The organism is Gemmatimonadaceae bacterium, from assembly GCA_036504815.1.
Classification (GTDB): domain Bacteria; phylum Gemmatimonadota; class Gemmatimonadetes; order Gemmatimonadales; family Gemmatimonadaceae; genus PNKL01.
This window is the reverse complement of sequence record DASXUN010000015.1, coordinates 172,208-213,072: the sequence shown is the minus strand read 5'-3', so window position 1 is coordinate 213,072 and position 40,865 is coordinate 172,208. Positions and strand designations below refer to the sequence as shown.

General features: G+C 69.5%; 36 protein-coding genes (1 of these 36 cut by a window edge). 15 read left to right on the top strand and 21 right to left on the bottom strand.

The window, feature by feature from the left end:
- Positions 1–77: 77 nt before the first annotated feature.
- The 5 genes from VGJ96_08270 to VGJ96_08250 form a co-directional block, all read right to left on the bottom strand.
- Positions 78–821, bottom strand: coding sequence for a YebC/PmpR family DNA-binding transcriptional regulator (locus tag VGJ96_08270; GenBank protein HEY3287100.1), 744 nt, complete (start codon positions 819–821; stop codon positions 78–80).
- 219 nt (positions 822–1,040) lie between these two features.
- On the bottom strand, positions 1,041–2,141 hold the full coding sequence (locus tag VGJ96_08265; GenBank protein ID HEY3287099.1) for a hypothetical protein: 1,101 nt from the start codon (positions 2,139–2,141) through the stop codon (positions 1,041–1,043).
- Position 2,142: 1 nt separating this feature from the next.
- Positions 2,143–3,507, bottom strand: coding sequence for a tetratricopeptide repeat protein (locus tag VGJ96_08260; protein ID HEY3287098.1), 1,365 nt, complete (start codon positions 3,505–3,507; stop codon positions 2,143–2,145).
- A 14-nt stretch (positions 3,508–3,521) separates the two neighbouring features.
- A complete protein-coding gene (locus VGJ96_08255) occupies positions 3,522–4,340 on the bottom strand; it encodes a DnaB-like helicase C-terminal domain-containing protein (GenBank protein HEY3287097.1) in 819 nt (272 codons plus the stop codon).
- A 112-nt stretch (positions 4,341–4,452) separates the two neighbouring features.
- On the bottom strand, positions 4,453–4,740 hold the full coding sequence (locus VGJ96_08250) for a hypothetical protein (GenBank protein HEY3287096.1): 288 nt from the start codon (positions 4,738–4,740) through the stop codon (positions 4,453–4,455).
- A 267-nt stretch (positions 4,741–5,007) separates the two neighbouring features.
- Here VGJ96_08250 and VGJ96_08245 point away from each other — a divergent pair, with 267 nt between their 5' ends.
- From VGJ96_08245 to VGJ96_08215, 7 genes are read left to right on the top strand one after another with little or no spacing between them, the layout of a single operon-like run.
- Positions 5,008–6,570: a bifunctional response regulator/alkaline phosphatase family protein gene (locus tag VGJ96_08245; protein ID HEY3287095.1), complete on the top strand. Its 1,563-nt coding sequence runs from the start codon at positions 5,008–5,010 to the stop codon at positions 6,568–6,570.
- Complete coding sequence (locus VGJ96_08240; protein ID HEY3287094.1) at positions 6,570–8,387, top strand: ABC transporter ATP-binding protein; 1,818 nt, start codon at positions 6,570–6,572, stop codon at positions 8,385–8,387. The genes VGJ96_08245 and VGJ96_08240 overlap by 1 nt, the downstream gene beginning before the upstream one ends.
- 5 nt (positions 8,388–8,392) lie before the next feature.
- Positions 8,393–9,472, top strand: coding sequence for a hypothetical protein (locus VGJ96_08235; GenBank protein HEY3287093.1), 1,080 nt, complete (start codon positions 8,393–8,395; stop codon positions 9,470–9,472).
- A complete protein-coding gene (locus VGJ96_08230) occupies positions 9,472–10,647 on the top strand; it encodes a glycosyltransferase family 4 protein (GenBank protein ID HEY3287092.1) in 1,176 nt (391 codons plus the stop codon). Before VGJ96_08235 ends, VGJ96_08230 begins: the two co-directional genes overlap by 1 nt.
- On the top strand, positions 10,644–11,558 hold the full coding sequence (locus VGJ96_08225) for a lysophospholipid acyltransferase family protein (GenBank protein ID HEY3287091.1): 915 nt from the start codon (positions 10,644–10,646) through the stop codon (positions 11,556–11,558). Before VGJ96_08230 ends, VGJ96_08225 begins: the two co-directional genes overlap by 4 nt.
- 19 nt (positions 11,559–11,577) lie before the next feature.
- A complete protein-coding gene (locus VGJ96_08220; protein HEY3287090.1) occupies positions 11,578–12,732 on the top strand; it encodes an aminotransferase class V-fold PLP-dependent enzyme in 1,155 nt (384 codons plus the stop codon).
- A complete protein-coding gene (locus tag VGJ96_08215; protein ID HEY3287089.1) occupies positions 12,729–13,442 on the top strand; it encodes a DNA alkylation repair protein in 714 nt (237 codons plus the stop codon). Before VGJ96_08220 ends, VGJ96_08215 begins: the two co-directional genes overlap by 4 nt.
- A gap of 27 nt (positions 13,443–13,469) precedes the next feature.
- Here VGJ96_08215 and tyrS read toward each other — a convergent pair whose 3' ends face one another.
- The 3 genes from tyrS to VGJ96_08200 form a co-directional block, all read right to left on the bottom strand.
- Entirely contained in the window at positions 13,470–14,729 is a 1,260-nt protein-coding gene (gene tyrS, locus VGJ96_08210) for a tyrosine--tRNA ligase (protein ID HEY3287088.1), read from the bottom strand.
- Positions 14,730–14,793: 64 nt separating this feature from the next.
- On the bottom strand, positions 14,794–16,014 hold the full coding sequence (locus VGJ96_08205) for a hypothetical protein (protein ID HEY3287087.1): 1,221 nt from the start codon (positions 16,012–16,014) through the stop codon (positions 14,794–14,796).
- Positions 15,993–17,045, bottom strand: a complete 1,053-nt coding sequence (locus VGJ96_08200; GenBank protein HEY3287086.1) for an NAD-dependent epimerase/dehydratase family protein — start codon at positions 17,043–17,045, stop codon at positions 15,993–15,995. Before VGJ96_08200 ends, VGJ96_08205 begins: the two co-directional genes overlap by 22 nt.
- 170 nt (positions 17,046–17,215) lie before the next feature.
- Between VGJ96_08200 and VGJ96_08195 the strand changes: the two genes are divergently transcribed.
- The 4 genes from VGJ96_08195 (at position 17,216) to VGJ96_08180 (ending at position 22,435) form a co-directional block, all read left to right on the top strand.
- Positions 17,216–19,372 (top strand): penicillin-binding protein 1A, encoded by a 2,157-nt coding sequence (locus VGJ96_08195; GenBank protein ID HEY3287085.1) that lies wholly within the window; start codon positions 17,216–17,218, stop codon positions 19,370–19,372.
- The gene (locus VGJ96_08190) at positions 19,369–20,724 is read left to right on the top strand and encodes an amidohydrolase family protein (GenBank protein ID HEY3287084.1); all 1,356 of its coding nucleotides are present in this window, start codon (positions 19,369–19,371) and stop codon (positions 20,722–20,724) included. The genes VGJ96_08195 and VGJ96_08190 overlap by 4 nt, the downstream gene beginning before the upstream one ends.
- 131 nt (positions 20,725–20,855) lie before the next feature.
- Complete coding sequence (locus VGJ96_08185) at positions 20,856–21,815, top strand: branched-chain amino acid transaminase (protein ID HEY3287083.1); 960 nt, start codon at positions 20,856–20,858, stop codon at positions 21,813–21,815.
- Between the two features lie 44 nt (positions 21,816–21,859).
- On the top strand, positions 21,860–22,435 hold the full coding sequence (locus VGJ96_08180) for an HNH endonuclease (GenBank protein HEY3287082.1): 576 nt from the start codon (positions 21,860–21,862) through the stop codon (positions 22,433–22,435).
- Positions 22,436–22,456: 21 nt separating this feature from the next.
- Here the strand turns inward: VGJ96_08180 and VGJ96_08175 are convergent, their stop codons facing one another.
- From VGJ96_08175 to VGJ96_08150, 6 genes are all read right to left on the bottom strand, one after another.
- Complete coding sequence (locus VGJ96_08175; protein HEY3287081.1) at positions 22,457–23,125, bottom strand: hypothetical protein; 669 nt, start codon at positions 23,123–23,125, stop codon at positions 22,457–22,459.
- Complete coding sequence (locus VGJ96_08170; protein HEY3287080.1) at positions 23,125–24,828, bottom strand: hypothetical protein; 1,704 nt, start codon at positions 24,826–24,828, stop codon at positions 23,125–23,127. The genes VGJ96_08175 and VGJ96_08170 overlap by 1 nt, the downstream gene beginning before the upstream one ends.
- Before the next feature lie 158 nt (positions 24,829–24,986).
- On the bottom strand, positions 24,987–26,360 hold the full coding sequence (locus tag VGJ96_08165; protein HEY3287079.1) for a sigma-54 dependent transcriptional regulator: 1,374 nt from the start codon (positions 26,358–26,360) through the stop codon (positions 24,987–24,989).
- A 7-nt stretch (positions 26,361–26,367) separates the two neighbouring features.
- A complete protein-coding gene (locus tag VGJ96_08160; GenBank protein HEY3287078.1) occupies positions 26,368–26,715 on the bottom strand; it encodes a hypothetical protein in 348 nt (115 codons plus the stop codon).
- Entirely contained in the window at positions 26,712–26,984 is a 273-nt protein-coding gene (locus VGJ96_08155) for a hypothetical protein (GenBank protein HEY3287077.1), read from the bottom strand. The genes VGJ96_08160 and VGJ96_08155 overlap by 4 nt, the downstream gene beginning before the upstream one ends.
- Before the next feature lie 15 nt (positions 26,985–26,999).
- Complete coding sequence (locus VGJ96_08150; protein HEY3287076.1) at positions 27,000–28,163, bottom strand: ATP-binding protein; 1,164 nt, start codon at positions 28,161–28,163, stop codon at positions 27,000–27,002.
- 459 nt (positions 28,164–28,622) lie between these two features.
- Between VGJ96_08150 and VGJ96_08145 the strand changes: the two genes are divergently transcribed.
- Complete coding sequence (locus VGJ96_08145) at positions 28,623–30,395, top strand: NYN domain-containing protein (protein ID HEY3287075.1); 1,773 nt, start codon at positions 28,623–28,625, stop codon at positions 30,393–30,395.
- 11 nt (positions 30,396–30,406) lie between these two features.
- On the top strand, positions 30,407–31,066 hold the full coding sequence (locus tag VGJ96_08140; protein ID HEY3287074.1) for a DNA-3-methyladenine glycosylase: 660 nt from the start codon (positions 30,407–30,409) through the stop codon (positions 31,064–31,066).
- A gap of 148 nt (positions 31,067–31,214) precedes the next feature.
- Here VGJ96_08140 and VGJ96_08135 read toward each other — a convergent pair whose 3' ends face one another.
- From VGJ96_08135 to fdhF, 5 genes are all read right to left on the bottom strand, one after another.
- Positions 31,215–31,877 carry a hypothetical protein gene (locus VGJ96_08135; protein ID HEY3287073.1) on the bottom strand — a complete coding sequence of 221 codons (663 nt, stop codon included), beginning with the start codon at positions 31,875–31,877 and terminating at the stop codon, positions 31,215–31,217.
- A 138-nt stretch (positions 31,878–32,015) separates the two neighbouring features.
- Positions 32,016–33,194 (bottom strand): glycine C-acetyltransferase, encoded by a 1,179-nt coding sequence (locus tag VGJ96_08130; protein HEY3287072.1) that lies wholly within the window; start codon positions 33,192–33,194, stop codon positions 32,016–32,018.
- 90 nt (positions 33,195–33,284) lie between these two features.
- Positions 33,285–34,310 (bottom strand): L-threonine 3-dehydrogenase, encoded by a 1,026-nt coding sequence (gene tdh, locus VGJ96_08125; GenBank protein ID HEY3287071.1) that lies wholly within the window; start codon positions 34,308–34,310, stop codon positions 33,285–33,287.
- A 124-nt stretch (positions 34,311–34,434) separates the two neighbouring features.
- Positions 34,435–35,226: an SDR family oxidoreductase gene (locus VGJ96_08120; GenBank protein ID HEY3287070.1), complete on the bottom strand. Its 792-nt coding sequence runs from the start codon at positions 35,224–35,226 to the stop codon at positions 34,435–34,437.
- A gap of 2 nt (positions 35,227–35,228) precedes the next feature.
- The gene (gene fdhF, locus VGJ96_08115; GenBank protein HEY3287069.1) at positions 35,229–38,180 is read right to left on the bottom strand and encodes a formate dehydrogenase subunit alpha; all 2,952 of its coding nucleotides are present in this window, start codon (positions 38,178–38,180) and stop codon (positions 35,229–35,231) included.
- Positions 38,181–38,318: 138 nt separating this feature from the next.
- Between fdhF and VGJ96_08110 the strand changes: the two genes are divergently transcribed.
- Positions 38,319–38,615, top strand: a complete 297-nt coding sequence (locus tag VGJ96_08110; GenBank protein HEY3287068.1) for a hypothetical protein — start codon at positions 38,319–38,321, stop codon at positions 38,613–38,615.
- A 467-nt stretch (positions 38,616–39,082) separates the two neighbouring features.
- Here the strand turns inward: VGJ96_08110 and VGJ96_08105 are convergent, their stop codons facing one another.
- Both VGJ96_08105 and VGJ96_08100 read right to left on the bottom strand, forming a co-directional pair.
- A complete protein-coding gene (locus tag VGJ96_08105) occupies positions 39,083–39,244 on the bottom strand; it encodes a hypothetical protein (protein ID HEY3287067.1) in 162 nt (53 codons plus the stop codon).
- Between the two features lie 214 nt (positions 39,245–39,458).
- Positions 39,459–40,247, bottom strand: a complete 789-nt coding sequence (locus VGJ96_08100) for a hypothetical protein (GenBank protein HEY3287066.1) — start codon at positions 40,245–40,247, stop codon at positions 39,459–39,461.
- Positions 40,248–40,424: 177 nt separating this feature from the next.
- Here VGJ96_08100 and VGJ96_08095 point away from each other — a divergent pair, with 177 nt between their 5' ends.
- Positions 40,425–40,865, top strand: the 5' portion of a protein-coding gene (locus tag VGJ96_08095) for a DNA-formamidopyrimidine glycosylase family protein (protein HEY3287065.1). The gene runs 363 nt beyond the window's last position; only the first 441 of its 804 coding nucleotides appear in the window; its start codon is at positions 40,425–40,427; its stop codon lies off the right edge, out of view.

Genomic DNA, 40,865 nt, shown 5'->3' with positions numbered 1-40,865 from the left:
GTTCGCAGCGCGCGTGCCGCGCGCGCGAACGACGCCGTAGCCCGTCACCGCCGTGCCGGGATCAATGCCGAGGACGATCACGCGCCGGCCATCTCCGCTTCGTCCATTTCGAAGTTCGCATCCACCTTCTGCACGTCGTCGAGCTCCTCGAGCGCCTCGATGAGCTTCACCAGCTGCTGCGCCGGCTCCCCGGTGACCGTGACGGTGCTCTTGGGAATCCACGACAGCTCGGCCTGCGACACCTTCAGCCCCGCCTTCACGAGCGCCTGGCTCACCGCGTGCAGGTCCGCTGGCGCCGTCGTGATGATGAACGCGTCGTCCTCGCGCACGAAATCCTCGGCGCCGGCCTCGAGGGCCTTCTCCATCGTGGCGTCCTCGTCCAGGCCGGCCGCCTCGACGAAGATCTGCCCCTTGCGGTCGAACATGAACGCCACCGAGTTGGTGGTCCCCAGGTTCCCGCCGCCGCGCGACAGCTTGGCGCGAACCTCGGCCACCGTGCGTGTCGGATTGTCGGTCAGGGCCTGCACCATGATGGCCACGCCGCCCGGCCCGTATGCCTCGTACACGACGTCCACGTAGTCCACGCTCTCGAGCTCGCCCGTTCCCTTCTTGACGGCGCGCTCGATGTTCTCCTTGGGAAGCGACTGCGCCCGGGCGTTGTCGATGGCGGTGCGAAGCCGGGGGTTGCCGTCGGGATCGCCGCCGCCCTGCTTGGCGGCAACTGTAATCTCACGGATAAGCTTGGTGAAGAGCGCGCCGCGCTTCTTGTCGGTCGCGGCCTTGGCGTTCTTGATGGTCTTCCACTTGCTGTGACCGGACATGACGACGATTCAGGATATGGATCTCGGATGGGGATGGCGGATTGCGATCACCGATCACGATTTCGATTAGCCTGCCTGCAATCTACCGCCCCGTCGGGTGCCGCAAAACAGGCGGGGCGGCCCGAAAGCCGCCCCGCCATCTGTCGTCCGCCATCCGCCATCTGCTATCTGCCATCTGCCATCTGCCATCTGCCATCTGCCATCACCCAACGTCGCGAACTAGTGTATCCGCAACGTCAGAGCCGCCCGCCACCCGGTCACGTCATACGTCTCGCCGCCGCCCAGGGTGTACAGCTCTCCCATCTGATAGCTGGCGCTCGGCATGAAGGAGAACGCCCCGGACGTCCAGCGCAGCCGGACGCCGCCGTTCCCCAGCAGGCCGGCCTTGTAGCCGTCCACCTGCCAGTTGCGGGCCTCGAGGTTGGGTTCGATATACCAGTTGCCGGCGCGGAAGCCTGCGGCAACCGCTCCGTTCGCCACCGTCTCCGAGGGAGCCTCGCCGCCGAACTGCTGCCCCTTGGCGCGGTAGAGCCCCCACCCGCTGACGTACAGGTCCACACCGCCCACCGGATAGTAGAGCGATCCCTGTCCGATGTAGCGATCGCCCGTGGCGTAGGAGGTATTGGAGAGCACGTCGTTGCCGAACGTGGAGAACGTGACGCCGAGCGTCAGGCGCCCACTGCCGACGGCCCGATCGGCGCCGACGCGCGCGCGCACTTCGTCGGCCGGCGTGAAGGTGAGCACCGTCTTCGTCGAGCCGTCGTTCGCAGCGTACGCGTCGAACTCGGTCGATTTCCGGAACGATCCCGCCAAGCCGAAGTTCCACGAGCCGAGATTACGCGCAATCGCGATACCGCCGGTGGTGGACAGCCCGGAGCCGTACGACGACGTCGGGAAGACGAGGAAGTCGTTGCCGATCTGCCCGGCGGCGTCGGCCTTCCCTTCGGCAATCTGGTATTGCCCGGTCGGGAGGTTGGCGCCCACGGTGAAGACGACGGCATCATTGCCCAGCGTCAGGTTGGCACGCAGCTGGGTGTCGGTCAGCCCGCTGATCGAGCTGACGCTCTTGCCGTTCACCGACACGTCGGAGGTCGCGAAGGACGTCGTCACGTCCATGTTGAAGCGCGACGTGAGCGGCAGCACGAAGACGAAGGGGATGGACGTCTGGGAGACCGTCTTGGCCGTCGCGCCCGAGCCGATCTTGAACGTCACGTACTGCGGCATCGCGGCGGCGGCCGCGTCGCCGAGGCCCTGCGCGCCGACGGCCAGCGGCGCCGCGGCGAGGAGTGCCAGGATGAGCGTGTCACGCAGCGGTCTCATCTCACGGCCTCCGGATCACGATGGTGAACGTGCCGGTCTTGGTCGCCGGAGCGTCCGTGCCGGTCTTCTCCGATGCCGGGTCGCGTGTCGTCGGCGGCGTCTGCGTCTGGGTCTGGCTGCCGCCCGTGCTCGTGCTCGAGTTCACGTTGTTCGCCGCCGACGGGTTGATGTCGCCCACGGCGCTGGCCAGCGTCGAGCCGATGCCGGTGTTCGTGGCCGCGACACCGCGCTCCGCGGCGGTGACGGTGGCGCCTTCGCTGGAGTTCTTGAGGTTCGCCTCCACCTGCGTGGTGGTCACCTGCGCGCCCTGCTGCGCCGCCCGGGCGCTCTGCATCCGCTGCAGCGCCGCGCCGAAGCCCGGGTCGATGCTGCGGGCCTGGTCGTAGAAGCGCGCCGCGTCGCCGTACCGTCCCTCATCCTCCGCCACGAGGCCATTGCTGTACGCCAGGAAGGCCTGCAACGAGCGCGTCGGGCGCTGCTCGATGGCCGCGCGGTCGGCTGCCGACAGGCGGACGCCGAGCTGATCGAAGAGGCCGAGCGCGAGGTTCTTCTCGATCGTGAAGATCTGGTCGAGGACGTCGCTGCTTTGGACGTCGCGCCCCTGCTGCTGCGCCGTGGCCACCTGCATCACCGCGGCGTTCACGGTCAGGTTGCGGTTGCCCGTCTGCGTGATCGCGCCCTGCACGACGCGCGCGGCGCGCACCAGCTTGCCGGCGCGCAGCGACGTCGCGGCGTCGACGCGCCCGCTCTGGCTCAGCGCCACCTCATCCACCATTGCCTGAATCCGGTCACGCTCGAGCAGCTGCAATTCCGGAGCGCGCGCGAGGTCGCTGATGAGCAGATCGGACATGCCGCGCGAGAGCGGCGCCAGCGTCTGGTCGGTGCCGCTGAACGTCATCGGCAGCACCGCGACCGCCCGCGGGTTGTTCGCCTCGGGCGCGATCGTAGCTTCGGTGGCGATCGCCGCCTTGGCCGCCGCGTGCAGTTCGGCCCGCGACAGCGACACGAGCCGGGCGCGGATGTCGTTGCGCACCGACCGCGTCTTGCCGTTCTGCAGGTAGCTGTTGTACGCGTCCTTGGCGCCGGTGAAGTCGTTCAGTTTCTCGGCCGCGAGACCCGCGTACAGCGCGCTCACCCCGTCCTTGGGATCGAGTTTGCGGGCGGCATCGAGCACCGTCCGGGCGTCCGCGAACCGGTCTCGCTTGTAGTACGCAATCCCGAGTGATCGCAGCGCCGCCACGGAGCTTGGATTCGCCGTGCGGGCGTGTTCCAGCTTGTCGAGCGTCTTGTCTGGCTTCTGCTGGGCCTGCGCCGGCAGCGCCAGGCCGCCGAGCAGGGACAGCGCCAGAAGTCTCAAGTATCGCATATCGCTCCGGCCTCCTATCGGTCGGGATCGAGCATGTCTTCGAATCGCATCCACTGCTTGTAGAAGAACAGGTCCACGTATCCAACTTGCCCATTGCGGTTCTTCCGCACGAGCAATTCGGTGGCACCCTCCACCCCATACCCGGGACGGTACATCTCCTCCCGGAAGATCGCCAGCACCACATCGGAGTGCTGTTTCACCGCGCCCTGCACCCCGAAATCATCGAGCACCGGGCGCGGATCCGCCCGGTCGGCGGTGAGCTCCGGCAGCTGACACGTGAGCACGAGGGCGATGTCGAGTTCGATGGCCAGCGCCTTGAGGATGCGGACGGCGGCCGACAGCTCCTCATCCTGCGCCCGAATGCTTCCGGCGAGGCCCTGCAGCGAGTCGACGATGACCACATGGGCGTCAACCGAGCGTCGAATGTCCGCGACCAGCGCCTCAACGCCCCCGCCCGCCGGGAATGCGGCGATCGTCGGCACCGCCTCGCGGAACCGCACCGCGGCCGCTCCGACGCCCGCCCGCGTGAAATCGTCCAGCGAGCCGCGGCGCAGGTCGTCCACCCGGGCGCGCCCCTCGATGGCCAGCGCCCGCTCCATCACCCGCTCGTGCGTCATCTCGCTCGTGAAGAACACCACCGGCGTGTCCTGCTGCGCCATCCGCAGCGCCACGGCGAGCGCCAGGGCGCTCTTCCCGCTCTGCACGTCGCCGCCCAGCACCACCAGGTCGCCCCGCCGGACGCCCCCGCCCAGCCACTTGTCGATGCTGGGGAAACCCGTGGCGTAGGCGTCGTGCCCCGGCTCGCCATCGGCGGCCCGGTCAACCCGGCGCATCACACGGGCAAGAGGGGAGATGTCGGTGGGTCTGGACACGCCGTCGTTACGCGCGAAGTCGGGTCATCTGCAAATCATACGAATGAAGTCCGCTCGTCCACAAGCGGCGGGCTCAGAGGGCAAACCGGCGGGCCAGATGGTCCAATTCGGAACGTGCCTTGCGATCGAGGTGGGGTGCCGTGACCTCGGTCACCTTGTCCAGGGCGGCGGCCAGTGCCTCCCCTTCGGCGCGCACCGAGGCATCGAGCAGTTGACCCAGTGCCGCGCGCAGCGACGGCGGGAGGGGGAGCGCCCCCATCCAGTGACGCGCCGCCGCCGCCCGCTCGGCCCGGAGCGGCTCCGGAAGGGGATCGGCGCCACCGGCCGCGACGGCCAGCCGGGTGCCCACGAGCGTCGCCATCAGCGCCTCACGGGGCCCACCGAGGGGCGCCCGCGAGGTGGCGACGGCCAGGGCGCGGAGCGCAAAAGCAGGCCCGCTCAGGGCATACGGGGGGAGGGGGTCGGTCACAACGACGAATCTGCGCCCGACCGCGCGCACCCGCCAGCACGCCGGCCAACACCTCGGCCAACGCACTCGCCAGCGCCTCCGCCCGTGCCTCCGACAACCGGTCCGGCAACCCGCCGGCCGTTGGCGACGTCAATTCGCCGGGGCTAGCTTTCGCTGGATATGGCGCCACTCGCAAAATCCGTGCTCTGGGTCGACGACGAGGCTGACCTCCTCGAGTCGCACCGGCTGTTCCTGACCGACAAGGGCTATCGCGTGCAGATGGCCCGGAACGCCGCCGACGCCCTCGAGCTGCTCCGCCAGCACGCGTTCGACATCCTGCTCCTCGACGAGCAGATGCCGGGCATGCGGGGGATCGCGATGGTGCGCGAGGCGCGGGAACTGGCGCCATCCATGCCCATCGTGATGGTGACCAAGAGCGAGGAAGACTCCACCCTGCGCGAGGCGCTCGGTCAGGACGTCACGGATTACCTCGTGAAGCCGGTCACGCCGCGGCAGGTGCAGGCCATCCTCACGCGCATCCTCGAGGGGCCGCGCATCCGCAGCCAGGCGCTCGCGCGCCGGTTCGTCGAGCGTTTTCGCGAACTCGAGGCGGTGCGGCTCAAGGATCTCGACTGGCGGGGATGGGCGGAACGCTATGCGGAACTCGTGGAGTGGGACGTCGAATTGACGGCGGCCGGAGAGGCGGGCCTGCTCACCTCGTTGCGGGCGCTCTTCCCGGCGATGCACCGCGACTTTGCCGCCTTCATGGGCGAGGGATATCCGCGCTGGATTCACGAACTCGACGGCGACCGGCCGCCCCTCTCGGTGGACGTCGTCAGCGAGTTCCTGATGCCGGTGCTCGCCGAACACCAGGCGGTCGTCTTCATCGTCGTCGACTGCCTGCGGCTCGACCAGTGGAAGGTGCTCGAGCCGATCGTCGCCCAGGCCTTCGAGGTCGATACCGCGCACTACTTCGCCCTGCTCCCCACCGCGACGCCGTATGCGCGGAACGCGCTGTTCAGCGGTTTGTTCCCGGCCGAAATCGCCGAACGGTTCCCGGATTGGTGGGGCGAGGGGGACGACGAGTCGCTCAACCAGCACGAGCGCGACCTGCTGGTGGAACAGCTGCGCACGGTGCGGGGTGAGACGCCGGTGCGCTACCACAAGATCACGTCGGCGCACGACTCCGACGACCTCGAGCGCCATCTCGCGACGTCCATCGCCGCCGAGGGCGTGAGCGCCTTCGTGTTCAACTTCATCGACCTGCTGACGCACGGGCGTTCCGAGTCGGCGATCTTGTACGAAGTGGCGCGGGACGAGGCGGCATTTCGCCAGCTCACCGAGCAGTGGTTCCGGCGCTCGGCGCTCTGGAGCGTGCTCCGCGAGGCGGCGCGCCGCGGCCTGCCGGTGCTGCTGACGAGCGATCACGGCTCCATTCACTGCAACACGCCGGCCACTGTCTTCGCGAAGAAGGACACCACCGCGAACCTGCGGTACAAGATGGGCGAGGACCTCCGCGCCGAGCGTCCCGACCAGGCGCTGCTGTTTACCGACGCCGAGCAGCTGCGCCTCCCGCCCCGGGGGCCGCGCGTCAACACGCTGCTCGCCGCCGGCGACTGCTTCTTCGTCTATCCGACCAAGCTGCGCGAGTACCAGCAACGGTACCGCGGGTCGTTCCTTCATGGCGGGGTCTCCCCGGAAGAGGTCATCCTTCCGCTCGCCCTCCTCACGCCCCGCCGCTGATGGGTCCCTACCGCCGCCTCCAGCAGTTCCTCCGCCCGTACTACGGGCGCGTCGTCGGCACGCTGCTGCTGAGCGCGCTGGCCAATGCGCTGAGTGCGTTCTCGTACGCGCTCTTCGTGCCGTTCCTCAACACCCTGTTCGACCATCAGGCCTTTGACGCGGGCGCCGGGTCGCGCATGTCGGCGCTGCTGCAGTTGATCGGCGGCTGGGTGCTCGCCGGGCGCGAGTCGATGGACGCCCTGCGCATCGTGATCCTCGTGATCCTTGGCACGATGCTGCTCAAGAACGTCTTCGCCTGGCTCGCCGGCCAGACCGGCGCGGGGCTGCAGGAGCGCGTCACGCGCGATCTGCGCAACGCGGTCTACACGCACCTGGAGCGGCTGCCGCTCCGTTTCTTCACCAGCCACAAGACGGGGCAGCTGCTCTCGCGCGTCTTTCAGGACACCCAGTCCACGCGCCAGCTGCTCGCCGAGGTCGTGACACGATCGCTGAACGCCGGCACGCAGATCGTCGTCACCGTCGTCCTGCTCTTCTCGCTCTCACCCAGGCTGGCGCTCCTCTCGCTGGTCGTCGCCCCGCTCATCATCGTGGCGTTCCAGCCGCTGCTGCGTCGCCTGCGCCGGGGCCACCGCAAGCTCGCCGCCGAGTATGGGGAAATGACGAGCGTGGTGCAGGAGACGGTCAGCGGCATCCGGCTGGTGAAGTCGTTCCGCGCCGAGGGGTACGAGGGGGCGCGCTTCTCCGACGCCTCGAATCGCTACGCCAAGGGGATGGTGCGCATGAGCCGGCTCACGCTCATGTCGCAGCCGCTCGCCGAGGTGATCGGCACCGTGGTGGCCGTGGCGCTCCTCTGGTTCGGCGCGCACGAGGTGCTGCAGGCGCGCACGCTCAGCGGCTCGGGTCTCGTCACGTTCCTCGGCGCGCTGATGTCGCTGCTCCCGCCGCTCAAGCAACTCTCGCAGATGCCGGCGGTCGCCACCCAATCGCTCGCCGCGGCCGAGCGGCTGTTCGAGATCCTCGATCATCCCACGGAAGAGCAGGCCGACCGCGGCACCCGCGCGGCGGCCGCGTTCAACTTCGAGCTCGCGTTCGAGCGGGTGGAGTTCAGTTACGGCGGCGAGCCCGTGCTGCGCGACATCAGCTTCACGGCAAAGCGCGGCGAGGTGGTGGCCCTCGTGGGCGCGAGCGGAGCGGGGAAGAGCACGCTCGTGGACCTCATTCCGCGCTTCATCGAGCCGACGGCCGGCCGCGTCACGCTCGACGGGGTGGACACCCGCGAGTTCACGCTGTCGTCGCTGCGTGCGCTCACGGGGATCGTGAGCCAGGATACCGTGCTCTTCAATGACTCGGTGCGGGCGAACATCGCCTACGGCGCGCCGGACCGGTACACGCCGGCGCAGATCGAGGCCGCCGCCCGCGCCGCCAACGCGCACGGATTCATCAGCGAGCTCCCCGAGGGCTATGACACCGTGCTCGGCGAGCGCGGGACCCGCCTCTCCGGCGGCCAGCGGCAGCGCATCGCCATGGCGCGCGCCCTCCTCGTGGATCCCCCGGTGCTCATCCTCGACGAGGCCACCTCGGCGCTGGACACGGAGAGCGAACGGCTGGTGCAGGAAGCCATCGATCGGCTGCTGGCCGGGCGCACCGTCTTCGTCATCGCCCACCGGCTCTCCACGGTGCAGCACGCCACGCAGATCCTGGTGCTCGACCGCGGCCGCATCGCCGAACGCGGGACGCACGCCGAGCTGCTGGCGCTGGGCGGTGCGTACGCGCGGTTGCACGCGCTGCAGTTCAACGAAGCCCCCGTCGGCGGCTAGCGCCGGTGCGCGCCTGCTTCGTGGTGCATCGGGCGGCGTGGTCGGGGGCGGCGCGCGCCTTCGCCGACGGCGCCACGCTGCTCGCCGCGCGCGGATATGAGACGTGCCTGGTCGCGCCCGCGGGGAGCGAAATGGAGCGGTGCCTCCTGGCCGCCGGGCATGACGTGATCGGGGTGGCGATGGACGGCGGGTGGCTGCGCGCCGGATGGCGCCTGCGGCGCGTCATCGCGTCGCGCCTGACGGAAGTGGTGTTCGTGCACGACGACCGCGAGCATCTCGTGGCCGCGGCGGCCGTTCGCTTCGCGGGCCGCGGCGCCGTCGTGCGGCGCACGGGCGCGGGCGCCCGACTCACGATCGGGCGCGACGGACGGCTCGCCATGCGGCTCGCCGCGACAGGCTTCGTCTTCGCGCACCCCGACGACCTGCGGGGGCATGAACCGCCACGCGGCGCGCTGGCCGCCCACGTGGCGCCGCCGGGCGTGGCGACCGCCACGCCGCGGCCTCCGGCCGCTGTCGGCGCCATTCGGCCGACGGGCGACCGGCTCGTCATCTTCGCCGGCGCCGACCGGCGGCGCGAAGCGCTGGCCGCCCTGCGCACCCTTGCCCTGCTCGCGCCGCGCCAGCCGGCGCTGCGCGCCATCGTCTTCGCGCCGATCAACGATGCCGATGCGGTGCGCCTCGAAGCGGCGGCGCTCGGCGTCGCCGATCGCGTGGAATTTCGCACCGCCGGGGCGGCGCGCACCGAGGCGCTCGCCGAAGCGGCGTTCGCGTGGGTGGTCGCCACGGGCGATGACGAGGTGTTCGCCATGCTTGACGCGCTGGCGCAGGGCGTGCCGGTGCTCGGCGAGCGAACGCCGCTGAGCGCGCGTTTCGTGGAGGACGGCGTGTCCGGCATCCTGCGCCATCGCGCGGACGAGACGGAATGGGCGTCGGTGCTGGCCGCGGCCCTGGCCCAGTCGGAGCAGGCTGCGGCCATGCGCCTGGCGGCGCGCAAGGCCGCCGCGCGATGGCCGTTCGATGCAGGATCCGATGGATGGCTGCAGGTTACCGAAGCGGCGCGTGACCGCACCCGCTGGAGGACCTGATGCGCCATCTCTTCATCACACAGGACTACGCGCCCGATCTCGGCGGCATGGCGCGCCGGCACGTCGAGCTCTGCCGGCGCTTTCCGGCGGACACGCTCGTCTCGACGGTGCGCGCGCTCGACGCGGCCCATTCGGATGCCGCCGAGCCCGTGGCCGTGGACCGCCAGCCGTTCAACTTTCGTCAGGCGGGCCGCTTCCTGAATCAGGTGCGCTGGGCCCGCTGGCTGCAGCAGCGCGCCCCGGGCTTTGATGTGGTGCACTGCGGCAACATTCGCCCGTGCGGGTATGCCGCGTGGTGGGCGCGGCGTCAGACGGGCGTGCCGTACCTCGTGTACGTCAACGGCGGCGACCTCCTGCGGGAGCGCGAAAAGGCGAAGCAGCGCATGAAGCGCCTGACCGCGCGGCGGATCTTCGGCGAGGCGATCGGCGTCGTCGCCAACTCGGCGTGGACGGGCGAACTGGCGCGCGACATCATGCGGGAGATCGGCGTGAGCCCCCTGCCGCCCGTCGCAGATTTCCCACTGGGCACCGATCCGGCGCAGTTTGCGCCGGGCCACGTCACGGGAGCGGTGCGGGCCCGGCTCGGCGTCGGCGACGCTCCATACCTGCTGACGGTCGCCCGGCTAGTGCCGCACAAGGGCCAGGATGTCGCGATCCGCGCCCTGGCGCGCCTGGCGCCGCAGCATCCGAACCTGCGTTACGTCATCGTGGGCGAGGGGCCGGACGAAACGCGCCTTCGCGAACTCGCGCGCGCTCTCGGGGTGGACGCTCGCGTGGTGTTCGCCGGGCCGATGCGCGATGACGAACTCCCCGCCGTCTACGCGGGAGCGGCGCTCTACGTGGGGCTGTCGCGCCTGCTGCCTCCCATCAACGTCGAAGGGTTCGGCATCTCGTTCGTGGAGGCCGCGGCAAGCGGCGTACCGGCCGTGGCCGGCGATTCGGGCGGCGTCCGCTCGGCGGTCCTCGACGCGCAGACCGGACTGGTCGTGCCTCCCGAGGCGGACGACCGCGTGGCCGAGGCCATTCGGCGGTTGCTGGTGGATGAACCGCTGCGTCGGCGTCTGGGCGCGGCGGCCCGCGAGGCCGCGCTGCAGCGATTCAACTGGGACCGCGTGGTCACCGACACCCTGGAGTTCGCGGCACACTGCGTGGAACGCGCGAGGGAGCGCTCGTGAAGCCAACCTGGAAGCACTGGCTCGAGTACGCGCTGCTGCGCGTGGTGGCCGCGCTGCTCGGACCCCTGGGACTGCGGCGCGCGGGGGCCATCGGCGCGCGCATCGCCCTCATTGGATACTGGCCGCTCGGCATTCGCCGTGGCGTCGTAACGCGGCACATCGACGCCTGTTTTCCCGAACTTGGCGAACGCGAGCGTCGCGCCCTCGTGCGGGAGTCATACGAGCATCTCGGCCGCGTGGGCATGGAATCCATTCTCATGTCGCGGCTCGGGCCAGAGTCCATGCACGCCCTCTTCGAGCGCGTGGAGGGCTGGGACGCGATCGAACGCGGTCGCGTGCGCGGCAAGGGGATCGTGCTGGTGGCGGGGCACCTCGGCAACTGGGAGTTGTCGGGCGCGTACATCTCGACGCTGGGGCTGAAGGTGGCGGCGGTCGCCAAGCGCCAGCTCAACCCGCTGGCCGATGCGTTCGTGAACCGTACGCGCCGTCGCCTCGGCATGACCGTCGTCTACGATGATGAAGCCGTGCGTCGCCTCCCGCGCCTGCTGAAGGAGGGGCTCGGTCTCGGCCTGCTCGCCGACCAGGCCGGGCTGGGCGCGGCGACTTTCGTCCCGTTCTTCGGGCGTCCGGCGCGCACGCCGCGAGGTCCCGCCGTCTTTGCCCTGCGTTTCGATGCCCCGCTCATCTATGCACTGGCGGCGCGCCAGCCAAACGGCAGGTACGTCCTGCATCTCGAGGAAGTCGACGTGGCCCGCACGGGCGATCTCGAGGCGGACGTCGACGTCACCACCGCGCGCTTCACCGCCGTGCTGGAACGGTGGGTGCGCCGGTATCCGGGGCAGTACCTCTGGGCGCATCGCCGCTGGAAGCGGCAGCCTCCCGACACTCCACCTGAACTGCGCGAGCCGTGAGCGCGCATCGAGCATTGCCGTGAGCTACGACGTTGAGGCGCTGCGCGCGCGCGAATTTCCCTGGGCCGCGCGCGGGGAGCGCATCTACCTGGACCACGCCGCGACGGGCCCGCTGCCTCAGCGCGCCCGCGAGATCCAGGCGGAGGCGAACGCGAACCGCGCCGAGCTGTGGCGGGTCGGTTTCGAGTACTTCTGGGACGGCGTCGTGCAGGGGCGGGAGAGTGCCGCGCGGCTGCTGAACGCGTCGCCCGACGAGATCGCCATCACGACCAACACGTCGCAGGGGGTCAACCTGGCGGCGCGCGCCCTCCCCTTCAAGGCGGGCGACGTCGTCGTCTCGACCGCCGGCGAGTTCCCCGCGAACATCTATCCGTGGATGGGGCTCGAGAAGGCGAAAGGTGTCTTCCTCGAACTGGTGCCGATGAAGCACCGGCTCCCGGACGAAGACGCCATCATTGCGGCGCTCGACCGGCCGAACGTCCGCGCGCTGACGGTCAGCTGGGTCTCGTTCGCGAGCGGGGCCCGGCTCGACCTCGCGCGCCTGGGCGCCGCGTGCAAGGCACGCGGCATCTGGTTCGTGGTCGACGCCATACAGGGACTCGGCCCGGCGACCATTGACGTGAAGGCGTGCCAGATCGACATCCTGGCCACGGGCGCGCAGAAGTGGCTGCTCTCGCCGTGGGGCACCGGCTTTGCGTACGTGCACCGCGATCTCATCCAGGAACTCGACCCGCCCGCGGTGGGTTGGCTCTCGATGCCGGCGTCGGCCGACTTCACCCGTTTCCTCGATTACGACTACGCGTTCTATCCCGACGCGCGGAAGTTCGAGGTCTTCACCGCACCGATGCACGACCTCAAAGCGATGGCGGCGTCGCTCAGCCTCTTCCTGGAACTCGGGCCGGCGGAAGTCGCGGCCCATGTCGCCTCGCTCGCCGACCACGTGGTGCAGTGGTGCGAGGGGCGCGCGGGCGTGCGGCTCATCACGCCGGCGGATCGCGCGCGCCGCGCGGGCCTGCTGTCCATCGCCGTGGATGACCTCGCGGCGGCGAGCGCCCGGCTCTCCGCCGCCGGCGTGTCGCACACCGTGCGCGAGGGCGGCATCCGGCTGTCGCCGCACCTGTACAACACCGTCGCCGAGCTCGACATCGCGCTGGCGGCGCTGGCGCCGCGATGAACATCGCGCGCGAAGTCCGCGTGACGCGCGCCGCGCTGGCTGCCGTCGGGTCGGTCGAGCGCGCCGCAAACGAGAAGGCGTATCTCAAGAGCGACCTCGTCTTCCTGGGCGCCGACATGCCGTCCATCCGCGGGGTGGCCAAGGCGCTCATCGCGCGCGTCCGGGAATCGGACACGGCGTCGGTGCGAGCGCTCGTCGTGGCGCTGTGGGGCACCGGCGTGCACGAGCTGCGCGCGGTGGCGATGTTCCTCCTCGAGGCCGCCGAGCCTCGGCTGGGGGCGCGCGATGTGCCGCTCGTCGCGCGCCTGCTGCGCGAGTCGCGAAGCTGGGCGTACCTCGACTGGATCTGCTTCAAGGTGGCGGCCCCGATGCTCGAGCGCGTGCCGCTGATGCGTCGCACGATTCCGCGCTGGGCGCGTCACCCCGATTACTGGATGCGCCGCGCCGCCCTGCTCTCCGTCCTTCCGCTCGTGAAGCGGGGCGCGGCGCCGTTCAGCGCGTTCGCGGTGCTCGCGGTGCCTATGCTCGGCGAGCGGGAGTTCTTCATCCGCAAGGCGATCGGCTGGGGGCTGCGCGAGATCAGCAAGACAGACCCCGGGGCGGTGGCCGACTTTCTGCGCGCGCATCGCGCCGATGTGTCGGGGCTGACGCTGCGCGAGGGCGCCAAGTACCTGCCGCCACGGGACCGGCGCGCGCTCCTCGGCGCCTAGCGGCCGTGGCCGCCCGCCCGGCGCGGCCTAGTCCTGCAGCTCCAGCACGGCGATTTCGCGCGCCCCCTTTCGCAGCACGAAGTACCGCTCGTAAGCCGCGCCGGCGAGGTCGATGTTCGGCGTGTCCGCGGAGTGGCGCTCGCCATTCACGCTGACCGCCCCCTGCTGGAGCAACTTGCGCGAGGCGCTGCGCGACAGCCCGAAGGCGCGCTCGAGCGCGTCGAGAATCGAGATCGGGTGACCCGGGGCGAAGCGCGCGCACGGAATCTCGCGCACCAGCGTGTGGAAGACGTCGAGCGGGAGCTCCATCACATCCACCCGCTTGTCGAAGATCACCCGCGACACGTGCTCGGCGAGCGCGGCCGCCTCGCGGCCATGGACGAAGGCCGTCACCTCGGACGCCAGGCGACGCTGCGCGGCGCGCTCGTGCGGCGCCGCGGCCAGGGCCGCGGCCAACGCCTCGATCGCATCCTGTTCCAGCAGGGTGAACATCTTGAGGAAGCGCACCGCGTCGGCGTCCTCCGTGTTGACCCAGAACTGGTAGAACGCGTACGGCGACGTGCGCGTCGCGTCGAGCCAGACCGCGCCGGCCTCGGACTTGCCGAACTTCGCGCCGCTCGTCGTGGTCACCAGCGGGAGCGTGACGCCGTGCGCTTCCTTCTGCACGGTGCGGCGGATCAGTTCCGTCCCCGCCGTGATGTTGCCCCACTGGTCGCTGCCGCCGATCTGCGCCGTCACGCCATGGCGGCGATGCAGCTCGAGGAAGTCATACGCCTGCAGCAGCATGTAGGAGAACTCGGTGTACGAGATGCCGCCCTCCAGGCGCGACTTCACCGAGTCCTTCTGCATCATCAGGTTGATCGTGAAGTGCTTGCCGACGTCGCGCATGAAGTCGACCGCCCGCAGCGCCCGCAGCCACTCGCCGTTGTCCACCATCCGCGCGCCCCTCGCACCCGAGAAGTCGAGGAAGCGTTCGAGCTGCGCCCGGATGCCGGCGACGTTCGCGTCAATCTCGTCGAGCGACAGCAGCTGGCGCTCCGACGCCTTGCCGCTCGGATCGCCAATCATCCCCGTGCCACCGCCGACGAGCGCGATGGGGCGATGCCCGGCGCGCTGCAGGTGCACGAGTCCCATGATGGGCACCAGGTTGCCCACGTGCAGGGACGCGGCCGTCGGATCGAACCCGCAGTACGCGGTGACCGCGTCCGCGGCAAAGTGGGCCGCGGCACCCTCGGTCTGCTGGTAGAGCAGGTCGCGCCAGGTCAGTTCGGAGAGAAAGTCGCTCATCCGGGAAAATATAGACGCCTGATGCCACGGTTGACCAATCGCCGCGGCCTCCCGGCGCGCCGCGTCAGCGAGATCGCGCGGCGTCGGCGAGGAAGGCGTAGAGCCGGTCGGTCACGGGTTCAAGCGCGTGATCGCGCCGCACCACGTCCCAGGCGCGGCGCGCGAGGATGGGACCGTCCGCCCGTGCCGCGATCGCCGCGCGCAGGACGCCGTCGATGGCCGTCGGCGCCGGGTCCTCGGCGAACAGCGCGCACGCGTGGCGTCGCAGGAAATCGTTCGACGCCGAGTCATGCGGCCCGCACGCCAGGATCGGACGGCCCGCCGCCATGTAATCGGTCACCTTCGTCTGCACCGACGAGCGTGACATGTGTGCCTGCGACGGCTCGAACGACGACGCGACGAGCAGCAAATCGCAACCGCCGAGCGCGTCACCGAGCGCGTCGTAGGGGACGAGGCCCCCGTCCGCGACTCCCCACCGTCGCCAGTCCGCCGCATAGCGGTCCCAGAAGTATCGGCCCGTGAAGAGGACAAACTCGATGTCGGTGCCCTCGTCACGCCGGCGCTTGACCGCCTGCGCGATTGCGGCCACCGCGTCCCAGTGCATCGGCCAGACCGAACCCGCATACGCCACGCGGAACCGCCCCGTTCGCGGCGCGGCGAGCGCGGCGGGTTCACCGGTGCCGATGCGCACCGGGTTGTGCACCACCTGCGCCGGCCGGTCGACCTCCGAAAAGGCACGGGTGGACTCGAGCAGGACGGGCGAGATGCCGAGCCACGCCACGGAGTCCCGCAGCAGCTGCCGGCCGCGCCGCCTCGTGTCGAACACGAGCGGAACGCCCGCGTCGAACGCGACCCAGTCATCCATCAGGTACGTCACCATCGGCGCAAAGCGGCGGCACCGTTCGGCCAGCGCCACCCCCACCGGATGCGTCGCGACCGAGAGGACGAGCTGCGGGGCGAAGCGTTCGATCGCTCGGCGTCCCCGCAATGGCGCCAGGCGGCTCCAGGCGGCGTCCACGTGCCCGACGTGCGGGCGCAACGCCATGGCGATCCGGCCCGGGAACCGGGGCGCGCCAGCCAGCACCCGCGCACCGCTCTCCATCACGAAGGGAGCGGTTGCGTTGCCGCTGAGCGCCAGCAACCGATCGGCGGGATAGCGCGAGAAAAGATTGACGAGCGTGCGTCCGGCGCCGTGGCTGCTGTCCGAGAGATCCGCATCGGTCACCAGCAGCACGCGCGGAAGCGCCTCCGGTCGCACCGCCGTCACGTCAGGCGCTGCTGCCATGCCTCGACGATCTCGTCGAAGATCGTCGACAACGGCACCGTGATGGACCAGTTCGGGTAGTGCGCCATCATCTTGCGCAGGTCGCTGTAGTAGCAGATGTGGTCGCCAATGCGGTTCTGCTCGTCGTACTCGTACCGCATCGGTTTGCCGGTGCGCTCCGACACCATCGCGAACGCCTCGAGGATCGAGCAGGCGTTGCCCTTGCCGCCGCCGAGGTTGTAGACCTCGCCTACGCGCGGCGCGGCAATGAAGGCCTCGGCGAACCGCGCTACGTCGCGCGAATGGACGTTGTCGCGCACCTGCTTCCCCTTGTAGCCGAAGACGCGGTACAGCCCGCCCTCGACGTTCACCTTGACCAGGTAGCTGAGGAAGCCGTGCAGCTCCACGCCCGCGTGGCTCGGCCCCGTCAGGCAGCCGCCGCGCAGCGCGCAGGTGCGCATGCCGAAGTACCGGCCGTACTCCTGCACGAGAATGTCGGCCGCCACCTTGGACGCGCCGAACACCGAGTGCGTGGACTGGTCGATGCGGAAGGACTCCGCGATGCCGTGCGCGTATGCGGCATCGGCGTAGTCCCAGCGCGTCTCCCGCTCGACCAGCCGCAGCTCGTTGGGCGCGTCGCCGTACACCTTGTTGGTGCTGAAGTGCACGAAGGGCGCCTCGAGGCAGTGCGTGCGCGCCGCCTGCAGCAGGTTGAGCGTCCCGACCGCGTTGGTGTCGAAATCATCGAACGGGATGGCCGCTGCGCGGTCGTGGCTGGGCTGCGCGGCCGCGTGCACGATGGCGTCCGGCTTGAGATCGCGCACCAGTGCGTCAACGCCCGTGCGATCCCGGATGTCGAGTTCGTGGTGATGAAAATTCTTGTACGCGCCGGTGAGCCGCTGCTGCATCCAGCGCGTGTCGCCGCCGGGGCCAAAGAAGACCGCGCGCTGATTGCTGTCGACGCCATGCACCTCCCACCCCAGCGCGGCGAAGTGGGCGACCATTTCGGAGCCGATCAGGCCGGATGAGCCGGTGACGAGAAGCCGTGACATGCCTCAGAAGGTAAGGGACCGGACGGGGGAGGGAAGGCGGATTCGCCGCGTGAGGGGTACGAGTAACGCCATCCGCACGTCCCCGCACCCTGCACCACACCCCGCACCCCATCCCCCGCACCACACCCTGCTCCCTGTACCCTGCACCCGATGTGCTAGATTTGCGACTGATGAAGAAACCTCTCCGCTACGTCCTGCTCACCGCCGCCGCGCTCGCCGCCCTCGGGATGGTGGGCGTCGTGGTCGGTTGGCTGCTGGTCTGTCGCGGCAATGCCTGCCCGGGAATCAGCGTGCTGGAGAAGTACAACCCCCGGCAGACGTCCAAGTTGTTTGCGGCCGATGGCCGCTTCGTCGCCGAACTGGGCCTCGAACGCCGCACGCTCGTCCCGCTGGAGCAGATCCCGAAGGTGGTGAAGTCCGCGTTCATCATCACCGAGGACCGCCGGTTCTACGACCACAACGGCATCGACCTGCGGCGCGTCTTCGGCGCCGGCGTCGCCAACGTGCTGCGCGGCGGCTATTCGCAGGGCTTCTCGACCATCACCATGCAGCTCGCCCGCAACGTCTTTCCCGAGAAACTGACGCGGGAAAAGACGCTCCTCCGCAAGCTGCGCGAGGCCAAGGTGGCGCGCGCCATCGAGTCGAAGTACAGCAAGGACCGCATTCTCGAGCTGTACCTCAACCAGATCTATCTCGGCAGCGGCGCGTACGGCGTCGAGACCGCCGCCCAGCGCTACTTCGGCAAGTCGGCGCGCGAGCTGAATCTCCCGGAGGCGGCGACCATCGCGGCGCTTCCCAAGTCGCCCGCCCGGTACGATCCGCGCCGCTTCCCCGACCGCGCGATCCAGCGGCGCAATACGGTGCTGGAACTGATGCGCCGCGAGGGGGCCATCAGCGACGCCGATGCGTCGCTGGCCAAGGCCTATCCGCTGCGCCTCGCCCGGGGTCGCGGCGTGTCGAGCGACGTGGCGCCGTATTACGTGGAGTGGGTGCGCCAGTTGCTCGAGGAGAAGTTCGGCGAACGCATCTACACCGACGGCCTGCGCGTCTACACCACGCTGGATCTCGAGCTGCAGGGCGCCGCCGAGCGGGCGCTCGATCGCCAGCTGAAGGCGGTCGAAAGCGGATCCGCGGGTGCGTTCCCGCATCGCACCTACGAACAGATCCTCGCGGCGTCGGCCGCGGCCGACGAACCCGCGCCCGGCGCCGTCACGCCGTACCTGCAGGGCGCCTTTGTCGCGCTCGACCCGCGCAACGGCGCCGTGCGCGCGATGGTCGGCGGGCGCGACTACGACGATTCGAAGTTCAACCGCATGACGCAGGCCCTGCGCCAGCCGGGTTCGACGTTCAAGCCCATCGTCTACGCGACAGCCATCCAGAGCGGGCGGCCACCGTCGTACCTCATCGATGACGCCCCCGTCGAGCTGCCGCAGGTGGCCGGCGATACGTGGCAGCCGCGCAACTACGACATGAAGTTCGAGGGGCCCATGGTCATGCGGCGCGCGCTCTACATGTCGCGCAACGTCCCGGCCATTCGCCTTGGCATGGAACTCGGCGAACAGAGCGTGGTGGACATGGCCCGCAAATTCGGCCTCACCACGCCGATCCCCGAGTATCCGTCCATCCATATCGGATCATCGGACGTCATTCCGATGCAGATGGTGGCGGCCTACTCGACCTTCGCCAACCTCGGATGGCGCGTCGCCCCGCTGGCCATCCTGCGCGTCGAGGACGCCGCGGGGAAGGTGCTCTGGAAGGCCGAGCTCTCCCGCGAGCAGGTGCTGACGCCCGAGGAATCGTGGCTGATGGTCGACATGATGAAGGACGTGCTTCGCCGCGGCACCGCGGCCGGTGCGATCGCCAATACGGGCTTCAGCCTCCCCGCCGGCGGCAAGACCGGAACGACCAACGACTACACCGACGTCTGGTTCATCGGCTACACGGCCGATCTCGTCGCCGGCGTCTGGATGGGCTTCGACAAGCCGCAGAAGATCATGCCCAACGCGCAGGGCGGGCGCCTGGCCGCGCCCGCGTGGGTGCAGTTCATGATCGAAGCGTACCAGCGCAAGCCCAAGCCGCCTGACTGGCCGCGTCCGTCGTCGCTCGTCTCGCGACAGGTCGACGACCTCACCGGACTGCTCGCCAATCCGGGCTGCCCGGCCGGCGATGCGTACTACGAGTGGTTCATCCCGGGGACGGAGCCGATTGCCGAATGTCCGCCGCGCGCGGCCGGCGAGCGCCCCGCACCCGTGAGGGACACCCGGCCGGCCCGTCCCAAGACGGTTCCGCCCGGCGCGCCACCGGGCGCGCCGGCGCGCCGCCCATGAGCGCCCGGCGCACCCGGTATCACGCGCGCTGGGTGCTGCCCGTGGCCACGCCGCCCATCGCGGACGGCACGGTGGTCGTCGACGGCGATTGCATTGCCTGGGTGGGCCCGCGCGCGGACGCTCCCGCCGGCGGCGTCGATGACGACCTCGGCGATGCCGTCCTCCTGCCCGGGCTGGTGAACGCGCACACGCACCTGGAACTCACGGTAATGCGCGGTTTCCTCGAGGAGCTCGCCTTCTTCGACTGGGTGCGCACCCTCACCCGCGCGCGACACTTCGTGCTCGACGACGCGGCACTTCTCGACAGCGCGCGCCTGGGCGTGGTGGAGGGGTTGCGCGCCGGCATCACGACCTTCGCCGACACGGGGGACTCGTCGGCGCCCTTTGACGCCCTGCGCGAACTCGGCGCGCGCGGCATCGCCTTCCGTGAGGTCTTCGGCCCCGATCCGCGGCAGGTGGAGACTTCGCTCGCGGGACTTCGCGAGAAGGTCCAGGCGATGCGCGCTCACGAAACGGCCTTGGTGAAGGTCGGCGTCTCGCCGCACGCCCCGTACAGCGTGAGCGACGCGCTCTTCGCGGCCGTCGCGGCATACGCCGCGCCGGAGCACCTGCCGGTGGCCGTGCACATCGCCGAGAGCGAGGAGGAGTCGCGGCTCGTCGAACGCGCGCAGGGGCCGTTCGCGGATTTTCTCCGTTCGCGCGGACTCGACGTCGAGGCGCGGGCCCGCTCGCCCATTGCGCTGCTTGAACGCTGCGGCGTTCTCGACGCCGGCCCGCTCCTGATCCACGCCGTGCGCGCCGACGCGCCCGACATCGCGCGCATGGCGCAGCACCGTTGCGGCGTGGCGCACTGCCCGGCGAGCAACGCGAAACTGGGACACGGCATCGCCCCGCTGTCGGACATGCTGGCGGCCGGACTCGCGGTTGGCCTCGGCTCCGACTCGATGGCGAGCAACAACCGCATGGACATCCTCGGCGAGGGGCGACTGGCGATGCTGCAGCAGCGCTCGCGCGCCCGGCGGCCCGACGCACTGCCCGCCCAGCACGTGCTCGAACTCGCGACGCTCGGCGGGGCGCGCGCCCTGCGGCTCGACGGCACCATCGGCGTGCTGGCCGAGGGGTATCAGGCAGACCTGGCCGCCTTCGCGCTGCACGACGCCACGGGGCCCGTGCACGACATTGCCGCCGCCGTCGTGCATGCCGGGGGAACCCCTGCCGTGCGCACGGTGGTTGCCGGACGGCTTCGCGTGCGCGACGGTGCAGTTCTGCATGCGGACGAGTCACTGGCGCGGCGCGTGCAGCACACCGCAGAAGCGCTCGGACGCTGGCGCCGCGCCGACCCCGGACAGTAGAATTCGAAGGCCTCAAGCGCCGTTGTCTGTCGTACTCTGTCGTACTCTGTCGTACTCTGTCGTACTCTGTCGTACTCTGTCGTACTCTGTCGTACTCTGTCGTACTCTGTATCTAAACGGAGCCCCATCCCGTGTCTCATACCCCACCCGCGAGCGGCGCCACCAGCAAGATCTGGCGAGACGGCCAGCTCGTGGACTTTCAGGATGCCACCATCCACGTGATGAGTCACGTGGTGCACTATGGCTCGTCGGTCTTCGAGGGAATCCGCTGCTACGAGACGCCGACCGGCGGTGCGGTCTTTCGCCTGCGCGAGCACATGCGGCGGCTCGTGGACTCCGCGAAGATCTACCGGATGGACCTGCGATACACGCAGGACGAGCTCTGTGAGGCGGTGGTGGACACCATTGCCGCCAATGGACTCAAGGAGTGCTACATCCGGCCGCTGGTGGCGCGCACCGGCCAGCAGATGGGCGTGCACCCCGGCAATGCCCCGGTCGAGACGTTCATCATCTGCTGGATCTGGGGGCGCTATCTCGGCGAGGAGGCCCTCGAACGCGGCGTGGACGTGCGCGTCTCGAGCTGGCGCCGCGCCGCGGGGAGCACCTTCCCCACGATGGCCAAGGCGGGCGGGAACTACCTGAGCTCACAGCTCACGAAGATGGAAGCGAAGGTGGACGACTACATCGAGGGGATCATGCTCGATGTGCAGGGCCACGTGTCGGAAGGGAGCGGCGAGAATCTGTTCGTCGTGCGCGACGGCGTGCTCTACACGTCCACCATCGGCTCCGGGATCCTGCAGGGTATCACCCGCAACTCGGTGATGCGCATCGCCGCGGACCTCGGCGTCGAGGTGCGCGAGTCGGCGATCCCGCGCGAGATGCTGTATGTGGCGGATGAAGTCTTCTTCTGCGGCACCGCGGCCGAACTGACCCCGGTGCGTTCGATCGATCGCATCACGATCGGCGAAGGGCACCGCGGCCCCGTGACGAAGGCCATCCAGGAAAAGTACCTCGGGATAGCGGCAGGCCGGATCCCCGATCCGTACGGCTGGCTCACCCCCGTTCCCAGTCCGGCGACCGCGAGTAGATGACCATGCAGCCGCCGCGCATCACTCTGTCCCTCTCGGAGGATTAGGTGCTCGTCGGCTGCCTTGCCCTCAATTCGTCGTTCGAACCGCTGACGCTCGTGCCGATGCGCCGGGCGTTGCGGCTGGTCATTGACGGCAAGGCCGAGATCGTGGAAGCCGATCGCGCGCGCGTGGTGCGCTCCGCGAACCAGCACTTCCCGCATCCCATCGTCATCCGCCTCACCAAGTACGTGCACGTGCCGCGGCGCTTCCGGCGCCACGTCACGAACACCTTCCTCTTTGCGCGCGACCATTACCGCTGCCAGTACTGCGGCCGCGTGTCGGCGGTGCTCAAGCCGCGCGAGTCGCTCACGCGCGATCATGTGGTGCCGCTCTCGCGGGGCGGGGACAACGCCTGGACCAACGTCGTCACGGCGTGCAGCTCGTGCAACACCCGCAAGGCGAACCACCTGCCGTCCGAGATCGGCATGCGCTTGCTGCACGACCCGGTCGAACCGCACTTCGTGCACCTCTCGTGGGCCGTGCGCAAGCTCACGCCGACGCAGAGCAAGTACATCCGCTTGTTCTACGGCGCGGCGATGCTGCACGAGGTCGAGCGGACCGTGGACGGCGGCCGGCGATAGCCGCCGGCTCCCGTCTTCCGTCTACCGCCTCCCGTCCGCACTAAACACCTTCGTCCGCGCCGCGTACTCCCGTCGCTCGCCGCCCAGCAGCCGTGACGCGAGCGTCTTGAGGCCGCGGCCGAACACGGTACCGGGGTTCCGCTCGCCGCGCACCGCGGGCCGCAACTCGCCGCGCAGCCACCGCTCCACCTCGTCGAGGTCGCTCAGCGCGAGGGTCTCCACCGACAGCGACGCGAGGTAGTAGAACCGCTTCGCCCCGCCATGCGCGATGATCGGCGCCCGCGTGGGTCGCGCCACGGCCGCCTCGGCGTCGGCCAGCAGCGTGAACTTGCCGAGCGAGAACGGCCGGTCGCCGACGACTTGCATCACCTCGTACACATTCTCCACGGGCAGGCGACGCACGACGACGTCCCACTCGGTCATGCGTTCGAGGTCGTTCACCCAGCCGCCAACGCTCCAGAGTTCGACGGTGAAATGCAGGCGCGCCGGGAAGCCGCTGGCGAGCAGTTCCTGCAGCTTGCGCCCCGTCAGCATGTGCGATGCCACCACCACCGGCCCCGCACTGGTCAGCTGATCGGCCGCCGGCGGAGCGATGGACAAGGCGGGCCGTCCCTGCGGCGACGCGGCGCTCACCGCCGTGCACAGGAGCACGGCGGTGAACAGGAGCGCGCGGCGCAGGCGGCGTGTCATCAGAAGCGGTGCTGGATTCGGACGATCACGTTCACGGGCTCCGAGGCGGTGCTGGTCGCCTTGGCGAGATAGACGCCGAACGACCCGAAGTCGATGCCGGCACCCACGTCCGCGCGGAACGTGGACAGCGGCGGCACGTCATCCTTCGCGTAGCTCGTGGGCCCGAAGGTGCCGACGGTCCAGCCGCGCCCCGCATCGGCAAACAGCACCCACGCCGCGCGGCGGTTGAAACCCGGGCGCCACCAGTCGTCGCGCACGTCGTTGCGCACCCACCCCACGTGGAAGTCGCTGCGGTACTCGGCCTGGAAAAGCATGATGCGGTCGCACAGCGCCGGCGATCCGGGGAGCGAAGTGCCGCCGCAGGTCAGGACGTCGGGATCCACGCGCCACGAGCGGCGGAAGTCGTAGCCGGGGAGCGTGCCGGGACCGCCCACGGAGAGGCGCCGCTGCGTCGGCAGCCGGTCGCCCGACATCCAGCCGCCGGCCACGAACCGCAGGTTGAGCGCCGCGCCCGGCGTCAGCCGCGTGTAGCGACGCGCATCCACGAACCCGCGGGTGTACGCCACCGGCTCGGGACGCGGGATGACGGTCAGCAGCCCCGGGTCACGGGCGAGCGTTCCGGTGCCGCGCTCCACGTCGGCGTCGATGTACCAGCCACCCCAGAGCGGACTCAGGCGGCGGCGCGTGTCCACGCGCAACCGCGTGGTTGCGAGGTGCATCGTCCCTTCATCCATGGCCGGATTACGGCGCCACGGGTCACCGTTGCGGAACAGCGACACGGGATCACGATCGCGCGCGCTCTCCCATCGTTCGTCGCCAAACGCGAACGTGAGGTCGGCATCGACGCCCGCATGGAGCTTCACGAAGCCCTCGCCGCCGTGCCGGCGGTAGTAATCGCGGAAGTCGCGATGCAGGACGAACGCGCCAAGGCCGCTCTCGTTGTCCCCCAGCTGCCAGCCCTCCACCGGGTCCACGATGTCAAACGTGCGGCCCCCAACGCCCACGCCCAGCTTGCGGCCGAGCTGCAGTTCGCCGGTCACGTCGTGCCCGAGCGTGCCGCGATCCCACCGGATGGGGCCCGCCGTGCGCACCACGCCGAACGCGTCGAGCGTGAACCGGCCCCAGTCGGTCATCTGGCGAATGCGCGGACCAAACAGGATCGGCAGTCCCTCGACGCGGTTGTAGGTGTGCGCGCTCGTGAAGGTGAGATCCTGCCACGACCGGTCATCCGGCGGCGGCCGATGGCGCGCCCGCCGCCTCCACCACTGCTCGTCGTACGTCGGTTCGTCTTCCGCCACCAGTTGCTGCTCAGCGAGGTGATATCGCAGCAGTTCGGGCTGGTGCAGCACGTCGCCCAGCACCGTCGCGCCGTCGCGGCCGGTGATCGTGCCGCCCACCACCACGAGTCCACCGAGGGACGCGCCGGGCTCCAGTCGCACATCGGCATTGATGGCGGCGAGCGTTCCCGTGATGCGGCCGGCCACATGCACCGGACCGTTGAGCACCGCCACGTCACCGTTGACCGTGCGTTCGGCGCCGACGTCGAGCACGCCCGTCACGCGCATCGTGCGCTCGGAATTGTACGTCGCGATGGCGGCGACCGCCGCCTTCCGCGCCGGCGCCTCACGCTGCTGCGCGCCGATGCCGGAAACGGCGACCAGCAGTCCCATCGCCAGCAGCGCGCCCTCTTTCATGCGAGTCATCGTCCGTCCTTGAGTGCGGGAGATACCCGCCAGAAAGCAGAGGGCGTGCCGCCGGCGCGCCGTACGCGCAATCGATGCTGGCCCATGCGCTTGCCGCGCTTCCGCGTCGTTGCCACGGCGCGTGCGTCGCACGAAGAGGTCACTGGCGTGTCGTTTCGTCACTCGCCATTCTCGGGCTGAAGGCCAAGACGCCGCATGCGCCGGTAGAGGTTGGGGCGGTCGGTGCGAAGGCGCCGCGCGGCCTCGGCCACGACGCCGCTCGCCGCGGAGAGCGCCCGCGTGATGAGCAGCTTCTCGTATTCGTCGAGCGCGTCGCTCAGCGTAAGCTCCGGTTGCACGAGGTCCGGAAGCGACGGCGCCGACAGTGGAACGAGCGGCAGGACGCCCTGCACCTCGCTCTCGCCGATCGGCTTGCCGGCGTGCAGGATGCTCAGGCGCTCGATGATGTTGGCCAGCTCCCGCACGTTGCCGGGCCAGCGGTAACGCGACAGCGCCGCGATCGACTCAGCGGTCCAGATCGGCATCGGCTGCGCCGAACGCCGGCGCTGCAGCGCGGCAAAGTGCCGCACCAGGGCCGGCACATCATCCGGGCGCTCGCGCAGCGGCGGGATCGGCAGCGGGATCACGTTGAGGCGGAAATACAGGTCCTCGCGGAAGTGTCCCTCCCGCACCGCGCGCTCCAGGTCGCGGTTCGTCGCCGCGAGAATGCGCACGTCCACCTTGATCGACCGCCCGCCGCCCACGCGCTCGATTTCGCGCGCCTCGATGGCGCGGAGCAGCTTCGACTGCGCCTCCGGGCCAAGGTCGCCGACTTCGTCGAGAAAGAGCGTCCCCGTATGCGCCAGCTCAAAGCGGCCGAGCCGCCGTTCGCTCGCGCCGGTGAAGGCGCCGCGCTCGTGGCCGAACATCTCGCTCTCCACGAGGTCGCGCGGGATGGCGGCGCAGTTCACGCGGACGAACGGCTTCTCGCGCCGCGCGCTCTCGGCATGGATCGCCGCCGCCACGAGCTCCTTGCCGGTTCCCGACTCGCCCGTGATCAGCACCCGGGCATCGGTGGGGGCGACGCGCGCGATCATCTCCCGCACCGTGCGAAGGGCGCCGCTCTCGCCGACCAGCTCGCCCGCGAGGCCGAGATCGGCGCGCAGGGCGCTCCGCTCCCGGCGCGCCATGCGCAGCTCGAGCGCGCCGGCGAGCGCCAGCAGCACGCCCTCCGGCGTGAGCGGCTTCTCGAGGAAGTTCACCGCGCCCAGTCGCGTCGCCTTCACCGCGTCGGCCAGCCCCGCGCGGCCGCTCATCATCACCACCGGGAGCTCGGGAAACCGCTCGCGCAGCTGCTCGAGCGTCGCCATGCCGTCGAGCGTCCCCGGCATCATCAGGTCGAGGAGCACGAGGTCGGGCTCCCAGTCGAGCGCGCGTGCGATCCCCGCCTGCCCGTCGCTGGCGTCCCGCACCTCGAAGCCCTCGGCCTCGAGCAAGGCACCCACCATCCGGCGGATGTTGGGCTCGTCGTCGATGATCAGGACGGACGGCATGCGTCGCTCACGCGTCGGAGGGAGGGATTCGCATCGGGGCCTTCTCGGCGAGCAGCTTGGTGACGAAGCGCTGCCCCTCCGACACCCGCTCGACTTCCAGCGCGATCGACTCGACCGCGCGCTCGATGCGATCGAGCCGGTCCTCCACGCCCTGCAGGCCGAGGGGGACGCCCGGCCGGCCGCCCTCGAGCCGCCGCGCGAGCGCGCGCGCCAGCGGGTACAGCACCGTCCCCATCGTGCCGAAGACGATGGCCGCCACCATCACCTCTCCCGGCTGGATCATCGCCAGGTGCACCTCCGGCGCGCCGTGCGTCGCCATCGGCACGAGTTCCGCGAATGCGATCGCAGGCATCATCGGGCCGGCTCCACGGGGTTCGGCGCCGGGGTCCGCTCCGCTAGCAGCTTGGTGGTGAAGCGCTGCGCCTCGGATATCCGCTCCACCTCGATGGCGATCGATTCCACGGCGGCCTCGATGCGCGCCAGCCGCTGGGCCGCTTGCGCGTCGGCGGCCGGGAAGATGCCGCGTTCTTCACGGCGAATCTTCGCGCGCACCAGCGGAATGCCGATGGCCAGCGCGACGATCATGATCATTCCCGAGATGGGCACAATGATATCGGGTCCCATGTGGCTGCTCCTTCCTCAGGGTTCACCCATGGCCGGGAAGACCATGCGGATTTCGGTTCCTTCGCCAATGGCGCTGTCGGCTTCCACGTGTCCGCCGTGCGCCATTACTGTCTGCTTCACGATCGCCAGCCCCAGTCCGGTGCCCGCCGTCTTGTCCGTCATGTACGGGTCCCAGATGCGCGGCAGGCGCTCCGACGCGATGCCACACCCGTGATCGCGCACCGCGGCCACCACCTGCGCGCCCCGCCGCCCGACCCGCACGTCCAGCCGGCCCGACGCGTTGCTGGCCTCCACCGCATTCAGCAGCACGTTGGCGAACGCGCGGTGCAGGGCATCGTGCTGCCCCTGTACGAGCGGCAGGCGCTCCTCGGTTTCGATGGCGAGCGTCATCGACTCCGGCACGCTGGTCCGCGCCGCCTCACGCGCAATGTCGCCGAGGTCGAGCGCCGCCATCGGGCCTTCGGGCAAGCGGCCGAACTGGCTGAAGCTCCGCGCCATCGCCTCCAGCCGCTCGCTCTCGGTCGAAAGGACATCGAGCGTTTCCTGGAGTTCCGCGGGCGCGTCGCGCCGCAGGCGAGCGATCGCGAATCGGATGGGCGTGAGCGGGTTCTTCAGTTCGTGCGCCACCTGGCGCGCCGACTCGCGGAAGGCCTCGAGGCGCTCTGCCGCAATCGCCGCCGCCCGTCCGCGCTGCAGTTCGTCAGCCATCTCGCGCATCCGGTCGCGCAGCACCCCGAACTCCGGCGCGCCGCGCTGTCCCCCGTGCGCCGGCAGCGGTTCTCCATGCGCGATTCGTTCCGTCCAGCCGACGAGTTCGTCGAGCGGCCGGCTCAGTTGCCGGCTCAGATGACCGGCCCCGCGCGACGCGAGATAGGTGAGCAACGCCAGCAGCATGAGTCCGATCGCCAGCAACGCCGGCCCGGTCTGGCGCGCCAGGTACTCAAAGCGCCGGGCCTGAATGACCGAGCTCGAGAGTTCCAGCTGGTGCCGCTCCAGCGCCGCCCGCGCCTCGGCCGATCCGGGGGTCTGCAAGGCCAGTTGTACCGCGCTGGAGCCGGAAGCGGCCGCGCTGTCCCACGCCGCCGCCCCGCTCATGCGCGGCAGCACGCGCATCGTGGCCCCGCCCCATGCCGCCGTCAGTACGACCGACGGCACCAGCGCGAAAAGCGCCAGGATCACGAAGAGTCGCGCACGGAAGCCGAGAGCCACAGGAGTAGGTACGGGGAGAATCCGGGGGAGTTTCGTTTAGACACGGCCCCCGGAAACTTGCTACCGGCGCGGGGTTGCGGCCACCAGGGTGATGGCGAAGGGTGCCGCCAGACCCCCAATCAGGTTACATTCCTCAACCAGAAGTCCCGGACGTTGCCGATGATCGCTGATCACCAGCTTCGCCCGTGTCTTCGGAGCCACCCAGCGTCCGCGCTCCCCGCGTCTTCCGGCACCGCCGGCATACCAGTTCGAGCGCGCTCGCGGCTCCTTCCGCACCCGCAGATTTTCGACGGCCAGCCGCCACAACGGCGCTCCCGTCGAGTTCCGTGGGGCATACCAACCACGGGCCTGCCGCGCCACGCCAGATCCCATCGGATCTCGCAAGCGCGCTCGCCCCCGGGCCTTCGTGCCCGGCCAACGCGAGATGGAATGCACAAACCTCACCTCCGGGGCGCTCCGCTCCGTGCTCCTGTCGCTCCGCTGCACCGCGGACCGCAGGCCGCGGCGCACGCCGCCGCCGGCCTCACCGCGCCGCACGCCGCGCCCAACGCGGCCCTGCTCATCGACTTTGACAATGTCACGATGGGCATCCGGTCCGACCTCCAGACCGAACTCCGCAACCTGCTCTCGTCGGACATCATCAGCGGCAAGGTCGCGGTCCAGCGCGCCTACGCCGACTGGCGACGCTATCCGCAGTACATCGTGCCGCTGTCGGAATCGTCCATCGACCTGATCTTCGCCCCGGCCTATGGCTCGTCCAAGAAGAACGCCACGGATATCCGCCTTGCGGTGGATGCCATCGAGCTCGTCTTCACCCGCCCGGAGATCGGCACGTACATCCTGCTGTCCGGCGACTCCGACTTCTCGTCGCTCGTGCTCAAGCTCAAGGAGTACGGCAAGTACGTCATCGGCGTCGGCATCCGCGAGTCGTCGAGCGACCTGCTCGTGCAGAACTGCGACGAGTACTACAGCTACAACGCGCTCGCCGGCCTCGTGAAGGCGAGCGATGAGGCCACCGCGCAGAAGTGGGATCCCTGGGAGCTGGTCACCGAGGCGATCACGCGGATGTCGAAGAACGGCGACGTCATGCGCTCCGACCGGCTCAAGCAGGTCATGCAGGAAATCGACCCGACCTTCGACGAGAAGAACCTCGGCATGTCGAAGTTCTCCCGCTTCTGCCAGGAGGCCTCGCACAAGGGGCTGATCCTGCTGACGAAGCTCGAGAATGGCCAGCTCGAGGTGGCGCTGCCGTCGATGCCGCGCAAGGACGCGCCCAAGGCGGCCGAAGCGGCGCCGGCGGCCGTCGTGTCGCGCGACGAGGAAGAAGGGCGCGGTCGTCGCGGCCGTCGTGGCGGTCGCGGCCGTGGCCGCGATCGCGACAGCAAGGGTGGTGAGCCGCGTCCGGACGCGACGGCTGAAACCGCTGCCCCGGCCGCTGCCGCCGTCGCGGCGCCGAGTGTGGCGCCTGTCAGCGCGCCGGCGACGCCAGCCCACGCGCCCGCCGCGCCGCATCCGCGGCACGAGCGCAAGCACGCCACGCCGGCCATCGATGCGACCGTTGGAGTCGCTGGCGTCCGCCTGACCCGCGACGAGGCCTTCTCGCTCGTGCGTCGGGCCGTCGAGGCGCTTGCCAAGGGCGACGCCTCGGTCATGGCCGAAGCCGTGCGGGTGAAGGCGCGTGAGTTCCTGGGCCGCGACAGCGAGTCGCTCAGCGATCGGAACTTCACGCGCATCCTGCGTGACACGCACGATGCAGGGGTGGTGGACGTGCGCCGCCGCGGCGACTCGTTCGAAGTCTCGCGCGTCGAGGGCGTTGTCAGCGTCGCGGATCAACTGACCGCGGCGGAGGCGCAGGCCAAGGCCGACGCGCCGGCCGCTCCGGCCGCCGCTCCGGCCCCGCGCGGTGTCGGCGCGGGACGCGGGCTGCCGGCCAAGGGCGCGCGCGCGGCGAAGGTGCCGCCGTCGCTCCTCCTCCTCGGCGTCGTCGATGACACACCGGCCCAGCCGGTGGTCGCGGCCGTTGCCGCGGAGACGCCGGCCGCTGCCGCGCCCAAGAAGGGACGCGGTGGGCGGAAGCCTGTCGCCAAGGCGGAGCCGAAGGCGGAACTGAAGGCGGAACTGAAGGCGAAGGCCGAGCCAGCCGCGGCTGAGGCTGCCCCGAAGGCCAAGGGCGCCCGCAAGCCGCGCGCCAAGAAGGCCTAGCCCCCAACGCCGTGCGGCGCGCACGCACCGGCCCGCCCGAGAACGCCGCGCCCCACGTCGGGGCGCGGCGTCTCTCGTTGCGCGCACTCCCGCGCGCCTTCTACGCGCGTGACACCGAGGTCGTGGCCCGCGACCTGATTGGCCGCGTCCTCGAGTGCACCCGCGACGGCGTGACCGTCCGCGGCATCATCAGCGAGACCGAGGCGTATCTGGGCGAGCACGACCCGGCCTGCCACGCGGCCGTCGGTCGCACCGCGCGCACCGCGGGGCTTTACGGACCGCCCGGTACGGCCTACGTCTACTTCATCTACGGCATGTACTGGTGCGTGAACGCGGTCACGCGCGCCGAAGGCTTGCCGAGCGCGGTGCTCATTCGCGGCACGCTTCCCGTCGCCGGATTGGACGCCATGCGGGCGCGACGGCGCGGTCGGCGTCGCGGCGGCACGATTGCCGACCATGCGCTCGCCGACGGGCCAGGCAAGCTGTGCGTCGCATTCGGCATCGACGGCCCCGCGCATCACGGTGCCGACCTCGTGCGGGGCAGCGCGCTGCGCATCCTCCACGGGACGCCCGTCTCTGATGCCGAGGTCGAAGTGACGCCCCGCATCGGCATCACCAAGGCCAGGGAGTGGCCGCTGCGGTGGGTGCTGCGATCTGTTGCGGGAAGGTGATGGCCGATGGCTGATGGCTGATGGCTGATGGCCGATGGCAGCGACCTGGATGACGCAGAAAAGGGGCGGGCCCCGTCTAGGAGCCCGCCCTCATCTGCCATCCGCCATCTGCCTTCGGCCATCCGCCATCAGTCAGCCTGAACGGGGACTATTTAACCCGTTCCACCGACGGCCCGAAGTTGTACCGCAGGCCGACCTCCCAAATCGAGGTCGCGCCATCGCCGTTGAGCAGCCAGTCGCCCGTCCCCTTCGTCGGCATCACGGTGTACTGCGCGTAGGGCGCGAACCGGTGCCAGGTGACCATGAAGCCGCCGCTGAACGTCGCCTTCGACATCGCCTTGGCATCGTTCACCCGGGTCTGCGCCGAGTCACGCGCCGCCGCGCTGTTGAAGAAGCTCCCGATGGGCGTCGCCTGCTTCACGAAGTTGAACGAGTAGCCGACACCGGCGTATGGCCGGAACCACGTCCAATTGGGCAGGAAGACGATCCCCTGGAAGCCGATGCGGCGCAGGTCGGTTATCTCGACCTTCCGCAGGCCCGACGAGTTGGGATCGGTCACCGTCGACGAATCCGTGAAGTAGGCCTGCGATCCATAGATCTGCAGGGCCCACCGCTGCCGGGTAATGAGCCAGTCCGCCGTAATCGCCGGCGCGTCGACGCGGTGGAAGTACGTCGGGAACGAGACTCGCCCGCCGCCGGCCCCCCAGAACCACGAATTCTCGATCGGCGCACTGGACTGCTGCGCCGCCGCGGCGGCGGGAAGGAGCGCCGCCAGCGTGAACGCGCGGCCAAGGCGTGAGATCGTACGCATGCTAGACCCCTCGAAAAGGAGGATCGCCGGCCCCCGGCGCACCGACGCGACAAAACTTGCCGCTCGGCGCCCGGCGCAGCCAGTGGTACCGGATGAAGACGATGCGTCCCGTCCCGGCGTCACGGCGCCGGGACGCTTTTACTTCATCAGCCCCACACGACGCGCCACGCCCGCAATGGCGCGCACCGCATAATCCAGGTCGTCCTTCGTGTGCGCCGCCGAAATCTGGCAGCGCAGGCGCGCCGTCCCGTGCGGCACCACCGGGAAGCCGAACCCCGTCACGAAGATCCCCTCGTCCAGCAGCATCTCGCTCATCCGGATGGCGTGCGCCGTCTCGCCGATGATGATCGGCACGATCGGCGTGTCCCCGGGCAGGGGATTGAACCCGGCCTCGACGATCGCCTGCCGGAAGTACAGCGCGTTGTCGCGCAGCTTCTGCACGCGCTCCGGATGCGTCTCCAGGAACTGCACCGACGCCAGCGCGCTGGCCGCCACGGTTGGCGGCAGGGCATTGGAAAAGAGCTGCGGACGCGAGCGCTGGGTGAGCATGTCGCACAACGCGGCGTTCGCCGCCACGAAGCCGCCCGCCGCGCCGCCGAGCGCCTTCCCCAGCGTCGACGTGATGACGTCCACTTCGCCCAGCACGCCGAAATGCTCCGCCGTGCCGCGCCCCGTGGCGCCCAGCACGCCCGTCGAGTGCGAGTCGTCCACCACCACGATGGCGTCGTGCTCCCGGGCGATCTGCAAGATGTCGGGGAGCTTCGCGATGCTCCCTTCCATCGAGAAGACGCCGTCCGTCCAGATGATGCGCCGGCGCGCGCCCTTGTTGGCCGCCAGCTTCTCGCGGAGGTCGTCCAGGTCGGAGTGCTTGTACACGCCGGTGGTGCACTTCGTGATGGTCTTCGCGAGGCGGATGGAGTCGATGATCGACGCATGATTCAGCGCGTCGCTCACGACAAAGTCCCCTTCCTCGGCGATCGTTGCCGTCAGCCCCTCGTTGGCGTTCCAGCAGCTCACGTACGACAGCGCGGCGGGCGTCCCCACAAAGCGCGCCAGCGCCGCCTCGAGCTCACGATGCACCGCGAACGTGCCGCAGATGAAGCGCACGCTCCCCGTGCCGGCGCCGTACGCGTGCAGGCCGTCGACGCCCGCCTGCACCACCGAGGGTTCGGCGCACAGTCCGAGATAGTTGTTGGACGAGAGGATCAGCACCTCGCCGCGCCCTTCCATCCGGACGTGCGCCGCCTGCGGCGACTCGAGGTAGTTCAGTCGCTTGTAGACGCCATCCGCCTTCAACTGCGCGATGGCGCCTTCCATGGAGCCAGTAAATCCCGTGTTCAATGCCATAGTATGCTCAGCCGTCCGAGACGGCGACTGTTGTTTGTCTGTTGTCTCTCTGTTGTTTCTCTAGGAAATCTCGAAGACCACTTTCCCCGCTTCCCCACTCTTGATCACGCGGATCGCTTCAGCGTGTTGTTCGAGCGGAAACCGGTGTGTAATGACGGGCGTCGGATCGAACTTCCCGGAACGCAGGAACTGCGTCATCTGGATCCAGGTGTCGTACATGCGGCGGCCGACGACCCCGTAGACGGTGACGCCCTTGAAGATGATTTCGGTGGCCAGGTTCATCTCCATCGGCTTCGCGGGAATGCCGAGCATCTGCACTCGTCCGCCCACGCGCACTTCCTTGAACGCCTGGTGCACCGCCGCGGGGACGCCCGCCATCTCCAGCACGACGTCAACCCCCAGGCCGTCCGTCGCTGCCTTGACCGTCGCGGCCACCTGGTCGGGGTGCACCGCATGGTGCGCCCCCATGGCGCGCGCCAGTTCCAGCCGCCGCGGATTCACGTCACTCGCGATCACGCAGCTGGCGCCGGCCGCGACGCAGATCCCGACGGCGAAGATGCCAATCGGCCCGCAGCCGGTGATCAGCACCGTGTTGCCGGGAATCTCGGCCGTCAGCGCGGTGTGGAAGGCGTTCCCCATCGGGTCATGGATGCCCCCGATCTCGAAGGGGATGTTGTCATCGAGGTGCCAGACGTTGCCGGCCGGCATGGCGATGAACTCGGCGAAGCATCCGTCGCGGTCCACGCCGATGATCTTCGTGTTGGGGCAGACGTGCGAGTTTCCCGTGCGGCACAGGTGGCAGCGGCCGCAGACGATGTGTCCCTCGGCCGTCACGCGGTCGTTGAGGTGCACATCGGTGACGAGCTTGCCGACTTCCACCACGACGCCGGCGAACTCGTGGCCGACGGTGAACGGCGGCTTGCAGCGATTGCGCGCCCAGTCGTCCCACTCGTGAATGTGGACGTCGGTGCCGCAGACGCCGGCACGCGAAACCTTGATCAGGACTTCATTGTCGCGGATGGAGGGAACCGGGACATCCTTGAGGACAAATCCCGCCGTGGGGGATTCTTTGACGAGCGCTTTCACGCGCAGAGGCTCCGGAAGCTGGTTGGTCGGCGCCGGCGGAGGGCAGCCGGCGCACAAGGGCCGGTGAGCGTACGCAACCGGCACCTAAAACGTCGCGTGCGGCATGGCCCGACGGAAGGGCGCGCTAAAGTAATCCCGCGGTTTGTCCGCCATCCACCTGGATCGCCGTGCCGGTGACGAAGCTTGCGCGCTCCGACGCCAGGAAGGCGACCACGGCGGCCATCTCGCGCGGATCGCCGACGCGCTTCACCGGCACGTGCGCGGCGCGCGCCGCCAGCAGCTCTTCCACCGGCCGGCCGTCGCGCGCCGCGCGCATGCGCGCCAGCTCCGCGGCGCGCGCGGTGTCGAAATGGCCCGGCAGCACCGTGTTCACCAGCACCCCGTCGGCGGCCACCTCGTTGGCCATCGTCTTGGCAAATCCCAGCAGCCCGGCGCGCGCGGTGTTCGACAGCAGCAGGTCCGGCTGCGGCTGCTTGGCCGCGAACGAGGTCATGAAGATCACGCGCCCCCACTTCCGTTCGCGCATCCCCGGCAGCGCCGCCTGCGCCAGCTCGATGGACGCCAGCAGGTTGAGCCGCAGCGCCGCGGCAAACTGCGCGCCGGTCGCGCTCTCGACTTTCGTCGCCGGCGGGCCGCCCGCGTTGGCCACCACGATGTCCACGCGCCCCAGCACCTCGGCGGCGCGCTGCACGCACGCCGCGGGGGCGCCCGGCGTGGAGAGATCGGCCACGAGCGCGATGGCCCGCACGTTGAAGCGTTGCTGCAGTTCCTCCGCCACGGCGTGCAGGCGATCGGCATTGCGCGCCACGATCGCGACGTCGCACCCCTCGGCGGCCAGTTCCTCCGCCACGGCACGTCCCAGTCCCTGTGAGGCGCCGCCGACCAGCGCCACCTTGCCGCGCAATCCGAGATCCATCGCTAGCTCCCGACGCCGGCTGGCACCGGCGCCTTCTCGATGTGCACCGCACACACCTTGAACTCGGGAATGTGCGCGTGCGGGTCGAGGGCAGGGTTGGTCAGGAGGTTGGCCGCCGCCTCCCGATAATGCATCGGGACGAAAACCTGATGCCGGGCCACGCGTTCACTCACGCGCACGGCAATCCGGATCTGCGCGCGGCGCGAGGTCACCAGCACCTCCTCGCCGTCGGCCACGCCCAGCGCCGACGCGTCGGCCGGGTTGAGTTCGATGGTCGGGGTGCTCTCCCGCGAGTCGAGCGCCGTCGACCGCCGCGTCATCGTTCCCGTGTGCCAGTGGTACATCTGGCGGCCGGTGTTCAGGAAGAACGGATACTCCGCGTCCGGCAGCTCCGCCGGCGGCAGGTACTCCACCGGCACCAGCGTCGCACGCCCATCGGGGGTGGGGAACTGGTCTTCGAAGAGAAAGGCCGTTCCCATGTGCGTGGCGTCGGGGACCGGGTATTGCAGGCCGCCCCGGTGCTCCCGCAGTCGCGCATGCGACACGCCGCGCAGGGTGGGGGTGACCCTCGCGATTTCGTCCTGCACGCCGGCGCTTTCGGTGTAGGGCGCCGGCACGCCCAGGCGGCGCGAGAGGTCGAGCAGGATGTCGAGGTCCGCGCGGGCCTGCCCCGGCGGATCGATCGCCTTCTCGAAGAGCTGCACGCGGCGCTCCGTGTTGGCGAACGTGCCGGTCTTCTCCGCAAATGCCGCCCCGGGCAGCACCACGTCGGCGTAACGCGCCGTCTCCGTGAGGAAGATGTCGTGCACCGCCAGGAACTCGAGGTCGCGGAACCACTCCTCGGCATGGGAGACGTCCGGATCGGAGATGATCGGGTTCTCGCCCATGATGTACATGGCGCGCACCGGCGACTCGGCGCCGACGATCTGCGTCACCTTGCGGCCGACCTTCAGCGAGAGCCGCTCGGGGTCGATGCCCCACACTTCGGCGTACATCGCGCGCACCGCCGGATCATCGACCCGCTGGTAGTCCGTGTACGCGAACGGCACCGCCCCCATGTCGCTGGCGCCCTGCACGTTGTTCTGCCCGCGGATCGGGATCATCGCCTTCCCCCACGCCCCGATCATCCCGCACGAGAGCATCAGGTTCAGCAGCGAGGTCACGATGTCCGTCCCCGTGTGGTGCTGCGTCAGCCCCATCGCCCAGAGCGTGCTCGACCGCGGCCCCCGCGCATATGCCTCCGCGGCGCGCCGAATGAGCTCGGCGCTCACGCCGGTGATGGCCTCCGCCGCTTCGGGGGTGTACGGCTGTACCGCGGCGCGCACCGACTCGAAGCCGTGCGTGCGCGCGGCAATGAACGCCCTGTCCTCGAGTCCCCGGCCGAGGATGTGATGCAGCATCGCATTCAGCAGCGCCACGTCGGTGCCCGGCACCATCTGCAGGTGGATCTTGGCGCGCGCCGCCAGCTCGATGCGCCGCGGGTCGGCAACGATGAGCGTCGCCCCGCGCTTCACCGCGCGCTTGATCGCCGCGCCGAAGACCGGGTGGCTCTCGGTGGTGTTGGCGCCGAGGATGAAGATCACGTCCGACTCGTGCTCCACTTCGCGCATCGATCCCGAGGCGGCACTCGTGCTCAGCGCACGCTGCATGGCGCTCACCGAACTCGAATGGCACAGCCGCGTGCAGTGGTCCACGTTGTTCGTGCCGATGCCGGCCCGGAACAGCTTCTGCAGGACGTAGTTCTCCTCGTTGGAGCACTTGGCGCTCTGGAACGTCGCCAGCGCGTCGGATCCGTGGGCGTCGCGCACCCGCGCCAGCTGCTGCGCGGTGAGTTCCAGCGCCTCCTCCCACGTCGCCTCGCGGAACGGCTCGTACCACGACGCGGGCGTGGCCACCCGGTCGCGCGGATCGCCAAGCGGGCTCTCCGGCGCGTGGTGCTTGCGCAGCGGATTCGTCTGCGGGCGATGCTTGGTCCTGGGCCCCTCGAGCCGGATGCTCTCCCACGGGCCGCTGCGGCGCGGCCACTGGGCCGCGCCGTCGGCCGCCGCGTCGAACGTCCACGCGCCGTCGGCGCCACGCCGCCAGCCGCGGCGAATCAGCGGCGTCGTCAGGCGGTCGCGATGCAGCACGAAGTCGGTGCCGAAACGTCCCTTCACGCACAGCGAGCCCTGGTTGGGCGTCTCTTCCTCGATCCACGGACTCGTTACCCGCACCACGTCGTTGTGCCGCACCTGCAAGTCGATCTGGCACCCGACGCCGCAGTACGGGCAGACCGAGCGCACGGTGCGCTCGGGATGCACCGCGGGATCGTGCCGGAACTTCGCGTGCGGCAGGATGTCGTGGATGGCCCCCGTGGGACAGACGCGCACGCACTCGCCGCACCACGTGCAGCCGGCGAGCTCGGGATGTCCGTGCGCCCCGACGACGATCTCCGCGTGCTCGCCGCGCTGCGCCACTTCCAGCACGCCCACCACCTGGATGTCCTCGCACGCGCGCACGCAGCGCGTGCACAGGATGCAGGTGCTCATGTCGTGCAGGATCATCGGGTCGGCGATGCGGTGATCGCCGCGCCGCAGCGGCAGGGCGGCGTGCCGCGCCGCCGGCACCTGGTAGCGGCGGACCAGCGCCTCGAACTCGTTGCGCGCTCCGTCCGCGGGGATGTGCTCCACCGGGTAGCGCTCGAGCAGGAGCGAGAGCACGCTGCGCCGGTTGGCCACGGCCGCGTCCGACTCGGTGGTGACCACCATCCCCGCGGCGGCGGCCGTCGCGCACGCCGGCAGCAGCTTGGCCGATCCCTCGACGGACACGAGGCAGATGCGGCAGCTGCCGACCGTCGGAAGCTTCGGATACCAGCACAGCGTCGGGATGTCGATGGACGCGGCGCGCGCGGCGTCGAGGATCGTCGTTCCCTCGGCGGCATGCACGGACGCGCCGTTGATCGTCAGCGTTGGCACTCGGTCACCCTCTCCGGAATCACCACGAGAATGAAGTCTGGGCCGCGTGCCGCCGAATCGCAATCGGGGCGCGACCGCCCGGGCGCGGCGCGCCGATGACACGACGGCGCGGTGACATTTTCAGAGGAGAATCGTCGAATGCGCAGTGCCACGCGTGCATCGCAAATCGGCATGATGATGCGCGTGTCGTCATCGCGATCGCGCCTGGCGCGCGTCATCGTGCAGGAACGGATCGCAAAAGGTCGCAAGAAAGAATTGTGGCGATGGTACTTGCGCGATTTCGATCCTTATACAATCGTGTATGCAAGTTTGAAGCGCGATGATGTCAAGGTGGTGGTGTTCACGATGTCGCGCACGCTGTTTTCGAAATACCGAATGATTGACGCACAACGCGCCCTTCGGGGCCGTGCACGATTTGCCGTTGTGGTGACATGACGGCAGAACCCAGCGATTCACCGGGGAATCGCCAGGGAAGACCCTCCTAGACAGGAGTTGTACAATGGCAGCCAAGAAGAAGGCCGCGAAGAAGAAGGTCGCGAAGAAGCCCGCTAAGAAGGCCGCGAAGAAGAAGTAGTTCTTCCGCTCTTCGGAGCACACAGGGGAGCTGGCATCTGCCAGCTCCCCTGTGCGTTTATTAACTGCAGAGTACGACAGCGTCCGACAGAGTACGACAGCGTCCGACAGAGTACGACAGAGTACGACAGAGTACGACAGAGTACGACAGAGTACGACAGAGTACGACAGAGTACGACAGAGATCGGTAGCCACCGCTTGCTGATGCGCGACGCGGCATCGTCGCTTGTTCCGGAAGAACCGCACGCAACGAAACACGGCCGACGGATTCGCTCCGCCGGCCGTTCTTCTGTCGCACTCTGTCCTATTCTGTCGGACTCCGTCGCTTTCTACGCCGCCACAGGCTTCGGCTGCTCCACCGGTTCCGGCACCGGGACCGGACCCCAGATGTATGCCGACAGGCGCGGCGGATCCTCCGCGCGCGAACCACGCGAAATGATGATGCCGAGGGGCTCCTGCTCGATGATGTCCGCCTGACGAATCTGATCCATGGCCGCGTACCTGCTACGGGGGGTCTCTGCCGAGGAGCGACAGCGCTCGATGATACATATGGAAGTACGTCCATTTGACGTTGCACGAGCGATGCCAGTTTCCTACATAACCCAACACATTGCCTTGTAAGAAGTTAGAAAAAGAAGAACCGCCCCGGCCAAGGGCGGTTGTTTCATTCGGACACGACACAAATACAGGAGATGTGTCAGTTCGTTACGCCACTGCCTTGCGGGCGACGAAGGTCTTCGACGCGCCCTTGTCCGGAACGATAGAAATTGTCCAGCCATCGTACTGCTGCCGCAGCTCTTCTTCATCGATCATCGACGACCCGGCCACGATCGTTTCCACTAGGTGCACGCCGCCGTCCGACGTGGCGCTTTTCAGCACCTCGATGACCCGCGCGCGCTCGTCGGCGCTCAGTCCCGAGAATGCCGCCGGCGTACACACCACCGCGGTGAGCGGGTCGGCCGGCGCGTAGCCATGCAGATAGGTATGCAGTTCGCTGACCGTGCCGCGCACCCGCTCGTCGAGGCCGGCGTCGCGCGCCGCCTCCATCATGCGTTCGACGACATCGGACTCCGGCTCCACCGCCGTGACGTCGCACCCGTTGGCCGCCAGGTACAGGGCCGAGCCTTCGACGCGCGCCCCCGTCACCAGCACCGACCCCGAGCCGGGGAGCGACGGAATGGCCGCCTTGAGCGGCGTGTCGCCGCGCAGGCCCCAATGCTCCGGACGCTGCAGCTCCGACGCATTCCGTTGCCGCCGCTTCCGCCACGTCTCGTAGCTCGGCAATCGCAGGCGGCCATGGATCACCTTGTCCACTTCGGCTGCGAGCAGCAGCTCGGTCATCCCCATCTGGTCGCCGCTGCCGAGCCGGCGCATCGCCTCATCGGCGAGCGACATGAGCGCCGAACGACTGACCGAGTTCTTGTAATCCTCGATCTCGCGTTCGACGTACAGTTCGTACTCGTGGCGAAGGGAGCGGGGGCGATGGAGTGCCATGGATGGGCTGAAGGCCTGTCCACAAGGTAAATTTTCCCCGCGACAAAGCAATTGCTTGCGCCGGCGCCACCGTCGGCATATGCAACGCCCTGCATCCATCGACGGTTCGTCTACCGCCTCGCCTCCATCGTCTCCCGTCTCCCGTCTCCCGTCTCCCGTCTACCGTCTGCCCCTCCCGTGCCCGAACTCCCCGAAGTCGACGCCGCCGCCCAACTCGCCCGACGAGCGCTCGTCGGCCGCACCGTGGTGGCCGTCCGCACGCATCACGCCTCGCAGCGACGCTCCCTTCCGGCACGGGACATCCGGCGCATCGTGGGGCGCGTGGTCGTGCGCGTCGACCGGCGTGGCAAGCACCAGCACATCATCCTCGACGACGGCGCCGTGGTTGCAGTCCACTTTCGCATGAATGGCGATTGGGACGTCGGGCACACCGCCGATTCGCTGCCGCCGTACGCGCGCATCGTCTTCTCGGCGGGTGACGGAACGCGACTCTGTCTGGTCGATTCACGGGCGCTCTGCGCGGCCACGTACCACGCGCCCGGCTCGCCGCCGCGCCTCGCGCTTGGCCCGGAGCCAGACGCGTTGACCACGGCGCTGCTCCACGACGCGCTAGCGTGG

Coding starts and splice junctions, on each gene's coding strand:
- tyrS (HEY3287088.1), bottom strand. CDS start 14,729: ATGAGCGACTTTCTCTCCGAACTGACCTGGCGCGACCTGCTCTACCAG.
- VGJ96_08190 (HEY3287084.1), top strand. CDS start 19,369: ATGAGCGCCCGGCGCACCCGGTATCACGCGCGCTGGGTGCTGCCCGTG.
- VGJ96_08105 (HEY3287067.1), bottom strand. CDS start 39,244: ATGGATCAGATTCGTCAGGCGGACATCATCGAGCAGGAGCCCCTCGGC.
- VGJ96_08260 (HEY3287098.1), bottom strand. CDS start 3,507: ATGCGATACTTGAGACTTCTGGCGCTGTCCCTGCTCGGCGGCCTGGCG.
- VGJ96_08205 (HEY3287087.1), bottom strand. CDS start 16,014: ATGGCAGCAGCGCCTGACGTGACGGCGGTGCGACCGGAGGCGCTTCCG.
- VGJ96_08265 (HEY3287099.1), bottom strand. CDS start 2,141: ATGAGACCGCTGCGTGACACGCTCATCCTGGCACTCCTCGCCGCGGCG.
- VGJ96_08195 (HEY3287085.1), top strand. CDS start 17,216: ATGAAGAAACCTCTCCGCTACGTCCTGCTCACCGCCGCCGCGCTCGCC.
- VGJ96_08100 (HEY3287066.1), bottom strand. CDS start 40,247: ATGGCACTCCATCGCCCCCGCTCCCTTCGCCACGAGTACGAACTGTAC.
- VGJ96_08255 (HEY3287097.1), bottom strand. CDS start 4,340: ATGCGCCGGGTTGACCGGGCCGCCGATGGCGAGCCGGGGCACGACGCC.
- VGJ96_08170 (HEY3287080.1), bottom strand. CDS start 24,828: ATGACTCGCATGAAAGAGGGCGCGCTGCTGGCGATGGGACTGCTGGTC.
- VGJ96_08155 (HEY3287077.1), bottom strand. CDS start 26,984: ATGGGACCCGATATCATTGTGCCCATCTCGGGAATGATCATGATCGTC.
- VGJ96_08135 (HEY3287073.1), bottom strand. CDS start 31,877: ATGCGTACGATCTCACGCCTTGGCCGCGCGTTCACGCTGGCGGCGCTC.
- VGJ96_08110 (HEY3287068.1), top strand. CDS start 38,319: ATGCGCAGTGCCACGCGTGCATCGCAAATCGGCATGATGATGCGCGTG.
- VGJ96_08165 (HEY3287079.1), bottom strand. CDS start 26,360: ATGCCGTCCGTCCTGATCATCGACGACGAGCCCAACATCCGCCGGATG.
- VGJ96_08145 (HEY3287075.1), top strand. CDS start 28,623: ATGCACAAACCTCACCTCCGGGGCGCTCCGCTCCGTGCTCCTGTCGCT.
- VGJ96_08240 (HEY3287094.1), top strand. CDS start 6,570: ATGGGTCCCTACCGCCGCCTCCAGCAGTTCCTCCGCCCGTACTACGGG.
- VGJ96_08245 (HEY3287095.1), top strand. CDS start 5,008: ATGGCGCCACTCGCAAAATCCGTGCTCTGGGTCGACGACGAGGCTGAC.
- VGJ96_08160 (HEY3287078.1), bottom strand. CDS start 26,715: ATGATGCCTGCGATCGCATTCGCGGAACTCGTGCCGATGGCGACGCAC.
- VGJ96_08250 (HEY3287096.1), bottom strand. CDS start 4,740: ATGGCGACGCTCGTGGGCACCCGGCTGGCCGTCGCGGCCGGTGGCGCC.
- VGJ96_08130 (HEY3287072.1), bottom strand. CDS start 33,194: ATGGAAGGCGCCATCGCGCAGTTGAAGGCGGATGGCGTCTACAAGCGA.
- VGJ96_08200 (HEY3287086.1), bottom strand. CDS start 17,045: ATGTCACGGCTTCTCGTCACCGGCTCATCCGGCCTGATCGGCTCCGAA.
- VGJ96_08120 (HEY3287070.1), bottom strand. CDS start 35,226: ATGGATCTCGGATTGCGCGGCAAGGTGGCGCTGGTCGGCGGCGCCTCA.
- VGJ96_08175 (HEY3287081.1), bottom strand. CDS start 23,125: ATGACACGCCGCCTGCGCCGCGCGCTCCTGTTCACCGCCGTGCTCCTG.
- VGJ96_08215 (HEY3287089.1), top strand. CDS start 12,729: ATGAACATCGCGCGCGAAGTCCGCGTGACGCGCGCCGCGCTGGCTGCC.
- VGJ96_08230 (HEY3287092.1), top strand. CDS start 9,472: ATGCGCCATCTCTTCATCACACAGGACTACGCGCCCGATCTCGGCGGC.
- VGJ96_08270 (HEY3287100.1), bottom strand. CDS start 821: ATGTCCGGTCACAGCAAGTGGAAGACCATCAAGAACGCCAAGGCCGCG.